Source organism: Marinobacter salsuginis, from assembly GCF_009617755.1.
Classification (GTDB): Bacteria; Pseudomonadota; Gammaproteobacteria; order Pseudomonadales; family Oleiphilaceae; genus Marinobacter; species Marinobacter salsuginis.
This window is the reverse complement of sequence record NZ_BGZH01000001.1, coordinates 115344-173014: the sequence shown is the minus strand read 5'-3', so window position 1 is coordinate 173014 and position 57671 is coordinate 115344. Positions and strand designations below refer to the sequence as shown.

Below are 57671 nucleotides of genomic sequence, written 5' to 3'. Positions count from 1 at the left end.
ACCACGATCTCGGGAACATGGGCAGCCCGGCACTTTACACGCGATCCCGCGTTGGCACCAAACACCTGATCGAAGAATACATTACCCAGGTGTGTGAAGCCCTGGATTACCTCTGTGATCAACCCGTCCCCGGTTTTTCCGTTGCTGACAAGCTGCAGTTCTTTCGCGATACCCTGACAAGCTATGGTCGACCGGCGCTTTTGCTCAGTGGCGGCGCTACCCTTGGTGTTTTCCATTTCGGAGTCATCAAGGCCCTCTGGGAAAAAGGGCTTCTGCCGCAGGTTATCGCCGGCTCAAGTATCGGCGCCATTATTGCGGGCATTCTCGGTGTTCATACTGACGCGGAAATCCCCGAAATGCTGGTGCCGGAAAACCATAACCTGAAAGCGTGGAAGTGGCGGGGCCTGCTCAGTGCCGTTCGCGGAGACGGGCTGATGGATCAGGAAGAGCTTCGCAACTGTCTGCGCGGCAATATTGGCGAATACACCTTTGAGGAGGCATACCAGCGTACCGGCCGTTCGATCAACGTGAGTGTTTCTCCGGTACAGGCTCACCAGAAGGCTCGCCTGCTGTGCGGATATACGTCGCCTTACCTGATGGTCTGGAGTGCGGTACTGGCGAGCGCCGCGGTTCCGGGTATTTTCCCGCCGGTTACCCTGATGAAAAAGGACATCCAGGGCAACACGCTGCCCTATATGCCACGCCTGAAGTTTGTGGATGGCTCGGTTGTGAGCGATCTGCCCATTGAGCGCTTGATGCACCTGTACGATGTGAACTACACCATCGTTAGCCAGACCAACCCCCATGTGGTGCCCTTCCTGAGCCAGCGCGGTCGTGATGAAAAGCTGTCTTTTGGCAACCTGCCGATGCATTTGATGAAGTCCGAAATTCAGTTCCACGGCCAGGGGGTGTTCGATTACCTCCGTAAACGCCTGCGGCCGGAACTTCTGAGGCAGATGTCGGGCCAGTTGTACACCATTATGGCCCAGCGCTATTCCGGAGACGTCACTATCGCCCCCTCGTACTCGTTCAAGGACTACAGCAGGATGCTGGCGAACCCTGATCCGGCCTACGTGCGTCAGATGATTCTGGCGGGCGAACGCGCCACCTGGCCCAAGATCTCCATGATCCGCTCCCATGCCCGCATCTCCAAAACCCTGGAGCGGTGTGTGCGAAGGCTTAAACAACAGAACCGGCGCACCGCCGAACTCAGACTGATCAGTAACGCGGATTCCGGTACGTCCTGATATGTATTACGATTTTTTCGGCTTTCGCGAACCGCCGTTTTCCATTGCCCCGGACCCTCGTTACCTGTACCTGAGCGATCGCCACAAGGAGGCGCTGGCGCACCTGATGTATGGGGTCCAGGGGCAGGGTGGTTTTATCGTGATCACCGGTGAAGTGGGGACCGGAAAAACCACCGTTTCCCGATGTTTCATCGAAAATGTACCGGATAACGTTGATATCGCGCTGATCCTGAATCCGAGACTCTCTGCCCGGGAGCTGTTGTCCTCCATCTGTGACGAGCTGGAAATCCCCCATGAAATCAGTGCCACCATTAAGGAACTGGTGGACCTGATAAACCAGGACCTGCTCAAGGCCCATGCGGCTGGGCGCCACAAAGTGCTGATGATTGACGAAGCTCAGAACCTGTCGGCCGAGGTACTGGAACAGCTACGGCTTCTGACCAACCTGGAGACGGCAGAGAAGAAACTGCTTCAGATTGTCCTGCTTGGCCAGCCCGAGCTTCAGGAAATGTTGGCGCTGCCGGAGTTGCGACAGTTGAACCAGCGGGTAACCGCACGCTACCACCTCGACGCCATCGGGCGGGACGAGTTGCCAGCGTATCTTCGCTACCGACTCAGCGTGGCCGGCATGCGCGGCGACATATTTTCTCAGCGTGCGATGACTCGTCTCTTTCGGGAGAGTCAGGGCATTCCTCGCCTGATCAATCTGATCAGCGACCGGGCTCTATTGGGCGCTTACGCGGAAGGTGAACATGAAATCACGGCTGATCATATCCGCCACGCAGCAAAGGAAGTGCGTGGCGCTTCCTTTGGTCCCGTACCTTCACGATCACGCCGATCCGCTGACAGAACACAGTACCTGATCGTTGCCGCGTCAATACTGGTGGCCATTATCGGAACCGCCTGGTTGTTCGAGCGGTGGTCTCCCGACAGTGCAGTCTCATCAGGTCTGCCGTCGGCAGAGCCGCTGAAAGGGGCAGTTGAGCGGGTGGAGGAGCAATCCGGACAAGTTGAGGAAGCGCCATTACCGGCGACAGAAGAGCCGACTCGGCCTCCTGAGCAGGCCGTACCGGATCAGCTTCTGGATTCCGTTTCGGCGTTCCAGGTGCTTTTCGGGATCTGGGGAAGGGACTACCAGCCATCGGAAGCGCCCGTGGCCTGCGAATGGGCCCGAGAAAGCGGGCTGGGGTGTCTTGATCGACAGGGCAGCCGCCGAAGCCTGGAATTTCTCGACCGCCCGGCCATGCTTCAGCTTCAGGATGAGGCCGGCAACACCGGTTTTGTCGTGCTCCGCAGACTCGATGGCGATACGGCAGAGGTGGCCCTACCGTCTGGCAACCAGACTGTTTCCTTTGCCAGTATCGAGCGCCACTGGTTCGGTGAATATCGGGTACTCTGGCGCTTGCCCGAATACCTGACGGGAGACGGGTTCTACAGTAATGGCGGTGGTGAGCAACTCTGGATCGGTGCGCGAATGATGGACCTGGCGGATATGCACAGTGATTCCCGTGCTGAAAGCGATCGCGTTAAACGAATGGATGCGGAAGAGCAGGTTCGCTGGTATCAGGCAATTACAGGGCTCACTGTGGATGGAATTGCTGGCGCCATGACGATCATCCAGATCAACAATGATTTGGAGGCTTCCATTCCTCGCCTTAAGCCCAAGCAGTCTGAAGGTCGAGAGTAACCATGTCTTACATTCTTGACGCATTGCGAAAATCTGAAACCGAGCGGCAGCAGGGGCGCGTTCCTGACCTCGGTCAGCAGGTTCAGCTGATACATCGTCCGAAGAAAAAGCGGGTGTCGCCGGCTGTTTGGGTAGCGCTGGCACTGATGCTTAACGCGGGTGTTCTCGCCTTCCTATTCTGGCCGGGCACGCCGCTGCCCTGGGGTTCTGCGGATCAGGCAGAGGTGTCACCCGGACAGGATATTGTGAAGAACGCACCGGAACCGGTTTCGGTGACGCCCGATGCGGAATCGGATCCGATGTCGGAAAGCCCTGTCGCCGAGACGGGGGCAGTTCCGGAATCCGACGTCGCTGATTCAACGCCTCCGCCAATTGCCACTGAAACGCCTGAACCTGAGCGCAGGGAGCGGGCGACGGTTATCGTGCCCTCATCCGCAATATCCGAGACCACCGTGCCGGTAGTGGAACAGCGGCAGGCAGACCGTGTGCCTCATCTGGTAGAGTTGCCGCTTTCATTCCAGAAGAGCGTTCCGGATTTGACCTTTAACAGCCATATCTATTCGTCCTCTCCCGCATCCCGCCGGGTGATGATCAACAATACATATCTTCGGGTGGGCGATACGTTCGAGGGCCTGCGAGTGGACGATATCACCGAAGAGGGCGTGGTGTTGAGCCGTGACGGGCGCCGTTTCCGGGTTGGCGTTGTGCGGGACTGGGTGAGCCCCCGCTGATGCCACTGACCGACGACATCAAGCAATCCATCCAGCAAGGTTATCGCGATGTGCTCGCCGGCAAGGACATCCGGGCGCGCTATGGTCAGCGTCTGATGATTGCTGAAATCGCCAGGTACATGGGCGATATCACCGAGAACGATGGCCAGAGAACCTCACCGGCCTCGGCTTGTGTTGTGGAGGCAGGCACTGGTACCGGCAAGACCCTTGCCTACCTGATCGCTGCCATTCCGGTGGCAAAAGCCCTGGGCAAAACCCTTGTGATTTCCACCGCGACCGTGGCTCTTCAGGACCAGATCGTACTCAAGGACCTTCCCGACCTGAAAAAGCACAGCAAAATGGATTTCAACTGGACGCTGGCAAAGGGTCGGGGCCGCTACCTGTGCATGTCCCGTTTGGAAGCCCGTCTGCACGATGAGGGTAATACCGACAGCGATACCATGCCCCTGTTCCTGCTGGACGGCCCCAAAAACGAAGAGCCCGGTACCCGAGCGTTTTTTGAAGAGATGCTGGCGAGCTATGGGTCCCGGGAGTGGGACGGCGACCGGGACCATTGGCCGGAGCAGATCCCGGACGATGTCTGGCGACAGGTGACCACAGATCACCGTCAATGCACCAACCGTCACTGCGCCTACTTCGACAGTTGTGCGTTTTTCGATGCCCGTAAAGACCTGGACGATGCCGATATCGTGGTCGCCAACCACGATCTGGTGCTCGCGGACCTGGCGCTCGGCGGCGGGGCGATTCTGCCCGAGCCGGAGAATGCTCTCTATATTTTCGATGAGGCTCACCACCTTCCGGACAAGGCGCTCAATCACTTCGCCGCATCGCTTCCCCTGAACGCCACCCGGCAATGGCTGAAACAGCTTTCCCAGGCGCTGGTGAAAATGCAGCCATACCTCGCGGCTGGTACCCAGGCCGCAAAGTCGCTGGATCGAATCAGTTCCGCTTCGCGGGAGGTGGATCTCGTGCTGAACCGGGTCTACGAGGAAGCTGAGCAGAATACCGGGTGGGAGTTCAACGAGGAGCGCCGGACGGCCCAATGGCGTTATCCGGAAGGTGAGTTACCGGAGGCTATGGCGGAGCTGGCGGCCGAGAGCCGTATTGCAACCGCCAATATGGTCCGGCAATTGGGTGTCCTGGCGGATGAGCTTCAGGGCGCCTTCGACGAACGCAAGGAACATGAGATCGACCGGGAAACCGCGGAAGCCTGGTATCCGGTGATCGGCTCGTTTCACGCCCGGGCAGAAGACCAGCTAAGGCTGTGGACGGCCTGGTGCGAGCAGGGCAGCGCCAAACCTGTCAGTGAACCAGAAACTGACAGCGAAGCGGCTGAGGAGCCCGCGGCCAGGCCACAAACACAGAAAAGCCCGCCACCGGCCAGATGGGCAGTACGCCAGCGTTGGGATCACGCGGAGGACATTACCCTCTACAGTTCTCCCGTATTGGCGGATAACCTTTTGTACTCGAGGCTCTGGTCCCGGGCGTACGGAGCGGTTCTCACGAGTGCCACGCTGACTGCACTTGGACGGTTTGATCGTTTGAATGCCCGGGCGGGGTTGCCCCAGGGAAGCCGTTTTCTCGTTGTACCCAGCTCTTTCCGGTACGGTGAGATGGCGACGGTTGAGGTTCCGGCGATGTCTGCCATGCCAACGGATGACGGCTTTGCTGATGAGCTTATAAGGCGATTGCCTGACCTCTGGGCGGGCGAGAAAGCGACCCTGGTCTTATTCACCTCGCGCCGCCAGATGCAGCAGGTGCGCGACGCACTGGCCCCGGAGTATCCGGATCTCATCATCACCCAGGACGATATGGCCAAGGGCGAAGTGCTTCGCCAGCATTGCAGCCGGGTGGACGAAGGTCGACCGAGTGTTCTGTTTGGTGTGGCCAGTTTTGCAGAGGGCATAGATTTGCCCGGAAAGTACTTGCACCACGTTGTAATTACCCGTCTTCCGTTTTCCGTGCCGGACGACCCCATTGAGGCGAGTCTGGCGGAGTGGGTGACGCAACGAGGCGGTAATCCCTTTATGGAAATCACGGTACCGGATGCTTCGATCAAATTGGTCCAGGCGGTGGGGCGGTTGCTTCGAACCGAGCAGGATACCGGCAGGGTGACCATTCTGGATCGACGCATAATTACCAGGCGTTATGGGCAGCTTTTACTGGACGCTTTGCCTCCGTTCCGTCGAATGATCGAGCGTTAGGGCTTGGCCTCGGGTTACCTGGGCATAAAAAAAGAGCCAGCCCGGATGGGGTGGCTCTCGTCAAAAGGGGTTCTTTCGAACCCGGGCGTCGAAACAACGCGGAACAAGAAATCTGAAGGCCTGAAGTTTCAGAATTCCTGGTGAGGTTTCCCTCACCGTTGGAATAATCATAGGGGATTAGAGGGCGTAGTCGGATCGTCCAAAGGGCGTAGCGGGCTTAGATTGTTGGTGCAGAATGTGACGCCGGTCACATTTCTGACTGCCTCGAACTCAGGCTTCAAACAGCCCGAGGTCCCGGGCGCGGGCCAGGGCCTCGGTCCTGCGGCCGACGCCCAGTTTGCCGTAGAGGTTCCGAATGTGGGCTTTTACGGTCGCCGGCGCGACCTTCATTTTTGAGGCGATTTCCTTGTTGGCATGCCCCTCATGAATCAAGGCCAGCACCTCGAGCTCGCGCTGGCTGAGTGGTTCGGGTAGCGCTGTTGGTTGCGGTGCCGGCTTATGAGCCGAACGGCTGGTTGGGGTTTCTCGAGTGTCAGAATTCACCTGTCTCGATTGGCTCTGATCAACAAGCATCTTCCTGAGATTGGTGTTCCAGCTGCCAGGGCCGTTCAGCGCGGGCAGCTCCAGCAGCAAGGCGCGAAGATCCGGGCTTTCCTCGGCAAACAGTCGCATGAACCCGGCCTCAGCGGCCAGATTTAATGCCCGGGTCAGCATCTGTTGCGATTCGTCGTTCCGCTTTTGCTGTGCCAGGGCCTCGCCATAAACCAAAAGTATCTCCACCAGGTGACGGTTGTGGGCATTGCGTTCAGCCGGTTTCAGCAGGGCGCTTAGTATTTCCTGGGCACGTTCTGGCTGATTCAGTGCCACCAGTACACGTGCTTCGCTGATTCGGCTTTGTTCAAGGTGAAGCGGGTTGGTAAATTCGCCGTCTGCCCTGGCATCCAGGCAGGCCCTGGCTTTTTCCGGGTGGCCGGTGGCGAGATAGCACCGCGCAAGAAGGGCCGTGCTTGCCGGTGGTTCGAATACGATCTGTTCACGGCGTTTTCGGCCTGTCTGGGAGGCATCCTCCAGCGCCTCAATTGCCTCCTGAAGCTTACCTTCGCTGAAGGCAAGATGGCCACGAACGTACTGAATGATCACATGCTGCCCCGGTTCCGTGCCCCGCTCCACATGCTCCAGAAGCGGCTTCAGATGCATCGCTGCGAGCTCTGAATGGTTGCGCTCCCTATGGATTTCACACAGGGTGCTGTTTTGCCAACAGGAAATGAGCCTCGGTTGGCTGGGGTCTGCGTAATGCTTATCCACCCATTGCCGGATGTCAGTGGAGGTTTCCAGCGCCAGATCGATATCGCCCCGGTTGTACTGAATCCAGGCCAACAGTCCGCCACTCGAGAGCACCGTGCTGGGTTTATGTTCGACCTGCCCGTATCGAACGGCTGACTGGAGTGCGTCCTCGGCTTCAGTAAGCTCACCCTTGCCATAGCAATCCAGGCCCAATCCGTAATAGGTCACGGATTTCAACGGTATGCGGGTGTGATCTATCTCGCGGAGCACCTGGCGGGTGAGGTCGGCGGCGCTCTTGTCGTCACTCCGGGTACGGGCCAGATACGAGCGCATCAGCGAGATCTCACTCTGTAGTCCGAGAGCCCCTTCGGCATCCGGGTGTGAATCAGCCACCTGACGGTCGAGCAGATCCTCAAGGGCCGATAGCAGCGGTTCCAGAGTATCCACGCGGTTGGCAAAGAATAATCCCCAGATACGGAGCATCTGGAGTTGTGGGTTATCGTTGACCAGCGACTGTGGCAGGGCATCGAGCCAGCCCAGAACGGGCAGATGGTAGCCACCATGAATCAGATTGTTCCCGTGTTCGGCCAGTACCCGGGCGAGCCAGGGCCAGTCCGTCTGACGGACGATCTGGGCAATGGCCTCCTGGACATGACCGTGGGCCAATAGCCACTCCACAGTGCGTTGCCAGAGGCGCGTTGCCTTTTCCGGTTCTGTATGACTGATCCTGAGCAGCAGCGCATCCCGGAACAGATCGTGATAGCGAAACCATTCGTTACGAGTATCCAGCGGAATCAGGAACAGGTTCTGACCCAGAAGTCTCTCAAGCATTTCCTGGCTGTCGCTGGACTCGCGGATTGAATCACACAGGGAAGCGCAGAGCCGGGGGCAGCAGGCGGTTTCAAGCAGGAAGTCCGCAATATCCCGGGGTTGTTGTTCCAGCACTTCGCTCAAAACATAATCGCTGATGTAGCGCTCATCCAGATTTATCTGGCTCCCTGACTTCGCAGCTTCCTTCCCGGAGAATGTCGAAGACAGGGCGGAAAGCTGCATGGCGGCCACCCAGCCTTCGGTTTTATGGTAAACGGTGTGGACATCTTCGTCTGAGATCTGAAGCCCCATGGTTTCGCGGAAGAACTGCCGACACTCGCCCTCTGAGAAGGCCAACAGGCCAGGGTGGATATCCTCAATCCAGCGGCGGACGCGCCAACGTGCGAGCGGCAGGGGCGGCTCTGTTCGGGACGCCAGGGTGACCAGGATTCCCGGCGGCAGATAGTCGATGAAGTAGGCAAACTGCCGGTGGATAGCCGGGTTTCCAACAAAGTGGAAATCGTCCAGTACGAGGCCCCACGCACTGCCGTCCTGAGCCAGGATATTGATCAAACCGGTGATGGCCTCGGTAAAGGACTCGTCAGACTGGTGCGCCAGCTGTTTACGCAACTCGGCGGCGCCGTTCAGCCCGGCCTGTTCGAAGGCGCCGATAACGTATTGCCAGAAACGCCTGGGCTCATCATCGTGCTCGTCCAGAGATAACCAGGCGGTGGGTGAGGTAACTCGTGCGCACCACTGGGCGACCAGTGTGGTCTTTCCAAACCCGGCTGGAGCAATCACCAGGTTCAGTCGTTTGGGGCCATGGGGCTCGAGCAGGTCGCTCAGGCGGTCGCGCTTGACTGCGCGAGCATCGGAGGTAGGCCTGAGAAACTTGGTGGTGAGCAGCATGGATTCCCTGGATATATGGAGTATGGAATTGCCCCAGCTGGGCATTAGGGATTGTGTCTTTTGTAATGACCAAGTCAAGGGCTATGAAACTACGTTCTCTTTGGCAAGGTTTTATCAATGACTGCGTAAATGCATTTTTGGTCTAAACTGTGTGAAAGTAGTCACCTATATTAAAAAAGAATGAAAGCCTGTATTTTTATGCGTATTCTTCTACCAGGTCCTTCGATCTCCAGGGAGCAGCAGATTCAATGAAACTACAACAGTTGCGCTATATCTGGGAAGTTGCGCATCACGATCTGAATGTGTCCGCAACCGCCCAGAGCCTCTTTACGTCGCAGCCCGGTATCTCTAAACAGATTCGCCTGCTGGAGGACGAATTGGGGTTGGAAGTGTTTGCCCGCAGCGGCAAGCATCTGACCCGAATCACGCCGGGCGGCGAAATCATTATTCGTGAGGCGGGAGAGATCCTGCGGCGGGTTGAGGGCATCAAGAAAATTGCCCAGGAATTCAGCAACCAGCGCAAGGGCGATCTGAGTATTGCCACAACCCACACTCAGGCGCGGTATGCGTTGCCACCGATCATCAGCGGTTTCATTGAGGAGTACCCTGACGTTTCCCTGCATATGCATCAGGGCACGCCCATGCAGATCTCCGAGATGGCCGCCAGCGGCGCTGTCGACTTTGCGATTGCGACCGAGGGCATGGAGCTTTTCAACGATCTCATCATGATGCCTTGTTACAAATGGAACCGGAGCGTCATTGTTCCCAAGGATCACCCTCTGGCCAAATTGTCGGAACTGACGCTACCGGAGTTGGCGGAATACCCGCTGGTAACCTACGTCTTTGGTTTCACCGGTCGATCCAAGCTTGATGAGGCGTTCCAGTCCCAGGGGCTCACGCCCAAGGTTGTCTTCACGGCTGCGGATGCGGACGTTATCAAGACATACGTAAGGTTGGGTCTTGGCGTCGGAATTGTCGCCAGCATGGCGTTTGACCCCAAAACCGACACGGACCTGGTCGCGCTTGATGCGCGCAAGCTGTTCCGTCCCAGTGTCACTCGGATTGGTTTCCGGAAGGGGACTTTCCTGAGGGGGTATATGTATGACTTCATTCATCGCTTTGCGCCGCACCTCACCAAGGAGAGGGTGGACGAAGCTGTGTCCCACCAGGGCAGCCGGTCTGAAATCGAGGAACTGTTCAAGGATGTCGAGCTCCCCACTCACTAGAGAGTGAGCGGGGAGGCTGCGCCCGGGTTATTCCCGGGCGATCAGGTTGCCGGCGTGCAGGCCGCATTCTTTCTGGGTGGCTTCTTCCCACCACCAACGACCCTCTCGCTCGTGTTGTCCCGGCAGGACAGGGCGGGTACAGGGTTGGCAGCCGATGCTTACAAAGCCCTTCTCATGTAACTCGTTATAGGGCGCCTCGGACATCCGGATGTAATCCCACACTTCTTTCGATGTCCAGTTCGCCAGCGGATTGAATTTAACCAGCGTTTTGTCATCGGTAGAGAAGGCGGTGTCCTCCTGAATGACTGGCACGTCATTGCGGGTGCCCGGGCTCTGATCCTTCCGTTGCCCGGTAATCCAGGCATCGACCGTAGCCAGCTTTCGGCGCAGGGGATTGACCTTGCGAATGCCGCAGCACTCGCTGTGTCCGTCCTCGTAGAAGCTGAACAGACCTTTCTTGTTCACCAGATCCTGAACTTCCTGAGCGTCTGGAAACAGAACCTCGATCTCGATGCCGTAATGCTTGCGAACACGCTCAATGAACTCATAGGTTTCCGGGTGCAGACGGGCTGTATCCAGGGTAAACACCTTCAGGTGATCGGTGAGCTTGTGCGCCATTTCGATCAGCACGACATCTTCGGCACCACTGAAGGAAATGGCGATGTTGTCATACTTCTTCAGAGCAGTTTTGAGAATCGAACGGGGGCTCTGGCCTTCGAGCTCTTCCCGCAGGGTTTGGATATCGGTCATGGCCCGGCATTGCCTTATTTTGGTGTGCAAGGAAATCTAAGTTGATAAAAAGGCTATCATTAAACGCCTAATATCCTGAAGGAATGACAATCTATATGGTTATTCCGCGCATAAAAGCCTGGCTTTACACTTCCACGATGCAATCCCGCCCGGTTTTTCTTATCATACGCTCCGAATAGCGGCAGACGCACTTACCGTGGTCGCCCTTAACCAATTGAAGCAGGAGATCGTTGTGGAACTGGCATGCCTTGACCTTGAAGGAGTATTGATCCCGGAAATCTGGATCGCGTTCGCCGAAAAGACCGGTATTGAAGAGCTCAAGGCCACCACCCGCGATATTCCGGATTACGACGTACTGATGAAGCAGCGCCTGAAACTGCTGGACCAGCACGGTTATGGCCTGCCGCAGATTCAGGAAGTAATCGGTGAGCTGGATCCGCTGCCCGGCGCACGGGAGTTTCTGGATTGGTTGCGCGAACGTTTTCAGGTGGTAATTCTTTCTGACACCTTCTACGAATTTGCCATGCCCCTGATGAAGAAGCTGGGTTACCCGGCGCTGCTGTGCCACAAACTGGAAGTGGCAGATGACGGCCAGATCACCAACTACCTGCTCCGCCAGCGCGATCCCAAGCGCCAGTCAGTCAGGGCATTCCAGTTGCTGAATTACCGTGTGATTGCTGCAGGGGATTCCTATAATGACACCACCATGCTGGGGCAGGCGGAAGCCGGTATTTTGTTCCATGCGCCGCAGAACGTGATCGACGAGTTTCCGCAGTTCCCGGCGGTTCATAACTTCGACGATCTCCGGCAGGAGTTTCTCAAGGCCAGCGCGATCCATAGCGCCTGATCGGAACTCTGAACACGGGGTCAGAAGAGAGCCTTCTTCTGGCCCTATGTTCACCTGAACCTAATTTACTCGATCACCAATTCTTCCAGAAAGCGCATCAAAGGCCCGACCTTGGCAAGCGTTTCCTGATACTCGGCCTCGGGATCCGAATCCGCAACAATCCCGCCGCCGCCCCAGCAGCGAATGATTCCCTCGCCATCGCACAGCATGGTGCGAATCGCAATATTGCTGTCCAGCGTGCCGTCCAGTCCGCGATAGAAAATCGAGCCACAGTAGGGGCCGCGCCAATGGGGTTCGAGCTCCCTTATGATTTCCATGGCCCTGATCTTGGGCGCACCCGTAATTGAACCGCCCGGGAAGGCGTCAAAAAGAGCCTTCAAGGGTGTTACACCCTCGGCCAGCTCGGCGCGGATGTGGCTGACCAGGTGATGAACGTTACGGTACGACTCCAAGGCAAAGAGTTTGTCGACTTTTACGCTGCCTGTACTGGCGTTCAAGCTCAGATCGTTACGGAGCAGGTCGACGATCATCAGGTTTTCGGCCCGATCTTTTTCGGACACTTCCAGTTCGGAGGCATAAGCGGAATCCTTCTCCGGAGTGGCCCCTCTTGGCCGGGTGCCCTTTATCGGACTGGTGGTCACGGTGCGGTCGTGTATCTCGAGAAATCGCTCCGGGGAAACCGACAGGATGGATGCCTCGCCGGTTCGGATGAAGCCGCTATAGGGAGTGGGGTTTGCATCGGCAAGAGCCTGGAATGCTTGCCAGGGGTCTCCTGTGAAATGGCCAGAAAATTCCTGTGAGAGATTCGCCTGATAGCAATCACCGGCTTCAATATAGTGGCGAACCCTTTCTACGCTCGCCCTGAAGGCATCCGGTGTTTGCCTCGGCTTAAAGCGGGAAACCATAGCCCACCCGGCGGTGTCCTTTGGGAGGTCCGAGCACAGCCACTTTTCCAGTAAATCACGTGTTTCATCAGGGCATTCCGGATGAATCCAGAGCCAATATCGATCTGTTTTCCGATTGTGACTTGCGGTCCAAAGGTAGAACCCTGCAGACATGAGGGGAGCTTCCACAGGTGGACATATCTCCTTGAGACGACCTTCCCGCACATACCCCAGTTCATAACCGAGGAATCCAATCCACCCACCGGACAGACATTCCGGAATGGGTTCCTGTTCGGTTTGGTATTGGTGGACGAGGGCTTCCATGCTCTGGGCTAGGTGGTCGGAGCAGAAATCTCTGCCCACAGGCCATTCCAGCACTTCGGTTTCATGAGCTCTGGCAGAAAAACCGCTGAAGACGCCGCGCGCAGCGCCGTCTCCGACGCTTCCGACATAGGCGAAATCCGTTTCCCGGCAGGCATGTTTGAGCAGGCGATGGTAGGCCTCCTGATTGAGTTCACGCACGGTTGCCGGGTTCAAGGTTCCTCCGGATTCTTCTGGAAATGATAAACAGTGCACACAACGGACGTTGTTGGCTTGGGAGTCTCGCTGATCTAATAAAAAAGGCTTGGCGACAGAGCAGTCTTTTTTAATCCTGCGGTGATCATTTTAACTGAACTGGCTGAGTTTCGTCGGGCAAATTAATCAAAAACAATAGGAATTACCTGATGTCTTATCTACGAAACCTCTTCCCGAAGTTCTTACTAGTTGGAATGGTCTTTTTTGCTTCAAGTGCTTACTCGCAAGGACAGGTTAAAGTTCAAATTCCAGAGGATAGCGCAATTGCTGACGGTAAACTTACGAAAGAGGAGCTGGCAAAATTTGCTGTGGTCGGCCAACGCCAACTCGTGCATCTGATAGAGAGAGCAACAGATGAGTATTCAGCGTTGTTAGAGAACTCTGCCCCCAACATGCCTGCTGCATGGATGTTAATGGACGACGGAGAAACCGTAAAACGAATCAACCTTGATGGCCAGGTAGACGGTTCCCCAGCCCAAGTTCGGATTCTCGTATACCGCGCAGCTCTGAAGTCTATTGCACGCCGCGGGAAGATCAATGCAGCCGTTATCCTTTATACCGGAAAGGTAGATACGGCGGGTTCCTCTGAGGCTCTGGTCATCGAACACGAACACAGACTTGGCATTTCTGGCAATAAAGTAATCCCATTTGAGGTAGTTGAGGGCAAAGTAAAATACAGTGCTCCTGTAACGCGTGAAAAACCTTACCAGATGTTCTATGACGAGGATGCAACACCCGATGGTCAGAGCTAAGGGTGAGAAGTAGTCGAGGTTTGTTTCAGTGTGTTAACGAAGGGTAAATAACTGTGACGATAGTCACGGACTAGGACTGTAAAACAATCTTAAATGGAATTGTGGAGTCACAGATTCCACGACTAAATCAAAACTCAGATAAGAACAATAGAGTTTATAAGGAGATAAGAATGAAAGGCCTGAAAAAAATTGCTCTGGCAACTGCGGTTGCCGCTGCTCCGTTTGCAGCCAATGCTGACCTCAAAGCACTTGATGACAGTGCAATGGGGAACGTCACCGGTCAGGCCGGTGTGACTATTGAGCTGGAAACCAAAGTCAGTATCGGTCAATTCAAGTACACCGATGAAGGTTCCTTCGCAGTTAACGATATCGTTCTCGGTGGTGCTGGCGTAACTGCTGCAGGGTCAACTGCTGGTTACAATGACCTGCTGGACCAATTGAAGATTGACATCGACGTTTTAGATGATGGCGATGCCAAGATTCACGTTGGCACCCTCGATGGCAACCCAATCGATTGGGGTATGACCGTCGGCTCTATGGAGCTGCTCGCCGGAAACACTGGCTCTGACAGCACCACTCTGATTTCCAACTTGAGTGGCTGGGGTAACCTGGCTCAACTGGATATCGCAGTTGACACTGCAACAGATCACTTGAATGTAGTCGCTGCGTTCGACGTGCAGGATATGGATTTCGATGTGGAGTTTCTGGGTATTGGTATCCGTGACCTGACGATCTCGGGTGCAGGCGGCAACTTCGACTATGACGGTGACGGCTCAGTAATGGCCGCCGATGCAGATGGCGAATTCGGTCTTGATCCTGCTTCTCAGGAAGCTCAGGTTCTGGCCGGTTTTGCTAACGTGAACCTTGACGTCTACAAAGGTGCTGGGCTTGGCGCCTCTACAGCTGCTGACGTGTTGCGCATTGACGTAAACAACGTCTACATGGACGTTGCTATCGGTGAAACCATTATTGGTGGCACCAATATCGGTACCATTGCCATCGATAACCTGGCAATTACTGACACCAAGCTGGCTGTGTACGGTCACTAATCTGGCCTAACACCTAAGCTGGTGAAACGCCCCGCTTCGCGGGGCGTTTTTATTGGCCAAAAGAAAACCCGAGCCAACAAAAAAAAACGGCAGCCATTCCTGGCTGCCGTTTTCAAATAGAATAAGCGTCCTCTCCGTTACTGATCCGGCACCGCAATAGAAAGATCGAACCCGCCACCCGGACGCGGCGTCAGCGTAATCGGTCCTTCATTGATAGCCTGCGGAATCTGTATCTGGTCAATCCCCGGTGGGTTACCAATACTGAAGTTCAGATTCTGGCCATCAAAGCCAATTCCCAGTTGATCGTTAAGAAACGTCTGTGTGAAAGGCTCTTCCGGAATCTGTGCCTGCTGCCCAAAAATGATTGGTGGAATCGTTGGCGTAAACTCGGCCGGCGGCTGTGCCCGGGCGATTTCTTCCTGGGGCAGGAGCAGGGCGCGCCGGAGAAATTCCTCTTCTGCGCTTTCCAGGGCATCGGTCTTGCCTTCGTCAATATACCGCTGTAGTGCGTCCCGGTAGGCTTCCTCTTCCGCCTCGGACAGGACTGGTTCGCCAGGGGAGATCGTGAGAGAGCGCAGAATACGTTGCCGGTCGGCTTCAGATTTCTTGCGCTCCTTGGGCACAACGATAACGGCGGAATCCTTAACATAGGTTTCCACCATCTCGTCCGAGGTCATGGTCTGAACGCCACCAAAGGCAGGTAAAGCAACAACCAGACCGCTGATGGCGGTGGTGAGCAGGTGTCGGCGTTTCATAGTCTGGCCCCTTTTGTATAAAAAATACGCTCCCTGAAGCGAGTATTCGGTTTGTAGGACAGGAATTCAAGCTGGAAGGTCCGGGTTTGTGATCAAAATCGTCGATTTTTCGGTACTGTTACTAATCACAGCAAAAACATGCTCGAATACCATGAACTTTTTCGGCATCCCAGGGCCTCAGTGACACCATGAAAAAGCCGTTCACAAACCGATTTCGTCGCTGGATCAACCGCCGCATTCCGCGGTCCGATCTTCAGACCTTCAGTCAGAAAAACATTTTTATCCTGCCTACCGGCGCCGGCCTGGTATTTGGCCTTTTGCTGGTCATCATGTTGCTGACCGGAATAAATTACCAAAACAGCCTTATCTACTTGAGCACCTTTTTATTGGGCGCTGTGTTTGTCGGCGCTATGCATCAGACCCATCGAAATCTGTCCGGCCTTGAGCTCACCCTGATTCAGCCAGGAGAGGGCTTTGCTGGCGATGATATTCCTTTCCGGCTACGCCTGAAGGCAGGGCGGGATGACGCCATCGCCATCCTTCTCTCGTGCGAAGAATCGGGACTTGCTCCAGTGCACGTCCATTCAGGCGAGGCGCAGGATGTCACTCTGCCGGTTCATTCCGCTCATCGGGGCTATTTGCGTCCTGATCGGGTTCGAATTGAGACCCGGTTTCCGTTCGGCCTGCTGAAGGCCTGGTCCTGGCTTCGGCCAGTGTCCGCCGGTGTCGTATTTCCAAGGCCGATTGCGGCGCCAGATGCATTCAGCACGGTCGCGGATGGTGATGAGTCTGCCGAGGCAAGATCTGTCGAAGGCAACGATCACGCCGATATACGGCCGTGGCGGGAGGGCGATCTCAGCCAGCGGGTGCTCTGGAAACGATTCGCACGAACCGGGCAAATGGTGGTCGCCGACTGGGAGGGCGAACAGGGCAGTCCCTACTGGCTGGATTTTAACGCCTACCCCGGAGCAGACCATGAGTTGCGGCTGAGTTACCTGGCGTTTCTGGTGAATGAGCGAGGGCGTACTGGCGTGCGGTTCGGGCTGAACCTCCCGGGCCAGATCATCGAGCCGGACTCCGGCCCGGCCCATGTGGCCCGGTGTCTCCGGGTATTGGCGACCTGGGGCGAGGAGCGGCCAAGGGATACGATGGCCGAGCCCCATGGAACGCGTAGGAAGGGTAAGGATGGGGCAACCCAATGGGTTTCGGAGGTGCAGGCTTGAGTTTTCTGGACCGCCTGCGAGGCAAAGAATCAGACGACACTAGCGGGAACTATTTACCAGCCAGAGCTCTGCTCTGGCTGATTGCCGGTTTTGGTCTGCTTCTGTTGCCCCAATGGGACCGTTTGCCCCTGTGGCTGATTGCCGCCTGTGCAGTACTGGCGGCCTGGCGGTGGCTTGCACAGTATGGGCGTGTGCGGCTTCCCGGTCGTTTGTTGCGCACAGGCATTATGCTTGTGCTGATTGGTGTCTATGTCGCAACGGTACAGGGGCGGTTTACGGTGGATACCGCCGCTTCGTTTTTTGTGCTGGCAGTGGGCCTCAAATGGCTGGAAACCCGTTCGGTAAGGGACTTTTATGTCCTGTTCTTTATTCTCACTTATCTGGCTTCCGTGAATTTCCTGTTCCACCAGGAGATTCTCTGGGCATTGGTCAACTTCACGGGGATAGCGCTGCTGCTTGTCGGGTTGCAGGTGCTGAACGCACCGGAACTCCCCAACGGAATGACGTCTGGTTGGCGCAGATTGGGCGGTATGTTTCTGAAGACATTGCCGATAGTCATTCTATTGTTTGTTTTTTTTCCCCGAATGTCCCCGCTGTGGAGCGTTCCGCTGGTTTCGGGTGAGGCCCGCACCGGTATCAGCGACACCATGAGACCCGGCGATATTTCCAACCTGGCCCAGAGCAGTGAACGGGCTTTCCGGGTAACGTTTGGGGGCGAAATGCCCGCCTATCGCGACCGATACTGGCGCGGCCTTATTCTCGACTATCTGGATGGAGAGACCTGGCGCCAGGGGCAGCGAGAGGGTTTTGGTCCTCTCGGCCGCGTAGCGGTTGATGGCGGGATAGGAGACCTGGAACCGAATCAGTATGACGTCCTTCTGGAGCCAACCGATCAACGTTGGGCCTTTGCACTTGAAAACTCACGTGCGGTCTCGGATAACGTCTTCGAGGGTATGGCTGACCTTTTCCGGTTTCGGCGGCCAGCTGACAGCCCGGTTCGCTACCGGTTGGCGTTGGAGGAAGAGGGTTCATCCCCTGAGCAGCAAAGCCCTGCCCAATTGCGGCAGTACCTCCAGTTGCCGGCGGAAGGTAACCCCAGGGCCCGGGAATTGGCCGGTGAGCTTCGCCGTACGATGGGTGATGAACAGGTCGTCAGGACTCTCTTGCAACGATTCCGTGAACAGGAATATTTCTACACGCTTAGACCACCTGCCATGCCAGATGACGGCATTGATTCCCTGTTGTTCGACGAAAAACGGGGCTTTTGCGCCCACTACGCAGGCGCCACCACGTTCGTACTTCGGGCTGCGGGGATTCCCTCGCGAGTTGTGGTCGGTTACCAGGGTGGAGAAAGCGGGGCCGGCGGCGATTACCTGATCGTGCGCCAGTACGACGCCCACGCCTGGGTTGAAGCTTATATTGATGGGCGAGGTTGGGTGAGGGTCGATCCTACAGCGGCCATTGCGCCGGACCGGATTGAATCTGGTCTTCGGGATGCCGTTGCCGAAGAGGGATCTTTTCTGGAAGACAGCTGGGCCTCGCCCCAGCGGTACGCCGATGTAGCCCTGGTGCAATGGGCAAGCCTGCAGCTGGATCGCATCAACTACCAGTGGCAGCGCTGGGTTGTCGGTTACCAGGGCCAGACTCAGATGGATTTTATGTCCCGGTTACCCGGCGGGTTCGGCATGCGGGAGCTGGGGTACATGACAGCAGGTATCGTTGGCGCCGGCTTGTTGATTGCCGGGTTGATTTCGGCGCTCCAGATGCGCCGGGGAGAACGGCGAGACGCGTTTCGGAGAGTGGTTGATACCTGGCATCGGCTGTGCGCCAGCGCCGGGGTGCCTGTTCGCCATGGTGAAACGCCATCGGTGCTGGCGTCACGACTGGCGAAAGCAGAACCGGCCGCGGCAGATTCGGCCAGGCTTTTTGCCCGTATGGTCAACAGCCATTACTATGGCGCTGGTAAAGACGAAAACGGTGGTGAACAGGTAAAGCGAATGCGCCGTCTGCTCGCCACTATGAAGCGTCAACTACGGAAGCGCCAGCTGCGCAGATCCAGGACTCGGACAGGAAAATCCAGTGACTGACATTGCCCAAGATATGCCGTGGCTCACCCGCGCCTGGCAAACCGTGCAAAGCCGGGTAGCGGAAGATCGACTCCCGCACGCCCTGATCCTTGTGGGGGAGCGGGGAATCGGCAAGCGGGCCTGGGCCGAGGCTGTTGGCGGACTGTTGTTGTGTGAAAAGCCTGTGAACAGTGATGCGGGTAAGCCGGTTGCCTGTGGGCACTGTAAGCAATGTGAACTCCTGGCGGCTGCCAGCCACCCTGATATCCGGGTTTATGCGCCGGAAAAATCCCGAATGGTGAAGGTTGATCAGGTGAGGGCGCTTTCGTCTTTTGCAGTGGCCTCTCCGCAGGTGGCCCATCACAAGGTGGCGATCATCGATCGGGCGGACCAATTGAATATCAACGCGGCGAATGCGTTGCTCAAGACCCTTGAAGAACCGCTGCCCGATGTCACTCTGATCCTGTTGCAGGAGAGCGGGCGTCCTGTCCTGCCTACCATACGTTCCCGTTGCCAGACGTTGACTGTTCCTGTGCCGGGCAACAAGGAAGCTAATCAATGGCTCGCCAGCCGCGTGCGGGATCTGCCAGAAGACGACCAGCCCTCTGCTGAGGTGCTGGCAAAAGCCCTGATGCTCGCCGGGAACGCGCCGAGGCTGGCCCTCGACTATGCTACCGGTGATTTTATTGGCCTTCGCGATACGGCTCTGGAGCGCTTCAAGGAGTTCATGAAATCCAGAATTCCGGTGGGCGAGGCTGCCAAGGCATTCAAGTCGATGGGGCTGGAGGATACCCTGTGGTTGTTTGAGACCTGGGCCGCCGACCTGGCCCGCCTGATAGCCGGCGGAAGTGCCCAGGATACCGAAGCCGCTGATATGCTCGGCTTCCTTGCCAGAACCACACCTGCCTGGCGGGCCCATGAATTGCTCGATATGGTAAAGGATTCCAGGGCAGCAGGTGTGTACAACGCCAGCCCGGAGCTGGAAGCAAGTCGGCTTCTGATCGCCTGGCAAAAGCTGATGCCAGTCAAACGCCCTGCGGCATAGGTGATCATTGCCTGCAAGATTGCGCCTTTGGGGGCAACTGCTGCTATGATTCCGGAATGAAAGGGATTTTCAGATCCCGAAAACGTTCAATACGATCTTAGAGAAAGGTGTCAGTTATGGGGCCAGGATTTGGCGCGCGCAGTGGCATACTTACCCTGACAATCAAGGACAAGGCAGTGCTCTATGCCGCATACATGCCTTATATCCGCCAGGGTGGTCTGTTTATCCCGACCCAGAAGCAGTATCAACTGGGCGACGAGGTGTTTCTGCTTCTTAACCTGATGGACGAGCCTGAAAAGATCCCGGTTGCCGGCAAGGTCATATGGATAACGCCCAAGGGGGCTCAGGGTAACCGCGCGGCGGGCATCGGTGTCCAGTTCAATGGCGACGATGAAACGGCCCGGACCAAGATTGAATCCTATCTGGCAGGCTCGCTGAGTTCCGATCGCCCAACCCACACAATGTGAAGGCGGGAGTCGGATGAACGATATGGTGATTCCCACGGAGGCTTCCGGCAGCCAGCCAGAGCCTAGCGACACTCAGGGAACTACTCCGGCGTTCCGTGAGTCTGCCTGGAAACTCCGGCACATCACCCTGGCCGGTCTCAGTTGGCCCTCCGAGCCAGAGAGTCATGACAATACTCCTATCCTCATGCTGCATGGCTGGCTTGACAACAGTCTTACCTTTGTAAAGCTGGCACCGGAACTGACATCCCTTGGGCCGGTTTACGCCCTGGACTTCGCCGGGCATGGCCATTCCGGACACCGCCCGGAAGGCCAGAGTTATCTCTTGATGGATTATGTTGCCGATCTGGCTGAACTGGTTGAGCGCTATTTCCAGGAAACCCCGCATGGCAGGATCAACATTATTGGTCATTCCCTTGGTGGAATTGTTGGCGCCCTGTACGCGGCAGCGTTCCCGGAACGGGTTCAGAATCTGGTGATGATCGATAGCCTGGGTGCCCTCAGTCGGCCGGTCAAAGAGACCATTCCCCAGCTGCGCAAGGCCATCAAAAAACGCATTGCAGGCTCGGGAAAGCAGGTTGTATACCCGGATATCGCCACTGCAGCCAAAGCCCGCGAGGGCGGATTGAGTCCGCTCAGCCCCGAAGCTGCGCTGACCCTGATTCCACGTAACATGAAACCCCAGGGGGATGGTTACGTCTGGCAGACCGATCCCCGGCTGCGACATCCCTCGCCGCTGATGATGACCGAAGATCAGGTATTGGCCTCGCTGGCAGCGATAGACACCCGGGTGCTTTTCGTCAGAGCCGATCAGGGTCTTTTGTCGTACAGAAAGGACCTGGACAAACGTGCGGAAGCCATTGCGCACCTCCAGATTGCGAAAGTACCCGGGGGTCACCACTGCCATCTTGATGGCGAGACCGGTCCGGTAGTAACAGCCATCAGACAATTCCTGGAAAATGAGTAATCGCTTGCTGAAATTACTGTTCAAACGTTTTCTTGTTCTAACTCTCGGTTTCTTGGCGTTTTCGACTGTCTCACAGGCTGCGCCAGAAGATATGCCCGAGGCGTATCCGCACTCGACGCTTGAGGGCACCGTCCGGATTCAATCCTCGGGGCATCTGGTCTTGTTCAGCCCTGTAAGAGAGATCAATAACGAAATTCGCTCCGAATCCCTGGCTCGGCTACCTGTGACTGGCGAAGGGCGCCTGTATCGGATTGCCCGGGACTCCAGTCGGGAAGAGGCGCGGGACCATTATCTGGGCCTGTTGCGGCAGAGGAATGCCCAGATTCTTTTCGAGTGTTCCAGCATCCGGTGTGGGCGAAGCAACGTCTGGGCAAACCAGATTTTCAACCAGGCCGTTCTCTATGGGCGTGATGCAACGCAGGATTATCTGGTTGCCGGCACCGTTGCGGAGGATGGCGCTCGCTGGCTGACCCTGGTTTATACGGTTACCCGGGGCAACCTGCGGGAATATGTCTGGGTCGAGCACCTGAAGGTGGAATCCGGAGCTACCATTCCGGGGTTTGGCAGCGGGACCAGTCGTGTTGAGGGGCCGATCATTGTGCCCTGGCAAGGTGGTATGACCTATCGTTTTGACTGGCAGGCAACGGACCGCAGACGGGTGACCGACCTGGCCCGTGAAGAGGGGACGGTGGTTGTCCTGGTGGGCTATTCTGTACTGGAAACCGATGAATCGTTCGCTGAGTCTATGGAGCGTGCCCGTCTGGCCACCGAGTCGCTTGCGGAGGTGCTGTCGAAGACAGGTGTTTCGCGTGACCAGCAGGAGATCATCGTGGTTGGACCGGCAGGCGTTTTCAGTAATCCGGACAGGCAGGGCGATCGGGTAGAAGTGATAGTGATTACGAGGTAATGGTCATGGGCCCAACAAAGGACGACGACAAAGAGCAGAAGGACAAGCCCCCAGAGCACGATCCTCAGGACAATGTCTCCAAGGTCCTCAAAAGTTCGGATGTTTCCTCCACGCATGCACCGGCCAATCCTGAAAAAGGGGATAACCGAAACAAGCCTCGCAAGACCGTCGCCCTGACGCTGGGAAGTGGCGGCGCCCGTGGGTATGCCCATATCGGTGCCATAGAAATTCTGGTAGAGCGTGGCTACGACATTGTTGCCATCTCTGGCTGCTCCATGGGCGCATTGATAGGCGGCATGTTCGGGGCCGGCAAGATGCAGGATTACAAGGACTGGGTCACGGGATTGGGCCAGTTTGATGTCCTGAAACTGCTGGACGTTACTTTCAATTCTGTTGGCGCTATTCGCGGAGAGAAGATCTTTTCGGTGGTCAGGGAAATGCTGGGCGACACCCGGATCGAGAACCTGCCTATCGCTTTTACCGCTGTTGCCACCGATCTGCTTGCCCACAAGGAAATCTGGTTCCAGGAAGGCCCGTTGGATCAGGCCATTCGCGCCTCAGTGGCTATTCCAAGCGTTGTCACGCCGCTGGTTCTCAACGGCCGGGTTCTTGTTGACGGGGCCTTGCTCAATCCGCTGCCGATCATCCCAACCATATCGTCCCACGCCGATATGATCGTGGCGGTTAACCTCAGCGGTGAGGATGACCGTAGACGGCGAATTCCGGACGCCGCATTCGCGCCCGCGGGGGATGATCACACGGACATGGACGAGTGGGTGGATACGATCCGCGAGAAAGCGTCGCGTTGGTTCGACTGGGACACCCTGAAATCCCTGACGGCCCGAAAGCCGGACAACGGCGACAGCCCTGAAGAGAAAATCAGCCGAGCGGTGCATAAGAAGGAACATCAGAAGCAGCACGACAAGAAACCAACTGACAAGAAGAGTCAGGAAGAACACGAAACCATCGATTGGGACAAGCTTGGCATTGGGAAATTCGACGTGATGAACCTCACCATCGAGACGATGCAGAGCGCGTTGGTGCAGTACAAAATTGCCGGATACCCACCCGATTTGCTGGTTAATATCCCCAAGAATGCCTGTCGGAGCTACGATTACCACAAAGCGCCGGAGTTGATTCAACTGGGCAGGGAGCGAATGGCAGCTGCCCTGGATCGGTACGAGGAAAGCCGTAACAGCTCCGGCCCTTTGGCGATCTGAGGCAATTGGCGACAGCCGTTGCGCGTGGGCTGCAGTTGGGCGGATAAACAGCGTATAATCCTGCGCTGACACGCTCTCGCACAGGATTTATGTTTGTGACCAGCCCCATTGACGACCTTCACAGCGTTCGGGATTACCTTCGTTACGCCTCCTCAAAGTTTGCCGCTTCGCCCCTGTTTTTCGGCCACGGAACGGATAACGTCTGGGATGAGGCGGTTCAGCTGGTCATGCGTAGCCTGTATCTTCCTCTGGAAAACAACACGCTGTTCCTGGATGCGCGCCTGACCCGTGAAGAGCGAGAGCTGATTCTGGAAAGGATCGACCGCCGGGTAAATGAACGAGTGCCATTGGCCTACCTGTTGGGAGAGGCCTGGTTCATGGGCATGCCGTTCCATGTGGACCAAAGGGTACTGGTGCCGCGCTCGCCCATTGGTGAACTGATTGAAAACGGCTTTCAGCCCTGGCTGGCGGATAAGCCGGTTGAACGGATCCTCGATCTCTGTACGGGAAGCGGCTGTATTGGCATTGGTGCTGCATCCGTTTTCATCGAAGCGGAAGTGGACCTCTCGGACATCTCCGCAGATGCGCTGGAGGTAGCGGAATCGAATATTGAACTGCACGGAGTCCGGGAACGGGTTCGTACCGTACAGTCGGATGTCTTTGAAAATATAAAGGGCCGTTACGATATCATCGTAAGCAATCCGCCTTATGTTGATGCGGAAGATTTGTCCGGCATGCCGGATGAATACCGCCATGAGCCGGAACTCGGCCTTGCCGCAGGCGAAGATGGGCTGGATATCGCCCACCGTATTATTGCCGGTGCGGCTGACCATCTTACCCCTGGTGGACTTCTTGTTGTTGAGGTTGGTAACAGCTGGGTGGCAATGGATGAGGCCTATCCTGATCTTCCGCTGACCTGGTTGGAGTTCGAGAATGGCGGTGATGGCGTCTTTCTGATTACCGAACCGGACCTGCGTCAGTGGCAGGCATCCAGTTAATCTGAATTCTCAATAAAGCTGAACAAGATACTGAATTATGTCGGGAAATTCTTTCGGAAAACTGTTTACGGTCACCTCATTCGGCGAAAGCCACGGGCCTGCATTGGGGTGCATTATTGATGGCTGTCCTCCCGGGCTCGAGCTCTCTGAGGCAGATATGCAGCGGGATCTTGATCGCCGCAAGCCTGGCACCTCCAGGCATACCACCCAGCGTCGGGAAGCCGATGAGGTAAGAATCCTGTCCGGTGTTTTTGAGGGTAAGACCACAGGCACTCCGATCGGTCTGGTGATCGAGAATACCGACCAGCGTTCCAAGGATTATTCCAAGATCTCCGAACAGTTCCGACCGGCTCACGCCGACTATACCTACATGCACAAGTACGGTGTTCGGGATTACCGCGGTGGTGGTCGTTCTTCCGCCCGTGAGACTGCCATGCGTGTGGCTGCCGGCGCGGTTGCAAGGAAATTCCTGGAGCAACGCCTGGGAATCCGGATTCGCGGTTATCTGTCTCAATTGGGCCCTATCAAGGCCGAAAAACTGGATTGGGAGCAGGTTCATCAGAACCCGTTTTTCTGCCCGGATGCGGACAAGGTTGCCGAGATGGAAGCCTACATGGATGCACTCCGCAAGGAGGGGGATTCCATCGGTGCCCGTATTAACGTGGTTGCCGAGGGCGTGCCGCCAGGGCTTGGCGAGCCGATCTTTGATCGTCTGGATGCGGATCTGGCCCATGCACTCATGAGTATCAATGCTGTGAAGGGCGTGGAGATTGGCGCTGGATTTGATTGTATTGAGCAAAAGGGCACCGAGCACCGGGATGAGATGACGCCCGAAGGCTTCCTCTCGAACAATGCGGGTGGTGTGCTGGGTGGCATTTCATCGGGCCAACCCATTGTGGCCAGTATTGCGCTCAAGCCCACTTCGAGTCTGCGGTTGCCGGGGCGGGGTATTGATGTGAACGGCGATCCCTGTGAAGTGATCACCACCGGGCGGCATGATCCCTGTGTTGGTATTCGGGCAACGCCCATCGCCGAGGCTATGATGGCCATTGTGTTGATGGACCATTATCTGCGACACCGTGGGCAGAACGCCGACGTGTCTGTTTCTACGCCGGTGATTGGTCAGCTCTGAATCTGTTTATCAGGCTTGGTGAAGCTGCTTTGTCGGGACTCACTGCCCAAAAAGCGCCCGTGAATACTTCCCTGTAGGGCTTGGTCGCGCCATCCTTGGCGCTCCACATTTTTGGGCAGTGAGTCCCGACAAAGCAGCCTGACTTGCGGGGTATTTCTATCTACTGGCGCCTTTCCAACCTCTATTTCTGGTTCTTCGCTCTCCTCGGTGGGCTCCTGCCATACTGGTCCCTTTACCTCGAAGGCCAGGGATTTTCCTATCTCCAGATCGCCACCCTGATGGCGACGATCCAGCTGACCAAAATTATTGCCCCCAGTGTCTGGGGCTGGTTAGGCGATAAAACCGGACAACGGGTTCGTCTCGTCCGGTTTGGCGCTATTACCGGTTCGCTGTTCTTCGCCGGTGTGTTTATGGAACCGGGGTTCTATGGGTTGCTGCTGGTCATGCTGGCGTTCACGTTTTTCTGGAATGCCATTCTGCCGCTGTATGAGGTGATCACCCTGCGCACCCTGGGCGAGCAGAAGGAGAAATACGGGCGGGTTCGGCTTTGGGGCTCGGTGGGGTTTATCGGAGCGGTAGCGCTGGTTGGCGGATTGTTGGAAATGGTGCCGATTCAGAACCTGCCATGGCTTTTGCTGCCGGTATTTGCGGGCATTGCGGTGTCAGCCTTCCTGGTGCCTGCCGAGCGGGGCGAGCGAAAGCCGCCGGCACCGAAAGGAAGCCTGAAAGCCATCGTCACGCACCCGGCGGTGGTGACCTTCTTTATGATGAACTTCCTCCTGCAGGTATCCCATGGTGCTTATTACACCTTCTTCAGCATTCATCTGGAACAGCACGGATACAGCAAACTGTCGATCGGTCTGTTGTGGTCTCTGGGTGTTTTTGCAGAGATTGCGCTGTTTCTGGTGATGCATCGGTTAACTCGCATTTTTACGGTGCGCCAGATTGCGGTTGGCGCTCTGACATTAACCATGATCCGCTGGATCTTGATTGCCGAGGTCACCGATGTTGTTGTCGTGCTGCTGTTCGCACAGCTGCTGCATGCGGCGTCTTATGGCGCATTGCATGCGATTTCGGTTCAGTACATCCAGGGCTTTTTCGGCAAGCATCATCACGGCCAGGGGCAGGCCCTTTACAGCGGCCTGACGTTTGGAGCTGGCGGCGCACTGGGTGCCTGGCTGTCGGGGTTTCTGGTGGATGGCTTCAGCACCTCGGCGGCCTTTTGGGGTGGTGCTGCCGCCATGGCAATTGCAATCGTGATCACTTGGCGAGGCCTGCGGCCGCCACCCGGGCCTGGTGAGGGTTGAAGTTCAGGCATTCTCTTCTTCCTGAACTATTTCCAGCAGTGCCCGGGCAGCGTTGCTGAGCTGCCGCCCGGAGAGACCAATTCCACCAAGCACCCTCGAAACTCGCTTGCCCACCTCAAGCACCCTCAGGCTGTCATCAACCATGCGCAGGGGAAGAACACTCCAGCCCAGGCCAACGCTGGTCATCATTTTGATGGTTTCCAGGTAGTTGGTTGGCATCTGCGGATTCAGGTGTAGATTCGCTTCCAGAAAAAGCCGGCTGACCACCCGGTATGTTGCGGTGCTGGTGTCCGGTAAAAGTGCAGGGTGGCCTGCGAGATTTGACAGTCCCGGGCGCTTTAGTGACGCCAGAGGATGCTCAGCACCGGCCACGAATACCATCTGGTCTGGCCATTGGGCGAAAACATGAAAACTGGGTTCCATGCTGTCGCTGAGTGTCACAAACGCGAGCTCGGCGTTGCGTTTTCGCATTTGTTCATAGGCGGCGTCGGATTCCATGAATTGCAGGTTGATGGATACCTGGGGGTATTCCCGCTTGAACCGTCGGAGCCAGTTCGGCAAATGGTGCAGGCCGATATGGTGGCTTGCGATAATCTGAAGCTCACCCTCCACTTGTCCGGAGTCCGGCGACAACGCAACCCGGGCATTGTGGATTTCATCCAGTATTCGACGCGCATGCGGCAGCAGCCGGCTACCAGCATCGGTCAGCCGAATCTGTCGGTGGCTCCGGTCGATAAGACTGGTGCCAAGCTGGTTTTCCAGCGCAGCCAGGCGTTTGGATATGGCCGGCTGTGTCAGGTGCAGCGTTTCCGCAGCCTCTGAAAAGGAGCCCTGGTCGACGATTGTCAGAAAGGCTTTAAGCGCGTTTGAATCCATACCTTTGTTCCTGATCTTCAATCCGGGAGAAGGTCCCGGATTGGAACAGCGTTTTCAAAACACGCCTACAAGCACGTCCATGTGGGCTCGAATCGGGCCATCCATGGCCCTCTACGGTTTTGAAAACGCTGTTCCAACCCGCTCCCCAAAGTCTGCTGAATAATCGAGAGTCTGGGGAGTGTGGAGGAGGCTGCCTCCCAAAACCGTGGAGCGCCAGGGATGGCGCGACCGAGCCCTACAGGGATGTATTCACGGGCGTGTTTTGGGAGGCAGCCTCCTCCACGCGACCTTCACCAAAGTATAACCAAAAGGGATGCCAAAGATAAAAAACATGAATTGAGGTTATCCGGCTCCAGGCGGTAAGATACCAACATCAAACGTCAGAACCAGAAACCCCCAGAGAGTGAGAGAGAACCATGGCGGGCAAGACCTTATACGACAAATTGTGGGACGATCATCTCGTCAAACAGCGCGATGACGGCTCGGCGTTGATTTACATCGATCGCCAGCTGCTGCACGAAGTGACATCACCCCAGGCATTCGAAGGCCTGCGTTTGGCCGGGCGAAAGCCGTGGCGTATCGATGCCAATATTGCGACGCCGGACCATAACGTGCCCACCACAGACCGCGACCGCGGTGTTGAGGGCATTGTAGACCCGGTTTCCCGAATTCAGGTGGAAACGCTGGACAAGAACTGCGACGAGTTCGGAATTCTTGAGTTCAAGATCAAGGACCAGCGCCAGGGCATTGTGCACGTGATCGGGCCCGAACAGGGTGCAACCCTGCCAGGGATGAGCATCGTTTGTGGCGATTCCCACACCTCTACCCACGGCGCCTTTGGTTGCCTGGCTCATGGTATTGGTACCAGTGAGGTTGAGCATGTGCTGGCCACCCAGTGTCTCGTCCAGAAAAAGATGAAGAACATGCTGGTGAAGGTGAACGGCAAGCTGGGGCCTGGCGTTACCGGCAAGGATGTCGTGCTGGCCATCATAGGCAAGATCGGAACTGCCGGCGGCACTGGTTACGCCATCGAATTCGGCGGCGAGGCCATTCAGGGGCTGAGCATGGAAGGGCGGATGACCATCTGCAACATGTCCATCGAGGCCGGTGCACGGGTTGGTATGGTCGCGGTTGATGACACCACCATTGAGTATGTCCGCAATCGTCCATTCGGGCCCGAGGGTGAGCAATGGGACGCTGCGGTTGAGTACTGGCGCACCCTGCACAGCGACAGCGACGCGGTCTTCGACAAGGTTGTCGAGCTGGAAGGCTCGGAAATCCAGCCACAGGTGAGCTGGGGTACGTCGCCGGAAATGGTGGCCGGAATCGATGGCAAGGTGCCTGATCCGGAACAGGAAGCCGATCCGATCAAGCGGGAAGGCATTGTTCGCGCTCTCAAGTACATGGGTTTGCAGCCCAATATGGCAATTACTGACATCAAGTTGGACCGGGTGTTTATCGGTTCCTGTACCAACAGCCGGATTGAAGACCTACGAGAGGCAGCCGCCGTGGTCAAAGGTCGCAAGGTCTCTCCGATCCTGAAACAGGCCATGGTGGTGCCGGGGTCCGGGCTGGTGAAAGCCCAGGCAGAGCAGGAAGGGTTGGACAAGATCTTTATCGAAGCCGGTCTGGAATGGCGTGATCCGGGCTGCTCCATGTGTCTGGCCATGAATGCCGACAAGCTGGGGCAGGGTGAGCATTGTGCCTCTACCTCTAACCGGAACTTCGAGGGTCGGCAGGGCTTCGGTGGGCGAACCCACCTGGTAAGCCCGGCCATGGCTGCCGCTGCCGCGGTAACAGGGCATTTCGTTGATGTCCGTGAGCTGATGAACTGATCCACAGGAGAGAACCATGCGCGCATTCAAGCAACATCAGGGCGTTGTCGCCCCCATGGACCGTTCCAATGTGGATACGGACATGATTATTCCGAAGCAGTTTCTGAAGTCCATCAAGCGCACCGGCTTTGGTCCGAACCTGTTTGATGAACTGCGTTATATGGATGAGGGCAAGCCGGACCAGGATTGCTCCACCCGACCGATCAATCCGGATTTTGTCCTGAATCAGGATCGGTACAAAAACGCCAGTGTACTGTTGGCGCGGCGTAACTTTGGCTGTGGGTCCAGCCGGGAGCACGCGCCGTGGGCGTTGGAAGATTTCGGTTTCCGGGTGATCATCGCCCCGAGTTTTGCCGATATTTTCTATAATAACTGCTTTAAGAATGGGCTGTTACCCATTGTTCTTCCAGAGGAAGTAGTCGACCAACTGTTCAAGGAAGTCGAACAGAGTGAAGGCTATCAGCTGGCCGTCGATCTGGAAGCGAGAACCGTGACCACACCAGCCGGGGAAACCTTCACGTTTGAGGTGGATGATTTTCGTCGTCATTGCCTGCTGAACGGCCTCGACGACATTGGGGTCACTCTGGAAGATGCGGAGTTGATCCGATCTTACGAGGAAAGCCGCCGGAAGACGGCGCCCTGGTTATTTGGCGCTGGCAGCTGATCTTAGTGTCGGATTACGCTGGCGCTAATCCGACCTGCCTGTCATCTCGCAGGAATACCCGAAAACGTAGGTCGGATTAGCCGGTGGCGTAATCCGACATTGAGGAATAGAACAAGGAAACAACATGTCCAGAACAATCCTGATGCTCCCAGGCGACGGTATCGGTCCGGAAATCGTTGCCGAAGCGGAAAAGGTACTTCATAAGATTAACGATCAGTTCAATCTGGGTCTGAGCTTCGAGTCCGGCCTCGTGGGCGGCGCGGCGATTGATGAGGCCGACACGCCGCTGCCGGATGAAACCCTTGAGAAGGCAACCAGGGCCGATGCGATTCTATTGGGCGCTGTTGGCGGCCCCCAGTGGGACAGCCTGCCGATGGCTAAGCGCCCCGAAAAAGGCCTGTTGGGCCTGCGCTCCAACCTTGAGCTCTTCGCCAATCTGCGCCCGGCCATTCTTTATCCGCAGCTGGCCTCTGCCTCCTCCCTGAAGCCCGAGGTTGTTTCCGGTCTGGATATCATGATTGTCCGTGAGCTGACTGGTGGTATTTATTTTGGCCAGCCTCGTGGCGTGCGTGAGTTGGAGAGCGGCGAGCGCCAGGGTTACAACACCTACGCCTACACCGAATCGGAAATTCGTCGTATTGGTCGCGTTGCCTTTGAGGCCGCCCAGCAGAGGGGCAAGAAACTGTGCTCTGTGGACAAGGCCAACGTGCTGGAAGTAACTGTTCTGTGGCGCGAAATCATGAACGATTTGCGCCGGGAATATCCGGATGTCGAGCTGTCTCATATGTATGTGGACAATGCCGCCATGCAACTGGTCCGCGCACCGAAGCAGTTTGATGTGATTGTGACTGGAAACATGTTTGGTGATATTCTCTCGGACGAAGCGGCTATGCTCACCGGCTCAATTGGCATGTTGCCATCGGCGTCGCTGAACTCGGAAAAGCAGGGTATGTATGAGCCCTGCCACGGGTCTGCGCCGGATATTGCCGGCCAGGGTATTGCCAATCCGCTGGCCACTATCCTCAGTGCCGCCATGATGCTGCGGTACAGTCTGAATGAGGAAAAGGCCGCTGAAGCTATTGAAGCGGCGGTCAGCAAGGTTCTGGATCAGGGGCTGCGTACTGCGGACATCATGTCCGAGGGCGCGAAGAAGGTCTCAACCCGGGAAATGGGTGAGGCGGTTCTGGCAGCGCTGTAAAGCCGAGGCCCCGGCCAGTGTATTTGAGACCCGACGGCAACGGGACGCAGTTGCCGCGGGATCATCCATCCTGTCCCTGCCAGCGATAAAGGTAGAGGGCGGGCATAAAACGAGGTCTAAAGATCGCACATGAAGCGAGTTGGACTTGTAGGTTGGCGTGGCATGGTGGGCTCGGTCCTCATGCAGCGCATGCGTGAAGAAAACGATTTCGCCGACATCGAACCGGTGTTTTTCACCACTTCCCAGGCTGGCAAGCCTGCACCGGACGTAGGTAAGGAAGGCGTTCCGCCTCTTCAGGACGCATTTGACGTCGAGATTCTGAAAACGATGGATGTGATCGTGACCTGTCAGGGTGGCGATTACACCGGTGCGGTTTATCAGAAGCTGCGGGACGCAGGTTGGGAAGGCTACTGGATAGATGCAGCCTCCACGCTCCGGATGGTCGACCATTCCGTGATTGTTCTGGATCCGGTCAACCGTAACGTGATTGATGCTGCCCTTGAGAAAGGCGTCAAGGACTACATCGGTGGCAACTGCACCGTGAGCCTGATGATGCTCGCCCTTGGTGGCCTGCTGGAGCAGGATCTGATTGAGTGGGTCTCACCCATGACCTACCAGGCGGCTTCCGGATCTGGCGCACAGAATATGCGCGAGCTGCTGAACCAGATGGGTGAGCTCAATCAAAGCGTGAAATCCGAGCTGGATGATCCGTCCTCTGCGATCCTGGAGATCGACCGCAAGGTAACCGAAACCATGCGTTCGGATGGCTTCCCGACCGAGCACTTCCAGGTGCCCCTGGCGGGCAGCCTGATTCCGTTTATCGACAAGCAGCTCGACAACGGAATGAGCAAGGAGGAGTGGAAAGCGGGTGTTGAGACCAACAAGATTCTTGGTCGCTCCGATAACCCGATTCCCATTGATGGTATCTGTGTGCGTATCGGCGCGATGCGCTCCCACAGCCAGGCGCTGACCATCAAGCTCAAGAAGGATCTGCCGGTTTCTGAAATCGAATCGATCCTTGCCAAAGCGAACGACTGGGTGAAGGTCATCCCCAATGATCGCGATGCGACCATCGAGGAACTGACCCCTGCGAAGGTGACAGGCACATTGAGCGTGCCGATTGGCCGCATCCGTAAACTGACCATGGGACCGGAGTACATTTCTGCGTTCACCGTGGGCGACCAGTTGCTTTGGGGTGCCGCTGAGCCACTTCGTCGGATGCTCCGGATCCTTCAGGAGCGTTAAAAATTGTTACACAGAGGCAATAAATGCCAACTGTGTCCGGTTTCAGTGAACCGGTAATGGGGCGGAGGCTGATTTCAGCCTCCGCCCCTGTTATTTTCAAGAGCGCTAGGTAGTTCCGCGCGATTGATAAAAAAATGGTACAAGGATTGCGGCTGATTGATTGATAAAAGAGGTTTTATCAACAATACTTGCCGGACTGAAAATTAAAAAGAACTCATAATAACGAGAATGATCCAGACGGAAGTCATCCAACCTCGTCCGATTCTGTTTGAAAGAGAGCAGTAACGAATAACGGAGACTGGAAAGGAAAAAGCATGAAGGTACGCAAGCTTGCGGTTGCCCTGGCTCTGGCGGGAGGGCTCGGATCCGGCGTCGCACAGGCCCTGGGGCTGGGTGAAATTGAACTTCAGTCCTATCTGAACGAGCCACTGGATGCAGAAATTGTTCTGCCCCAAAGCCGTGGCGTCAATCCAGCGGACGTGTTCGTCAACATTGCTTCGGAACAGGCATACGAGCGGGTGGGGCTGGATCGCAACCAGTTTCTCAGCAAGCTTCGTTTCCAGGTGGTAACCGGCAACGATGGCAGTCTCATTGTCAATGTCTCCTCCAGGGAACCGCTCAGGGAACCGTACCTGAACTTCCTGCTTGAGTTGACCTGGCCAAGCGGCCGGTTAATGCGGGAATACGCGGTGCTTGTGGATCCGCCTGTCTACGCGGAAGAGTCTGGCGTGCAGGAGCAGGTCAGTACTCCAACAGTCACTACGACTCGGGCAACCAGTCAGCCGAGCACCACCCGCAGTGCTGAGTCAGTGCGTCGTCAGCAACAGGCCGAGCGCTCCCTCAGCACCGGGTATCAGGCCAATACCTTCGGGCCCACCGGTGCGTCGGACACTCTCTGGACCATCGCTTCCCAGGTGCGTCCTGACAACAGCGTTTCCATGCAGCAGGTCATGCTGGCAATCCAGGACCTCAATCCAGACGCTTTCATAGGTAATAACATTAACCGCCTGAAGCGCGGTGAAGTCCTACGTGTGCCCTCTCTGGATCAGATCCAGAGCCGGACTCGTGCTGAGGCGACCCGTCTGGTTGCCCAGCAGAATGAAGCATTCCAGGCTCCCCAGCGTACGGTGGATGCAACCGCTCAGCGGCAACCAGAATCTTCAGCTCAGCAAGAGGCTGCTGCCGGTGGCGATGAACTGAAACTGGTGGTCTCCGAGGAACCCGGCACCGAGTCGAGCGAAAGTGGCTCTGCGGGCGGTGACAGCGAACTGCCCGGCGGCGTTGATGCGGGCACAGCAGTCGCAATGGAAGAGCTTGAAAGCGCCCGTCGCGAAAATGACGAGCTGAACAGCCGTGTGGAGGATCTTCAGGATCAGGTTCAGACCCTCCAGCGGCTGCTTGAGCTGAAGAACACTCAGCTTGCTGAAATGCAGCAGGCAACCGGCGCCGAACCTACTGAGCCGGCCGAGTCACTTGAAGGTGAGGTTGCGGATTCGGCAGCAGACGAAGCGATGGCTTCGGAAGGTACCGAAGCAGCAGACGAGGTTCCTGAAGGAGAAGCGTCCGTAGCCGTTGATGCCGACATGACGGATGGTGACGCAGAAGATTCCGAAGGCTCTGCCGAACCTGCAGAAATGGCTGAGTCTGATGCCATGGCTGATGAAACCAGCACCATGGCTGAGCCGGGTGAAGGAACTGATGAGCAGGCAATTTCGGAGGCTGGCGAAGCTCCGGAAGAGTCAGCGATGGCAGGTGCAGAAGAGCCGGCTAGTGCGGAAGCTGATGAACCCGTTGAGGAAACCGCTGCTGCAGCGCCAGCTGCGTCGGAGCCAGATCAGGCACAGGAGCCTGCACCCAAACCGGCACCCCAGGCACCCGCGGCGGATAAGGGCTTCCCGGGTAACGTCATCGATGCCATTACAGGTAATCCGATGTATCAGATTGCCCTGGGTGGCGGTCTGATTCTTCTTCTACTGCTGCTTCTGTTGCTTGCCCGTCGCAATGCAAACCGGGAAAAGGCGTTTTATGAGCAGCTCAACAGTGAAGCTGACGAGGGAACTGACTCGTTCGACCTGAGCCTGGATGAGGAGGGTCAGGAATCGGCCGCAGGCGACTCCCTTGCAGAGGCGGATTCCTACATAGCCTATGGCCAGCATGATCAGGCGGCGCAAACCCTGGAGACTGCAATCTCTCGCGAGCCCAGCCGTACTGATCTGCGCCTGAAGCTTCTGGGTGTCTATGCAGACACTCAGGACCGCGATTCCTTTGAGAAGCAGTTCGGTGAGATTGAGGCGTTGGAAGACGACGAGGCGCTCACAAGTGCCAACGAACTGCGGGCCCGGTTGGAGGAAGCCGAGTCGATGCCCAGCATCGATGATCTCGAATCGCAATTGCGTTCGGATTCCTTCGCAACCTCTTACGACTCGGAAGACACTGGTGAAGAGCCGGAAGAAGCGCAGGACAAGCCGGAATCCGAAGAGCTTCTTACGGATCAATTCGATTCCGAGCGCGAAGAGCCTGTCGAGAATGAATTCGGTGACTTCGACTCTGATCTATCCGAGACTGACCTTTCCGATTTCGAGCTGAATGAATTCGACGAGCAGGAGACTGCCGAGGCTTCCGAAGGTGAAGAGGCCGAAGGCGGTAAGGAAGAGAGCCCCGACGACATGATCGAATACGATCTGTCTGGCCTCGAACTGGAGTCTGATGAAGAAAAGGCTGAGGCTGAAGACGCCTCGGAACTGGAAGAATCCGGTGATTGGGACCTGTCTTCCGAGTTCGACGAGAGTACTGAAGAGTCATCTGTTGCAGAACAGGGGCTTGGTGAATCCGAAGAAGACCTGAGCCTGGATCTCGAAGAGGGTGATCTTGCCGATAGCGATCTGTCTGAGGAGCAATCAACGACCGAGCCGGAAGCGTCGACTGAAGAGCTTGCAGAGTCGGATGGTGAGGCGGACATTGATTCACTGGACGAATCCTTCCTGGATGAACTGGACGCCGAACTGGACAAGGTCGCCGGCGAAGAAGACGAGCTCGGCGGCAGCGAGATTGAGGAATCTTCGCTGGACGATCTTGAGCTTGATGTCTCTGACGAAGATCTGGCCCTGATGGAGGAGTTCTCCGACTCTGCAGATTCGGCCAATCCTGAGGAAACTGAAGAAGTGTCTCTCGACGAAGAGCTTGGTCTTGAAGATGCCCTTGGTGAGGGCGATGCGGACGAAGCCAATCCAGAGCAATCTGTAGAGGGTGCCGAGGAACTCGAACAGCAGGGCATCTCCGAGGAACTGGAAGAATCTGACGCCGCGGCAAGTGACGAGGCAACTTCGGAAGAAGATCTGGATCTGCCGGTGGCTTCCGATGAAGTTTCTGATGGATCAGGTAAATCACAGACCGCTGATATTGAAGAAAGCGAACTCGGTGACGAAGATGACTTTGATTTCCTCGCAGGCACCGACGAGGCGGCTACCAAACTCGATCTTGCACGGGCATACATCGAGATGGGTGATGCTGATGGAGCCCGCGATATCCTTGAGGAAGTTGCACTGGAAGGAAACGAAGATCAGAAAGCGGAGGCGCAGGACCTCCTTAAAAATCTGTCCTGATTCGTTATAATCGGATCTGACAGGCAGCAAGCGCCGGCTGCCGGGTAAACACCCGGCAACAAGCCGGCGTTTTGTTTTTACAGCAACACTCTTTCCGGATTCACACTTGTTTCTCGAAACCCAGCAACTGACTACGGATAATGCCATCGGGGCAGGGCGTGTCGCCCTTGCGTTTGAATATGATGGGCGAGGCTTTCATGGTTGGCAGCTGCAGAAATCCGGCGTCCGTTCGGTGGAAGCGGAACTGACAAAGGCTGTAGCGAGGGTTGCGGATCATCCGGTCGAGCTGGTGTGCGCGGGGCGAACCGATGCCGGCGTCCATGCCAGTTATCAGATAGCCCATTTTGATACCCCGTCGGTGCGTAATCTCCGTTCCTGGGTAATGGGAATCAATACTGCTTTACCCGAAGACATTTCAGTTCATTGGGCCGGAAATGGCATTGGCGATTTTCATGCCCGGTTTTCTGCCACGTACCGGCGTTACCGATACATCATTTATAACCACCCCGTGCGCCCCGGCATTCAAAGAGGGCAGGTTAGCTGGACATTTCGTTCCCTCAATGCCGAGCGCATGCATGATGCGGCGCAGGTACTTGCCGGGGAACATGATTTCTCCTCCTTTCGGGCCGCCGGCTGTCAATCCCGGACGCCCATCCGGTTTCTCGAGCGGATTACGGTAACCCGGAAACAGGACTTTGTCGTAATAGACGTGCAGGCCAATGCCTTTTTGCACCACATGGTCCGGAACATTGCCGGTGCCCTCATGGCCGTTGGTTCTGGAAAAGAGCGACCGGAGTGGATTCATGAGATACTGGTTGCCCGGGACCGGACAGCTGCGGGTGTCACCGCGCCTCCCCATGGTTTGTACCTGGTCGATGTGGGCTATCCCGAGGAGCTCGGGATACCAGCAGCAGAATGTGGGCCGGGGTTTCTGCGGCCATGGTTCACCAAGGCCGAAAACAGCCCGGTCAGACCAACGCACATCCATGTCAAACAGCGGGTTCCGAGCCAATGAGTACAAGGGTTAAAATTTGCGGCCTCACCCGTCCTGAGGATATTGACGGTGCTGTTCAATCCGGCGCCGACGCCCTGGGCCTGGTGTTCTATGAGCCCAGCCCCCGGTCCGTGACTGTGGAGCGGGCCGCGGAACTGGCAAAACGCGTTCCGGCGTTTGTGTCGGTCGTGGGGCTATTCGTAAACCCCACCCAGCAGTTTGTCGATAGGGTTCTGGAACAGGTGCCGCTCGACTTGCTGCAGTTCCATGGCGACGAAGAGGCCGGGTTTTGTGCCGGCTTTGGACGCCGTTGGATCAAGGCTATTCGTGTTCGTGAGGCCGGCCAGATAGAAGCCGCGTTTGACGAGTTCCGGAATGCTTCTGGTTTGCTGGTAGACGCCTGGGATCCCGACCGGTATGGCGGAACCGGAAAGTCGTTCAACTGGGACCTGATTCCCGACCATCGGCCACTTCCGATCGTATTGGCCGGTGGGTTGTCATCTGATAACGTATCTGCCGCTGTAGAGCAGGTGAAACCCTGGGCTGTGGATGTCAGTGGCGGTGTTGAGCAGGCCAAAGGTATCAAGGACATCCAGAAAATTTCTCATTTCATTAAAGAGGTTCACCGTGTCTGTAAAACTGACTGAAGAAATGCTGAGCGCACTGCCGGACGCGCGGGGTCACTTCGGGGCCTTTGGTGGGCGATTTGTTTCCGAGACCCTGATGGATTCCCTGATGACCCTCGAGAAAGAATACGCCCGCCTGAAGAAGGATCCGGAATTCCAGGCGCGGTTCGACAAAGAGCTCGCCGATTATGTTGGTCGGCCAACGCCGCTGTATTTCGCCGAGCGTCTTAGCCGTGAAACCGGTGGCGCCCAGATCTGGCTGAAGCGCGAAGATCTCTGTCACACGGGCGCTCACAAGGTGAACAACACCATCGGCCAGGCCCTGCTTGCAAGCTTTCTCGGCAAAAAGCGGATCATCGCTGAAACCGGCGCCGGCCAGCACGGTGTTGCCACTGCCACGGTCTGCGCTCGTCTTGGTCTGGAGTGCCATGTGTTTATGGGTGCGGAAGATGTCCAGCGCCAGTCCCTGAACGTGTTCCGTATGAAACTTCTGGGTGCAACCGTGCATGCCGTGGAAAGTGGCACCAAAACCCTGAAAGATGCCATGAACGACGCCATGCGTGATTGGGTGGCCAATGTGGACGATACCTTCTACATCATCGGCACCGTTGCAGGCCCGCATCCTTATCCTCTGCTGGTCCGCGATTTCCAGTCCGTGATTGGTCGTGAAACCCGCCGCCAGGCACTGGAGAAAACCGGGAAACTGCCGGACGCGCTGGTGGCCTGTGTGGGTGGTGGATCGAACGCAATCGGGATGTTCTATCCGTTCCTCGCTGACGAGTCAGTCAAAATCTATGGTGTTGAAGCGGGCGGCCTTGGTATTGATACCGGCAAGCACGCAGCGCCCCTGTGTGCCGGTCGCCCGGGCGTGCTCCACGGCAACAGAACCTACCTGATGGAAGACGAGAATGGCCAGATTGCGGGTACGCATTCAGTGAGCGCCGGTCTCGACTATCCGGGTGTGGGGCCAGAGCACAGCTGGTTGAAGGATATCGGCAGGGCAAGCTATGTGTCCGTCACTGATGATGAAGCTATGGAGGGATTCCGGAAGCTGACCCGTGTGGAAGGCATCATGCCTGCTCTGGAAACGGCTCACGCTGTCGCATACGCCATCAAACTGGCTGCGACCATGGACAAAGACCAGACCGTCGTGATCAACGTTTCCGGCCGCGGAGACAAGGACATCAACACTGTTGCCAAGCTTGAAGGCATCGAGATCTGAAGAATTAACAGGAGCAGGCATGAGCCGAATTGAAGGGGTCCTCAAGGCCCTGAAAGGACAGGGTCGCAAGGCACTTATTCCCTACATTACCGCCGGTGACCCTCATCCCGATGTCACGGTTGATCTGATGCATACGCTGGTGAAAGCAGGTGCCGATATTATCGAGCTCGGTGTTCCTTTCTCCGACCCGATGGCGGACGGGCCGGTTATACAGCTGGCCTGCGAGCGGGCATTGGTTCATGGCACCTCCTTGCGACAGGTGATTGCCATGGTCAAGGAGTTTCGCAAGACGGATGATGCGACCCCGGTGGTTCTGATGGGTTACCTGAATCCGATGGAAGCCATGGGGTACGAGCAATTTGCCGACGCCGCCAAGGAGGCCGGCGTGGATGGGATCCTGACCGTGGACCTGCCGCCAGAGGAGGCTGACGAGGTTGCCCCGCTGTTTACCCAGCGAAATCTCGACGCCATCTTCTTGCTCGCACCGACCACGACCGATGACCGGATCCGTGCAATCAGTGAGCACTCATCCGGTTATGTGTACTATGTTTCTATCAAGGGTGTGACAGGTTCCGCCACCATCAACGTGGATGAGGTCGCTCAGAAAGTGAATCATATTCACGAGCTGACCGCGCTTCCCGTGGGTGTCGGCTTTGGCATTCGCGATGCGGAAACGGCTGCCGCCGTGGGTCGGGTATCCGATGGTGTAATTGTTGGCAGTGTCCTGGTCGATACAATAGCCAGAAATCAGGCAGATACCGACCAGCTCAAGCGGGCATTGACGGATCTGCTCCACCCGATGCGTGAAGCACTGGACAGTCTCGCCTCCTGATTGGAGAGGAGCGGGGCAAACAGGCGTCAAAGGACAGGATGAGACCATGAGTAACTGGCTGGACAAGATCATGCCGAGCAAGATTCGCTCGGAATCCAAGCAGAGAACCGGAGTGCCGGAGGGGCTGTGGAAGAAATGCCCCAAATGCGGCGCCTTTCTCTACAAGCCGGAACTTGAAAAAAACCTGGATGTTTGCCCCAAATGCAATCACCACCTGAGGGTGACGGCCCGCCGTCGTCTGGACGTTTTTCTTGATCCGGATGGTCGGGAGGAGATTGCTGCCCAGCTGGAGCCTTGGGATCGTCTGAAGTTCAAAGACAGCAAACGCTATAAGGATCGTCTGTCCCAGGCCCAGAAAGGTACCGGTGAGAAAGACGCTCTGGTGGCCATGAAAGGCACCACACTTGGCGTGCCTCTGGTTGCTTGCTCCTTTGAATTCGGTTTCCTGGGCGGATCCATGGGCCAGGTCGTCGGCGAAAAATTCGTCCAGGCTGCCAATGTTGCCCTTGAAGAAAGAATTCCTCTGGTCTGTTTCTCCGCCAGTGGTGGTGCCCGGATGCAGGAAGCCATCCTGTCGCTGATGCAGATGTCGAAAACGGCGGCGGTCCTTGAGCGGATGAAACTGGAGGGGATCCCCTACATTTCGGTAATGACCGATCCCGTGTTCGGTGGCGTTTCCGCCAGTCTGGCCATGCTGGGTGATCTCAATATTGCCGAGCCGAATGCATTGATTGGTTTCGCCGGTCCGCGAGTCATCGAACAGACCGTGCGTGAAAAGCTGCCGGAAGGGTTCCAGCGCAGTGAGTTCCTGTTGGAGCATGGCGCTATCGACATGATTCTCCATCGTCACCAGATGCGTGAACGTATTGCCCACGTACTGGCCAAGTTCACTGGCCAGGAACGTCCAGGAACCGAGGAGCCCATCGAGTTTGAAGTGACGGAAAAGCCTGAAACCGATGCCCCCGCCGAGTAACCGTTCGGACCAGCCCCCGGCTTCACCGGGGGCTGGCGCCACTGTTGATCAGTGGCTTGCCTACCTCGAAGCGATACACCCAACAGAGATTGACCTCGGCCTGGATCGGGTGCTCGTGGTTATGCGCCGGCTTTTCCGGCGAAAGCCGCAAGCCCGGATCATCACGGTGGCCGGCACCAATGGCAAAGGCAGCGCTGTGGGCGCTACAGAAGCGCTGTTGCGCGCCGCCGGTCGTCGTGTCGGAGCCTATACCTCGCCTCACCTCCAGCGCTATAACGAACGGGTGCGCCTCAATGGTGACGATATCTCCGACGACGCACTGGTGCGGGCCTTTGAAGCGGTTGAAGCCGCCCGCGGCAGTGTGTCGCTGACTTATTTTGAATTCGGGACTCTTGCTGCGTTTGTGGCTTTTGCCGACTCAGGCCTGGACGACTGGGTCCTTGAAGTTGGCTTGGGCGGACGACTGGACGCAGTCAATGTTCTGGATGCAGATTTCGCCATACTGACATCGGTGGACATCGACCACGTGGCTTTTCTTGGCGATAACCGGGAAGTCATCGGTTTTGAGAAAGCAGGGGTGCTCCGACCGGGTATTCCGGCGGTCTATGCGGATACCGATCCGCCGCGGTCGGTGCTTCAGCAGGCGGCGGCTCAGAAGATCCGGTTAGCGATGTTGGGGCGGGACTATCAGTTAAGTTCAGAACCGCAGTCTGGTTCCGGGTTTCCTGAGGTGATTCTGGACTATGAAAACCAGCCGGTACGCCTGCCCGCAGGGCCCTTGCCGGTCAAAAGCATGGCAGCGGCCGTCGTTGCTGTGCGGCAGCTTGAGCCGGGTCTGTCGGTTTCCGCCATTGAGCAGGTGCTCGGAAGTCTGAGCGTTCCCGGCCGATTTGAGCGTCTGGGATCTTCCCCGGATGTTTATCTGGATGTCGGGCATAATCCCCATGCCGCAGAATGGTTGGCCGGACAACTGAATAGCCTGAAGTCCTCTGGCCGGCGAGTCCATGCGGTCTACGGTGCCCTGGCAGACAAAGACGTGGAAGGTGTCGGAAAAGCAATGGCTGGTGTGGTTGATGCCTGGTATCTATCCAGTCTCAAGTTGCCGAGGGGGCTGTCTGCCCATGATTTGCAGGCACGGTTGGCCAACGCCGGTATCGCTGATGCCTCGGCTTTCGAGTCCGTAGGTGAGGCCCTCGAGTCAGCTTTGTCAGCCTGCAGTCCCGAGGATATCGTGGTCGTTTTCGGCTCGTTCTTCACGGTCGCAGAGGGTCGCGAGATTCTGCTTCGCTGAAGAATCAGGCCGAAGCCAGGCGAAACCCCCTTAAACTTTGTCCATGGCAGCGGGTAGCACTTTGAGTTCCGGCTTTCGGGCAGTTAGTATCTGCGGATAGGTGCCTCTCGGGGCGCAGTCATAACAGTTGGGAGCCTTACGACGTGGATGGACTGAAACAGAGAATAATCGGGGCGCTGGTCCTTGTTTCCCTGGCGGTTATCTTTGTTCCCATGCTCTTCGATGAGCCTCATTCCGAGCGCACTTCCACCACCATAAAGATTCCAGAGGAACCGCCATTTCCCGAGGTTGAAGCACCGGAATCCGGGGTGGAACCCCCACCATCTTACGGCCTTGAAACCAGTGAAGGCGGTGTAACGATACCGGCTGTCGAGGAAGAAAGCGCCGATTCGCCGGGGTATCGGATCCTTGAGGAATCCCCGGGCGAGGAGACAGCCTTCGGGGATGCACCAGCGTCCGAAAGCCCGCAGTCCCAAGCCAGCACGTCTCAGGAACCGTCCAGCGCTTCCGCCGAGACTGACAATCAAGCCTCGGAGAGCTCTGTCACGGAAACCGCTGAGTACGAACGATCCCTGGAAGGCGCCTGGGTGGTTCAATTGGGAAGCTTCGGCAATTCCGATAACGCCCGCCGGCTCAGAGACCAGGTGCGAGAAAAAGGCTATGGCTCCCACCTGCAGGAAGTTGTTCGGGGCGAGACCACGTTAACCCGGGTATTCAGTGGTCCCTTCGCATCCAAATCCGAAGCTGAATCTGCCAAGAGGGCTCTGGACGATGCCTTTGGGCTCAATAGCCTGGTTACCTCCGGCGAAAAATAACGCCCGGGGTCCGGTTTATGTGTGTCTGGCGGTTTGGCGAGCAGGGGTTTCCTGATAGAATTCGCGCTTCCTTTTCTCCACCGGGTTTTCAATGGAAGCGCTGATCTGGATTGACTGGGTCATTATCGCCCTCATTACAGTTTCCACTCTCATCAGTCTGAAACGGGGCTTTGTTCGGGAAGCGCTGTCGCTGGTGACTTGGGTGGGCGCGTTTATCCTGGCCAGAACCTTCCATCCCCAGATGCAGTCTCTGCTGGAAAGTACGGTTGAAACGCCACTTGTCCGGCTGATTGCTGCCTTTGCCATACTCTTTTTTGGAACCCTTATTGTTGGCGCCATCATCAATAACATGATTGGCCATCTGATCAGGGCCACTGGGCTGTCGGCCACTGACCGGGTACTCGGTATGGGATTTGGACTTCTGCGCGGTGTGGTGGTGGTGATTGTGGCCATTGCGTTTACCCGGTATACGCCGCTGGCACAGGACACCTGGTGGCGAACCTCAATTATCATTGATCGCCTGGCCGTGGTGGAAGATTGGTCCAGACGGACCCTGGGCGATGAATTTGCACGCTTTCTGGGGCCTGCACCGGAAAACGCGCTGGAACCGGAACCCGTTACAGAGCAGGAAGGCGTGGAACCTGCGTCCGCGTCCCGCTAACATTCAGTTTTAACACTCGGAGATACCTTTATCCATGTGTGGCATTGTCGGCATCGTCAGTACTTCCAACGTCAATCAGTCGCTCTATGATGCGCTGACTGTACTTCAGCACCGGGGCCAGGACGCGGCGGGCATTGTGACATTTCAGGATGATCGGTTTTTCCTGCGCAAGGATAATGGCCTAGTGCGGGATGTATTCCATACCCGGCACATGCGCCGGCTGGTGGGTAACGTGGGCATCGGCCACGTACGCTATCCGACAGCGGGCAGTTCCAGTTCCGCCGAAGCCCAGCCGTTTTACGTAAACAGTCCCTACGGCATTACCCTGGCCCACAACGGCAACCTGACTAACGCGGATGATCTGAGCAAGGACCTGTTCCGGACCGATCTGCGTCACATCAACACCAACTCCGATTCGGAAGTTCTGCTGAATGTGTTTGCCCACGAGCTGCAGAAACTTGGCAAGCTCGACCCGACCAAGGACGAGATTTTCTCCGCAGTGAGAGCCGTTCACAAACGCTGCCGGGGTGCCTACGCCGTGATTGCCATGATCACCGGTTACGGCATTGTGGGCTTCCGTGATCCGAACGGCATACGTCCGGCCTGTTACGGCGAGCGCACGTCCGAAGATGGCCGCAAGGAATACATGATTGCCTCGGAAAGCGTTGCCCTTAATGCGGCAGGCTACACTCTGGTGCGGGACATTGCGCCCGGTGAGGCCGTCTACATTGAAACCGACGGCACGCTATATACCCAGCAATGCGCCGAGCAGCCCCATCTGTACCCGTGTATTTTCGAACACGTGTATTTTGCCCGTCCGGACTCCATTATCGACAAGGTGTCGGTTTACAAAGCCCGTCTGCGCATGGGCGAGACCCTGGCCGAGAAGGTGCTCCGCGAGACGCCGGACCACGACATCGACGTGGTGATGCCCATTCCTGACACCAGCCGCACGTCAGCCATGCAGATGGCCCACCGTCTGGGCGTGAAATTCCGGGAAGGCTTCATCAAGAATCGCTATATCGGGCGGACGTTTATCATGCCCGGTCAGAAAATGCGTAAGAAATCAGTACGCCAGAAGCTGAACCCGATCGATCTGGAATTCCGTGGCAAGAATGTCATGCTTGTGGACGATTCCATCGTGCGTGGCACCACCTGCAAGGAAATCGTGCAGATGGCCCGGGATGCCGGTGCTCGCAAGGTCTATTTTGCCTCTGCGGCACCCCCCGTTCGCTACCCGAACGTTTACGGGATCGATATGCCTTCGGCCAGTGAACTGATCGCCCACGACCGCACCGTTGAAGAAATCCGTGAACTGATCGGGGCCGACTGGTTGCTCTATCAGGATCTGGAGGATCTGGTAACCTGTGTCAGTGATGTCAATGACGACATCGAAGGCTGGGAATGTTCCGTGTTTACCGGCAACTACGTAACCGGCGATGTTGATGCAGCGTATCTGAACCGTCTGGAAGAACTGCGTAACGATGACAAGCGTTTCAAGAGCGCCGGCGCCACATCTGGCGATAACGGTATTATCGATCTTTACAATGACGAAGACTGAAAGAGCCGTAGCAGGCAGGAGTAGTTGATGACCTTTCGCCGTGAAGAGACTGTCTGGATTCCCGAGTCGGACCTTGATGGTATGTCGGTGGACACACTGGCAGTGAGGGCAGGGCAGATCCGCACCGGGCAGCTCGAGCACAGCGATGCCATTTTCCCTACGTCCAGCTTCGTCTATGGCAGTGCCGCGCAGGCAGCGGCGCGATTTGGCGGTGATGAGCCGGGCAACATCTATTCCCGATTTACCAATCCGACGGTCCAGGCTTTCGAAGGCCGGATTGCCGCCATGGAAGGTGGAGAGCGGGCAGTTGCTACCGCCTCCGGTATGGCCGCGATCCTGAGCACCTGCATGGCGCTGCTGCAGAGCGGCGACCATGTAATCTGCTCCCGGGGTGTATTCGGCACCACCAACGTGCTGTTCCAGAAATACATGGCCCGTTTCGGAGTCCAAACCACGTTTGTCAGTCTGACGGATATGGAAGAGTGGCGGGCGTCGGTGCGCCCCGAAACCCGGATGCTGTTCATTGAAACGCCATCCAATCCCCTGTGCGAAGTTGCAGATATGGCGGCCCTTGGGCAGCTGGCCCGGGATAATGATGCGCTTTTCGTGGTGGACAACTGTTTCTGTACGCCTGTGCTTCAACGTCCGCTGGAGCAGGGCGCGGATATCGTGATCCACTCGGCCACCAAATACCTCGATGGCCAGGGCCGCTGTGTCGGCGGTGTTGTGGTCGGGTCCGAGAAGATGATGGAAGAGATCTATGGCTTCCTGCGGTCTGCTGGTCCCACCATGAGTCCCTTTAACGCCTGGGTGTTCCAGAAGGGTCTGGAAACCTTACCAATTCGTATGCGCGCCCACTGTGACAATGCGTTAGAGTTGGCGCTGTGGCTGGAGCAACAACCGGCGGTTGAACGTGTGTTCTACGCCGGTCTGCAGAGCCATCCCCAACATGAGCTGGCGAAGAAGCAGCAAACCGGGTTTGGCGGCGTGCTGTCCTTCCAGCTCAAGGGCGCGAGGGAAGAGGCCTGGGCCTTCATTGATGGCACCCGAATGATTTCCATCACAGCAAACCTGGGTGACGTCAAGACCACGATCACGCACCCGGCTACGACCACTCACGGGCGCTTATCGCCGGAGGACAAGGCGCGGGCCGGGATTACGGAAAACCTGATCCGGATTTCCGTGGGCATCGAAGCTGTCGAAGACCTGAAAACCGATCTGGAGAGGGGCTTCCAGGCGCTTCGAAACGCAAGCACCGATAACGTCTGAGCATTCATGGCCGAATCTGCAAAAGCGAAGAAAGCACCACAGGAACTGACAGAGAAGCAGCTGCGCTTTCGCCGCCTGGCTGCCCAGGGCGCCCGGGAAGGCGCCGTTATTGCTCTGATAGCGCTCTGTATTTATCTTTCCATGGCGCTGGTGACCTTCAGTCCCTCAGATCCCGGCTGGGCCAGCATTGGTCATGACACCAGCGTCCAGAACTATGCCGGACGTACCGGCGCCTGGCTCGCCAGCCTTTTCATGGATTTCTTCGGCCACGTCGCCTATCTGTTTCCGGTGATGATCGCCGGCTACGCGCTGATGCTTATCCGGCGGCGCAACGATTCCCTGGACTTGCACTGGCCGCTGTTCATGATGCGGTTCGGTGGCTTCCTGTTGATCCTTCTTTCGGCAACCAGCCTGTTGTCGCTCTATTCCGTATTTGGTCTCGGGGCTTCCTCGGGCGGCGTGCTTGGTACGGCTGTGGCTGATGCCATGGTTCGGTTTTTCAACCTGCCGGCGACTACGCTTTTGCTGATCGCCATCTTTCTGTTCGCACTGACCGTTACAACCGGTTTGTCGTGGTTCTGGCTGATGGATCAAGTCGGTGGTCTGACCCTTCGGACAGGGCTGGCGATCAGCAGTCTGTTCAAGGGCAAGCCGAAGCCGGAAAAACCGAAACAATCGGAAAAACCAGAGGCCAAGGTCGAGCCAAGAGCAGAGCCCCCAGTGGTCAAGGATCGTGTGCCAGCTGTCGATAGCGCATTGAAAAGCCCGGATCCCGACAAGCCTCGCTGGTGGCACCGGATCCCCGGCTTCGGTCCGAAGAAGCCCAAGGCCCCGAAGGCTGCTTCAAAGCCCGAAACCGCTCGAAAGGAACCGGGCCTGGATGGTTTCTCGGCCGAAGTTGAGTCAGAGCCGGCTCGGCTTGAAAGTTTCAGCTCGCGGGATGACGCGCCTGTGGCTAAAGATAAGCCTGCCAAACCTGACGAATCCTCTCAGCCTACGGGGCGTTCGGTGAAGATCTCGCCCTTCAAGAAGGACGAACAGCCTTCCCAGTCGAAAGACAAGGGCAGCAAGCAGCCTTCGCTGCTGGAAGACATAGAAAGCCCGATCCCGCCGATTTCCCTGCTGGACCCGCCGGAGGAGCATAAGGAAAAAGGCTACTCGGAAGAATCGCTGGAGCACATGTCCCGATTGCTGGAAGAAAAGCTCGGTGATTTCGGGGTATCGGTGGAAGTGGTCGAGGTCAATCCGGGCCCGGTCATCACCCGGTTCGAGATCAAGCCGGCCCCGGGCGTGAAGGTCAGCAAGATTTCCAACCTCGCCAAAGATCTGGCCCGTTCCCTGGCGGTACTGAGTGTTCGGGTTGTCGAGGTGATTCCCGGCAAGTCTGTTGTTGGTATTGAGATTCCGAATGAAGAACGGGAAATGGTCCGCCTGAGCGAGGTGCTTGGTGCCCGGGTGTTCCAGGAATCCAGTTCCCCTCTGACCCTGGCGCTGGGTAATGACATCGGTGGTAACCCGATGGTGGCCAACCTTGCCAAAATGCCGCACCTCCTCGTGGCGGGTACCACCGGTTCCGGTAAGTCCGTTGGCGTCAATGCCATGCTGCTCAGCATGCTGCTGAAGGCGGGGCCGGAAGATGTCCGTTTCATCATGGTGGATCCGAAGATGCTCGAATTGAGCATCTACGATGGCATTCCACATTTGCTGGCGCCGGTGGTCACCGACATGAAAGAGGCGGCCAACGCCCTGCGCTGGTGTGTGGCTGAAATGGAGCGCCGGTACAAGTCAATGGCCAGCCTCGGTGTCCGGAATCTGGCCGGTTACAACCGGAAGATCAAAGACGCCGTGGCCGCCGGTGAACCGCTTCTGGATCCTTTCTGGAAGCCGGACGAGTATCTCGCCAATGATGAACAGGAACGTCCCGAGCTGGACACCCTGCCATTCATCGTGGTCGTGATCGACGAGTTTGCCGACATGATGATGATCGTTGGCAAAAAGGTTGAAGAGCTGATTGCCCGCATTGCACAGAAGGCAAGGGCGGCAGGTATTCACCTGATCCTCGCTACCCAGAGGCCATCGGTTGATGTGATAACCGGCCTGATCAAGGCCAACATTCCCACCCGAATGTCTTTCCAGGTGTCGTCCAAGATTGATTCGCGGACGGTACTGGATCAGGGTGGCGCTGAGCAGCTACTGGGGCATGGCGACATGCTCTATCTGCCACCGGGGTCGGGCCTGCCGGTTCGGGTGCATGGAGCCTTTGTGGACGACGATGAGGTTCACCGCGTTGTCAGTGCCTGGAAAGCACGTGGCGAACCGGTCTACGTGGACGATGTCCTCAACGGAGCTGAAGGCGAGAGTCTGCCCGGGGTACCCAACCTGTCAGAAGGCGGTGGAGATAGCGAAGGCGATGCGCTCTACGACGAGGCGGTTGCGTTTGTGACTGAAGGGCGCCGCGTTTCAATTTCCTCGGTGCAGCGAAAATTCAAGATCGGGTACAACCGGGCGGCAAACCTGGTTGATGCCATGGAAGCATCCGGCGTGGTAAGCGCCGCAGGCCATAACGGCGCCCGTGAAGTTCTGGCGCCGCCGCCACCCAGAGATTAGGAGTAACGAGCCATGGCACAGTCTTTTCTGAAATACCTGTTAGTAATGGTAGCGACGGTGTTTTTCTTCAGCCCTGCGACGGCCAGTGAGGGCCAAGAGGGAGCCGACGAGCTGGCTTCGTTACTGAAGAGCTATGAAACCTATCAGGCGGATTTCATTCAGATTGTTGTCAACGAGAATGGCAACAAGGTCCAGGAAACCCGTGGTTCGTTGAAAGCAAAACGCCCGGGACTGTTTTACTGGGAAACCAGCGCGCCCCTCTCGCAGTTTATTGTGAGCGATGGCGAAACCGTGGAGGTCTACGATCCTGATCTGGAGCAGGTTACGATTCATAAGCTCGATGACAGGGTGCAATCTACTCCGGCACTGCTGCTCAGCGGTGAAGTGGATAACCTGGAGGAAACCTACAAGGTCTCAGGGCGCCAGATCGGTGACAACACGCGCGAATTCACCCTGGAGCCAAGGAGTCCTGATTCCCTTTTCACGTCACTCCGGTTGACCTTCTTCAAGGGTGAGCTTCAGGAGATGCGCATGCAGGATTCCCTTGCCCAGTTGAGTGTTCTGAGTTTTGACCGGATCAGGCTCAATGAACCGGTGGAAGCCGGTGCCTTCACCCTCGACTACCCGGAGGGTGTGGATATTATCCGGGACGGGGCCTGATGCAGGATAGCCTGTTCGCGGAATCCGCCGGTTTCCGGCCTTTGGCCGCAAGAATGCGGCCTGCAACACTGGATGACTACGTGGGCCAGGCACACCTGGTCGGGCCCGGAAAACCTCTTCGACGTGCGGTGGAGCAGGGCCAGCTTCACTCCATGATTCTCTGGGGACCTCCCGGAGTCGGTAAGACTACTTTTGCCCAGCTTCTGGCGAACGTCAGCGATCTTAGCTTCGAGACGGTGTCTGCCGTTTTGAGCGGTGTGAAAGAGATTCGGGCTGTAGTAGAGCGGGCGCGCAATCGAAAACAGTCCCAGGGGCGGGACACGCTGCTGTTTGTCGATGAGGTGCATCGATTCAACAAGAGCCAGCAGGACGCGTTTCTCCCCCACATCGAGGACGGAACGTTCATCTTCGTGGGTGCGACCACCGAAAACCCTTCTTTCGAACTTAACAGCGCCCTGCTGTCCCGTACCCGGGTCTACGTGCTTAAGAACCTTGAAGAAGAGGACATTCTTCAATTGTTACGTCGTGCGCTGGCAGCCGACGAGGGCTTCGCAGGCCGCCTGCTGGTTGATGAGGACGTGCTGACCCTGATGGCGGCAGCATCCGGCGGCGATGCCCGTCGCGCCCTTAATATTCTGGAGGTGGCGGCGGATCTGGCCGAGCCGGACGGCTCCGGAATGGACCGGGTAACGGCTGATCAGCTCGAACAGGTAATGCAGACAAGCCTGCGTCGGTTCGACAAGGGCGGAGATGTGTTTTACGACCAGATCTCTGCACTGCATAAATCCGTTCGCGGTTCCGATCCGGACGGTTCGCTGTACTGGCTGTGCCGGATGCTCGATGGCGGCTGTGATCCGCTCTATGTTGCACGGCGTCTGGTGCGCATTGCCAGCGAAGACATTGGTAACGCTGACCCTCGTGCCCTGCAGCTTAGCATGGCCGCCTGGGATGCCCAGGAGCGGCTGGGGACACCGGAAGGGGAACTGGCCCTGGCGCAGGCGGTGACCTATCTGGCGCTGGCTCCCAAAAGTAATGCGGTTTATAGCGCCTTTAATCAGTGTATGGCGGATATCCGCAAAGACCCGGACTATGAGGTGCCAGTTCACCTCCGCAATGCCCCGACCAAACTGATGAAAAGCATGGGCCACGGCGATACCTACAGGTACGCCCATGATGAGCCCGAGGCCTTCGCCGCCGGCGAGTCCTACCTGCCCGAGGCCATTCATCAGCGCCGCTACTACGAGCCTGTCAATCGAGGGCTCGAGATAAAACTGGCTGAAAAGCGCCAGCGTCTGGATACCCGAAACGCCGAAAGCCCCCGAAAACGCTACAACTGAGCCTTTTGCTGCGGTAGCCACGAGCGCCAGTGCAGGTATAATGGCCAGTCATTCAAACCATCGCTAACCGGAAGATTCAGGATAATCATGCTCGATCCCAAACGTGTCCGCACCCAGACAGAAGAGATCGCCCGTCGGCTGGCCATCAAGAATTTCGAATTTGATACCGCCACCTTCGAGCAGCTTGAGGAACGCCGTCGTGCACTCCAGGTAAGTACGGAAACCCTTCAGAGCGAGCAGAACAAGCGGTCCAAGTCGATCGGGAAGGCCAAAGCGGCCGGCGAGGATATCCAGCCGCTGCTGGACGAGGTGGAAGACCTTAAGAAGCAGAGGTCTGAAGCCGAAGACGAGCTCCGCGCCCTTCAGGAAGAGCTCAACGCGTTTCTGGCCGGTATCCCGAATCTTCCGGATGAAGATGTACCGGCGGGTGACAGTGAAGACGATAACGTAGAGATTCGCACCTGGGGCACCCCAAAGGCCTTCGATTTCGAGCCCAAAGACCACGTTGCCCTGGGCGAGGGGCTGAAAGGCCTGGATTTCGAGACCGCGACCCGGTTGGCCCATTCTCGCTTCGCCGTCATGCGAGGCCCCGTGGCAAGGCTTCATCGGGCCCTGGCCCAGTTCATGCTGGATCTGCATACCCGCGAGCATGGCTACCTGGAGACTTACGTACCTTACCTGGTGAACGCAGACAGCCTGTACGGAACCGGCCAGTTGCCCAAGTTTGAGGAAGACCTGTTCAAGACTGAGAGCGAGCATCCGCTGTACCTGATTCCCACTGCAGAAGTGCCTGCCACCAATCTGGTATCGGACTCCATCCTGGATGCCGCTGAGCTCCCGTTGCAGATGGTCTGCCACACTCCGTGCTTCCGCAGTGAAGCAGGCTCTTACGGCCGGGATACCCGCGGTATGATCCGTCAGCACCAGTTCGACAAGGTGGAGCTGGTACAGGTGGTTCGCCCGGAGGATTCAGATGCCGCGTTGGAAGCCCTGACTGGTCATGCGGAAAAGGTGCTTCAGTTGCTGGAGCTGCCTTACCGTGTGGTTGCGCTCTGCGGTGGCGACATGGGCTTTTCCGCGGCCAAGACCTACGACCTGGAGGTCTGGTTGCCAGGGCAGGACAAATTCCGTGAGATCTCCTCCTGTTCCAATACCCGGGATTTCCAGGCACGCCGCATGCATGCCCGTTGGCGTAACCCGGAAACCGGAAAGCCCGAGCCTCTCCACACCCTGAACGGATCGGGTCTTGCCGTTGGCCGTGCACTGATTGCGGTCATGGAGAACTACCAGCAGGCAGACGGCAGCATTGTGGTTCCGGAGGTTCTCAGGCCGTATATGGGAGGCGTTGAAAAAATCCAATGAGTGATCAGCCAGATAGCGCACCAGGGAAGGGCTTTGGTGCAACCCCTGCACCAGTAAGGTACAGGGTCAATCCGGTAACCTCGAACCCCAACAGCTCAGCGGGTGAGGTGGCTCTTGTCGGGGCCGGCCCCGGGGACCCTGAACTGCTGACACTCAAAGCCTGGCGGCTGATCACCGCCGCGGAAGTAGTACTTTACGATCGTCTCGTGTCACCGGAAATCCTGGCCATGATCCCGGAAACTGCCGAGATGATTCATGTTGGCAAGCAGCGGGCCAACCACACCTTGCCCCAGGATCAGATCAATCAGCGGCTGGTGGATCTGGCCAGGCAGGGACGAAAAGTGGTTCGTCTCAAGGGCGGAGATCCGTTTATATTTGGTCGGGGTGGTGAAGAGATTGAAACCCTTGCCGACGCCGGTGTCCGGTTCCAGGTAGTGCCGGGTATCACCGCCGCTTCAGGCTGCGCCGCCTACGCTGGCATTCCTCTGACCCACCGGGATTACGCCCAGTCAGTTCGGTTCGTGACCGGCCATCTCAAGAACGATACCTGTGATCTACCCTGGAAGGATTTTGTCCAGAACAACCAGACCCTGGTGTTCTACATGGGGCTGGTGGGCCTGCCCATCATTTGCCGGCAGCTGGTCGCCCACGGAATGTCGCAGGATATGCCCGTGGCGTTGGTCTCGAAGGGTACAACGAGGGATCAGCGCGTGGTGACAGGGAGTCTGTGCAATATCGTCGAACGGGTACAGGCTGAAGCCGTCCAGCCGCCAACGCTGGTGATTATCGGCCACGTAGTGGCGCTGAGAGAAAGGCTAGACTGGGTAGGTGGGGTTACGAAAACGGGGAGCTGAGCTCCCCGTTTTCTCATCATGCTTTTTGCTCAGCCGATTTTGCGCTTGGGCAGTACATCCTTGAGTTTGTCGCGCATGTCCCGGATCGCCTTCTCCGTGGTTGGCCAGTCGATACAGGCGTCGGTTACCGACACGCCGTATTTGAGATCGGCCAGATTCTCGGGAATGGACTGGTTACCCCAGTTGATGTTGCTTTCTACCATAAGGCTCTGGATGGAGGTATTGCCTTCCAGAATCTGGTGGGTTACGTCCTGCATGACCAGCGGCTGGATAGCCGGATCCTTGCTTGAGTTGGCGTGGCTGCAGTCAATCATCATCGATTTGCGCAAGCCTGCTTTATCCAGCGCCTGCTCGCAGAGGGCGACGCTTACCGAGTCGTAGTTGGGTTTGCCGCCGCCGCCGCGAAGAACAACGTGCCCGTAATTGTTGCCCTTGGTGCGGATAATCGCCACCTGGCCCTGCTGATCAATGCCCAGGAAACTGTGAGGATGGGAAACCGACTTCATGGCGTTCACGGCAACATCAAGGCTGCCATCAGTGCCATTCTTGAAACCGATTGCCATGGAAAGGCCGCTGCTCATTTCCCGATGGGTCTGTGACTCAGTAGTACGGGCGCCGATAGCGGACCAGGCAATGGTGTCCTGCAGGTACTGCGGGGAAATCGGATCCAGTGCTTCGGTGGCTGCGGGGAGGCCCAACTCGTTGATATCCAGCAGCAGGCGACGACCGATGTGGAGGCCCTGCTCAATATCAAAGGTGTCGTTCAGGTGCGGATCGTTGATCAGACCTTTCCAGCCAACGGTTGTACGAGGCTTCTCAAAATAGACACGCATAACGATCAGAAGCGTATCGCTGACTTCATCGGCAAGCTTCTTCAGGCGCGCGGCGTAATCCCGGGCCGCTTCTACATCGTGAATGGAGCAGGGGCCCACCACCACGAATAGCCGGTGGTCTTTGCCGTCCATGATGTCATAGATGGCCTGGCGGCCCTTTGAGACGGTTTCTGCGGCCTTGTCGGAGAGTGGCATCTCCTTCTTTAGCGCTTCAGGAGTGATCAGTGCTTCCTGGCTCGCCACATTCAGATTCTCTAGTTTGTTGCCCGACATGTTGTTCTGCTTCCCCGATTCTGATCGTTGCAGCCCTGGTGGACCATGGAATATGCCAACAGGGTTGCAGATTAACGCGAATAGCGCCGGTGCACTGTTGCGGTAAACCCCGGCGAGTTGGTTATACTGCGTTATTTACAGGGCCTTTTCAACGCTTCTTAGGTATGGGGAACGGATGTCGCAAAACAGGCAGAGACCGAAGGATGTGCCTTCCGTTGCAACGGTTTCAGGTAAGATAGACGATGTCCTGGCCGGCATACGTGTTCCTGACCTCCCTTACCCGGCGGGCAAGCTCGAACCAGAGTCTGTCAGCGACTGGCGCCCGCTTCTGATTTCATGCTGGTCCGAACAACGGGACGAGCGCGTCACCCACCTCATCCGGTCCGTCCATCTCGAGTGGTCAGCGCGTCAGGTGAACGCGGCTTATGTTGCCGACCGGATCATGGATGTCTTCCTGAAAACCAGTGGTTTGCACCCAAGTCTCGCGCGACGCGTAGCGAGACTGCGGTTTTATCTTGCCTGGCGCATGGACCTCGAGGGCAAGAAAGCTTTCAGCGGCCCCGTGCTTTCCTGGCTGGACAGTCTGCAGGAGTGGCGGGGCTGGAGCGACTCTGGCGGGCGTTCATCAAGGGTGCTTCTGGACCAGCTGGATTCGCTGGTTATTGCGGTGTCGGCCAGCTTTGAATCCGGCAGCACGGACCCTGTGGAAGCCTTCTGTCACCAATGGCAGGAAGAGTCGGCCCGAAGGGACGCCCAGGCCGGAAAGCTACGCCAACGCCTGCTGGAGACGGAGCAGGGTGCTGCCAAACAGCGCAAGGCCGACCAGACTGCCCGCGCCCTTGTTGGCCGGGCTCTTCAGGGTCGCAGGCTTCCCATGCCGATCGTGCGGTTTATCCTCGATTACTGGCAGGGGCTGCTCAAGCAGTCCGTCTGGGACGCCGGTCTGGAAGGTGAGACTTTTCGGCATGGCAGCAAGCTTCTCGAGTGGCTGGTCTGGATCGGTGATCCTTCGCTTTCTGACAAAGACAGAAATCGCCTCTATCACGTTGGCGAACAGATCGGCGACCGACTTCTTGATGTCTGGAAACGGGTGTATAACCAGGCTCTTCCGGCGGACTCCCTGGCAGGAATCGAAGGCGTGATGGTCTCGCGACTCAGAGGAGAAACGCCAGAGCTGGTCGATGCGTTACCCGCAGCAGGTGGGTTTCAGTGGGATAGCAGTTGGCTGAGCTTTGAGGTACCGACTGAGCAGGCCTTTAAACCGTTCGAGGGGCAGTGGTTTGTCGAAGGCGAAGGGGGAGCGGAGCAGCGCCGGTATTTCTATGCCTTTCTGACCGAATCGGCAGAAATCCTTTGGACTAACGGTGCTGGTGTAAAACTGGGCCTGCAGACCTGGACTGATTTCCAGGCCGCTCTGGAAAAAGAACAGATCCGCCCCCTGCCGAAACTGACGCCATTTGGAACCGTATTGGCGGAGACCGTCGAACTGCTGGCGGGTGTTTGCGATAAACAGCGCCGGCAGCGGGAACAGGCTGCAGAGGCCGCGAGGCTCAGGGCCGAGGAGCTGCGTCGGGAGAAAGAAGCCGCAGAAGCTCGCCGCAGGGCGGAGGAAGCGGAGCGCGAAGCAGAGCTGGAGCGCCAGCGTCAGGCGGCCGAAGAGCAGCGCATCGCCGATGAAAAGGCCGAGGAGGCGCGGATCCGGAAGGAGCGCACCCTGTTGGCTGAAAAACAGGTAGACGCCATCAAGCTGGGCGGCTGGATCGTGGTTGAACCGAATGAAACTTCGGATGAGCCGGCCCGCCTGAAGCTGGCCGTACGCATCAATGCGTCCAGAAAGCTGGTGTTTGTCGACCGTCTGGGCCTCAATCGTCGTGAATTTCTTGAGGACGCCCTTGTAGAGGGTATTGTCGAAGGTCGGATCCGGGTTCTTGGAACCTCCGCAGAATTTGATGACACCCTCAGCAGGGTGGTTGGCCGAATCCGTGTGGGCCGAAACTGATATTGCCGAAGCAGGAAAAATAACAATGGCAGACAACGATTACACCTTTGGAACCCGGAATGATCCTCCCTTTGAGAAGGACAACCGCGCTGATTACCGCCTGACCGCCAGAGCCCGTGCAGTTCTCGAACTTGAATCCGGCTTACCGGAAGAGGAAACGCCGGAGGCCACGGAGCTTGTCTGCGGAATTCGGGATATTTCTGCGAGCGGCCTTTGTTTGTCTTCCGGGGAGCCCCTGTCCCTTGGCGCCCTGTTACCAGCAGGCGTATCACTCGGTAACCATAACGAGCCTTTCACCTTGATGGTCGAGGTGGTCTGGTGCAGGCCGAATGAGTCGGGGTTCCTGGTGGGCGTGCGGATCATCGAATCCGATGAAACCGCCTACGTTGAATGGGTAGAGGCTGTGGCGTCCGCGATGGACCAGGGTTGACGAAACACCACCCCGTTTAACGAAAAGAGCCGGCATAAAGCCGGCTCTTCCTATCCGGGAACGGAAACTTACTCTTCCAGTTCCGCCATTCCGGTAATGTTGAAGCCCGCGTCCACGTACATGATCTCGCCGGTAATACCGGAGGCCATATCGGAGCCCAGGAACGCGGCGGCGTTGCCCACTTCGTCGATGGTGACGTTGCGGCGCAGCGGTGCGCGTTTGGCGTTTTCAGCCAGCATCTTGCGGAAGCTCTTGATACCGGAGGCAGCCAGGGTCTTGATCGGGCCGGCGGAAATGCCGTTAACGCGAATACCATCACGGCCCAGGCTGGCAGCCATGTAACGAACGTTGGCTTCCAGGGATGCCTTGGCCAGGCCCATTACGTTGTAATTCTGCAGAACCCGCTCGGCGCCCAGGTAACTCAGGGTAATGAGCGAGCTGCCCTCGTGCATCATGCTGCGGGCGCCCTTGGCCAGGGCCACGAAGCTGTAGGAGCTGATGTCGTGTGCAATACGGAACCCGTCACGGGTGGTAACGTCAACATAGTTGCCGTCCAGCTCGTGACCCGGAGCATAGCCAACGGCATGAACAATAATGTCGATATTGTCCCAG

The 57671-nt window shown here is 57.0% G+C and carries 47 protein-coding genes (2 of these 47 cut by a window edge); 40 read left to right on the top strand and 7 right to left on the bottom strand.

The window, feature by feature from the left end; genetic code table 11:
- The 4 genes in view from GJU83_RS00790 to dinG are tightly spaced (at most 2 nt apart) and all read left to right on the top strand, a layout consistent with a single transcriptional unit that may run on beyond the window.
- A protein-coding gene (locus GJU83_RS00790) for a DUF3336 domain-containing protein (protein ID WP_153633512.1) crosses the window boundary here: on the top strand, positions 1 to 1247 show its 3' portion. Its footprint begins 241 nt before the window's first position; the window shows 1247 of its 1488 coding nt (coding positions 242–1488); the start codon falls outside the window, past its left edge; its stop codon occupies positions 1245 to 1247.
- 1 nt (position 1248) lies between these two features.
- Positions 1249 to 2934 carry an ExeA family protein gene (locus GJU83_RS00785; RefSeq protein WP_153633511.1) on the top strand — a complete coding sequence of 562 codons (1686 nt, stop codon included), beginning with the start codon at positions 1249 to 1251 and terminating at the stop codon, positions 2932 to 2934.
- Positions 2935 to 2936: 2 nt separating this feature from the next.
- Complete coding sequence (locus tag GJU83_RS00780) at positions 2937 to 3665, top strand: general secretion pathway protein GspB (RefSeq protein ID WP_153633510.1); 729 nt, start codon at positions 2937 to 2939, stop codon at positions 3663 to 3665.
- Positions 3665 to 5869, top strand: coding sequence for an ATP-dependent DNA helicase DinG (dinG, locus tag GJU83_RS00775; RefSeq protein ID WP_153633509.1), 2205 nt, complete (start codon positions 3665 to 3667; stop codon positions 5867 to 5869). Before GJU83_RS00780 ends, dinG begins: the two co-directional genes overlap by 1 nt.
- Positions 5870 to 6139: 270 nt before the next feature.
- Here dinG and GJU83_RS00770 read toward each other — a convergent pair whose 3' ends face one another.
- The gene (locus GJU83_RS00770; protein WP_153634387.1) at positions 6140 to 8872 is read right to left on the bottom strand and encodes a winged helix-turn-helix domain-containing protein; all 2733 of its coding nucleotides are present in this window, start codon (positions 8870 to 8872) and stop codon (positions 6140 to 6142) included.
- Between the two features lie 248 nt (positions 8873 to 9120).
- Here GJU83_RS00770 and cysB point away from each other — a divergent pair, with 248 nt between their 5' ends.
- The gene (cysB, locus tag GJU83_RS00765) at positions 9121 to 10098 is read left to right on the top strand and encodes an HTH-type transcriptional regulator CysB (RefSeq protein WP_153633508.1); all 978 of its coding nucleotides are present in this window, start codon (positions 9121 to 9123) and stop codon (positions 10096 to 10098) included.
- 27 nt (positions 10099 to 10125) lie between these two features.
- On the opposite strand, the gene GJU83_RS00760 is transcribed toward cysB, so the two are convergent.
- Entirely contained in the window at positions 10126 to 10866 is a 741-nt protein-coding gene (locus GJU83_RS00760; RefSeq protein WP_267313037.1) for a phosphoadenylyl-sulfate reductase, read from the bottom strand.
- Between the two features lie 214 nt (positions 10867 to 11080).
- Here GJU83_RS00760 and thrH point away from each other — a divergent pair, with 214 nt between their 5' ends.
- Positions 11081 to 11695, top strand: a complete 615-nt coding sequence (thrH, locus tag GJU83_RS00755; protein WP_069183523.1) for a bifunctional phosphoserine phosphatase/homoserine phosphotransferase ThrH — start codon at positions 11081 to 11083, stop codon at positions 11693 to 11695.
- Between the two features lie 65 nt (positions 11696 to 11760).
- Here the strand turns inward: thrH and pabB are convergent, their stop codons facing one another.
- Positions 11761 to 13116 carry an aminodeoxychorismate synthase component I gene (gene pabB / locus GJU83_RS00750; protein WP_153633506.1) on the bottom strand — a complete coding sequence of 452 codons (1356 nt, stop codon included), beginning with the start codon at positions 13114 to 13116 and terminating at the stop codon, positions 11761 to 11763.
- A 188-nt stretch (positions 13117 to 13304) separates the two neighbouring features.
- Here pabB and GJU83_RS00745 point away from each other — a divergent pair, with 188 nt between their 5' ends.
- Both GJU83_RS00745 and GJU83_RS00740 read left to right on the top strand, forming a co-directional pair.
- Positions 13305 to 13907 (top strand): hypothetical protein, encoded by a 603-nt coding sequence (locus GJU83_RS00745; protein ID WP_153633505.1) that lies wholly within the window; start codon positions 13305 to 13307, stop codon positions 13905 to 13907.
- Between the two features lie 170 nt (positions 13908 to 14077).
- The gene (locus GJU83_RS00740; RefSeq protein WP_153633504.1) at positions 14078 to 14956 is read left to right on the top strand and encodes a DUF6160 family protein; all 879 of its coding nucleotides are present in this window, start codon (positions 14078 to 14080) and stop codon (positions 14954 to 14956) included.
- A 137-nt stretch (positions 14957 to 15093) separates the two neighbouring features.
- On the opposite strand, the gene GJU83_RS00735 is transcribed toward GJU83_RS00740, so the two are convergent.
- Entirely contained in the window at positions 15094 to 15711 is a 618-nt protein-coding gene (locus GJU83_RS00735) for a hypothetical protein (RefSeq protein ID WP_153633503.1), read from the bottom strand.
- 188 nt (positions 15712 to 15899) lie between these two features.
- On the opposite strand from GJU83_RS00735, the gene GJU83_RS00730 reads away from it, so the two are divergent.
- The 10 genes from GJU83_RS00730 to GJU83_RS00685 all read left to right on the top strand — a co-directional run bounded on the left by GJU83_RS00730 (position 15900) and on the right by GJU83_RS00685 (position 27040).
- On the top strand, positions 15900 to 16934 hold the full coding sequence (locus GJU83_RS00730) for a DUF58 domain-containing protein (protein WP_153633502.1): 1035 nt from the start codon (positions 15900 to 15902) through the stop codon (positions 16932 to 16934).
- A 5-nt stretch (positions 16935 to 16939) separates the two neighbouring features.
- Positions 16940 to 19021 (top strand): transglutaminase TgpA family protein, encoded by a 2082-nt coding sequence (locus GJU83_RS00725; RefSeq protein WP_069183704.1) that lies wholly within the window; start codon positions 16940 to 16942, stop codon positions 19019 to 19021.
- A complete protein-coding gene (locus tag GJU83_RS00720) occupies positions 19014 to 20045 on the top strand; it encodes a DNA polymerase III delta subunit-related protein (RefSeq protein WP_069183528.1) in 1032 nt (343 codons plus the stop codon). The genes GJU83_RS00725 and GJU83_RS00720 overlap by 8 nt, the downstream gene beginning before the upstream one ends.
- A 116-nt stretch (positions 20046 to 20161) precedes the next feature.
- Positions 20162 to 20512, top strand: a complete 351-nt coding sequence (locus GJU83_RS00715; RefSeq protein WP_008171779.1) for a PilZ domain-containing protein — start codon at positions 20162 to 20164, stop codon at positions 20510 to 20512.
- Positions 20513 to 20525: 13 nt separating this feature from the next.
- Positions 20526 to 21476: an alpha/beta fold hydrolase gene (locus GJU83_RS00710; protein ID WP_069183529.1), complete on the top strand. Its 951-nt coding sequence runs from the start codon at positions 20526 to 20528 to the stop codon at positions 21474 to 21476.
- A gap of 91 nt (positions 21477 to 21567) precedes the next feature.
- Positions 21568 to 22383, top strand: coding sequence for a DUF4892 domain-containing protein (locus GJU83_RS00705; protein ID WP_228715137.1), 816 nt, complete (start codon positions 21568 to 21570; stop codon positions 22381 to 22383).
- A gap of 5 nt (positions 22384 to 22388) precedes the next feature.
- Positions 22389 to 23603 carry a patatin-like phospholipase family protein gene (locus GJU83_RS00700; protein ID WP_069183706.1) on the top strand — a complete coding sequence of 405 codons (1215 nt, stop codon included), beginning with the start codon at positions 22389 to 22391 and terminating at the stop codon, positions 23601 to 23603.
- 95 nt (positions 23604 to 23698) lie between these two features.
- Complete coding sequence (prmB, locus tag GJU83_RS00695; protein ID WP_069183707.1) at positions 23699 to 24601, top strand: 50S ribosomal protein L3 N(5)-glutamine methyltransferase; 903 nt, start codon at positions 23699 to 23701, stop codon at positions 24599 to 24601.
- Between the two features lie 37 nt (positions 24602 to 24638).
- Positions 24639 to 25733, top strand: a complete 1095-nt coding sequence (gene aroC / locus GJU83_RS00690; RefSeq protein WP_069183530.1) for a chorismate synthase — start codon at positions 24639 to 24641, stop codon at positions 25731 to 25733.
- A 143-nt stretch (positions 25734 to 25876) separates the two neighbouring features.
- On the top strand, positions 25877 to 27040 hold the full coding sequence (locus GJU83_RS00685) for an MFS transporter (protein WP_205632648.1): 1164 nt from the start codon (positions 25877 to 25879) through the stop codon (positions 27038 to 27040).
- Between the two features lie 3 nt (positions 27041 to 27043).
- Here the strand turns inward: GJU83_RS00685 and GJU83_RS00680 are convergent, their stop codons facing one another.
- Positions 27044 to 27916 (bottom strand): LysR family transcriptional regulator, encoded by an 873-nt coding sequence (locus tag GJU83_RS00680; RefSeq protein ID WP_069183531.1) that lies wholly within the window; start codon positions 27914 to 27916, stop codon positions 27044 to 27046.
- Positions 27917 to 28332: 416 nt separating this feature from the next.
- On the opposite strand from GJU83_RS00680, the gene leuC reads away from it, so the two are divergent.
- The 20 genes from leuC (at position 28333) to cobA (ending at position 53524) form a co-directional block, all read left to right on the top strand.
- Positions 28333 to 29751 carry a 3-isopropylmalate dehydratase large subunit gene (leuC, locus tag GJU83_RS00675; RefSeq protein WP_069183532.1) on the top strand — a complete coding sequence of 473 codons (1419 nt, stop codon included), beginning with the start codon at positions 28333 to 28335 and terminating at the stop codon, positions 29749 to 29751.
- A 16-nt stretch (positions 29752 to 29767) separates the two neighbouring features.
- Complete coding sequence (gene leuD / locus GJU83_RS00670) at positions 29768 to 30415, top strand: 3-isopropylmalate dehydratase small subunit (protein WP_069183533.1); 648 nt, start codon at positions 29768 to 29770, stop codon at positions 30413 to 30415.
- Between the two features lie 124 nt (positions 30416 to 30539).
- Positions 30540 to 31613, top strand: a complete 1074-nt coding sequence (gene leuB / locus GJU83_RS00665) for a 3-isopropylmalate dehydrogenase (protein WP_069183534.1) — start codon at positions 30540 to 30542, stop codon at positions 31611 to 31613.
- 129 nt (positions 31614 to 31742) lie between these two features.
- Complete coding sequence (asd, locus tag GJU83_RS00660; RefSeq protein ID WP_069183535.1) at positions 31743 to 32858, top strand: aspartate-semialdehyde dehydrogenase; 1116 nt, start codon at positions 31743 to 31745, stop codon at positions 32856 to 32858.
- Positions 32859 to 33172: 314 nt separating this feature from the next.
- The gene (locus tag GJU83_RS00655; protein WP_069183536.1) at positions 33173 to 36460 is read left to right on the top strand and encodes a FimV/HubP family polar landmark protein; all 3288 of its coding nucleotides are present in this window, start codon (positions 33173 to 33175) and stop codon (positions 36458 to 36460) included.
- Between the two features lie 106 nt (positions 36461 to 36566).
- On the top strand, positions 36567 to 37475 hold the full coding sequence (truA, locus tag GJU83_RS00650) for a tRNA pseudouridine(38-40) synthase TruA (protein WP_083231786.1): 909 nt from the start codon (positions 36567 to 36569) through the stop codon (positions 37473 to 37475).
- Complete coding sequence (locus GJU83_RS00645; protein ID WP_069183539.1) at positions 37472 to 38101, top strand: phosphoribosylanthranilate isomerase; 630 nt, start codon at positions 37472 to 37474, stop codon at positions 38099 to 38101. Before truA ends, GJU83_RS00645 begins: the two co-directional genes overlap by 4 nt.
- Complete coding sequence (gene trpB / locus GJU83_RS00640) at positions 38094 to 39302, top strand: tryptophan synthase subunit beta (protein ID WP_370686078.1); 1209 nt, start codon at positions 38094 to 38096, stop codon at positions 39300 to 39302. Before GJU83_RS00645 ends, trpB begins: the two co-directional genes overlap by 8 nt.
- A 19-nt stretch (positions 39303 to 39321) precedes the next feature.
- Complete coding sequence (gene trpA, locus GJU83_RS00635; protein WP_069183540.1) at positions 39322 to 40134, top strand: tryptophan synthase subunit alpha; 813 nt, start codon at positions 39322 to 39324, stop codon at positions 40132 to 40134.
- Positions 40135 to 40180: 46 nt separating this feature from the next.
- Complete coding sequence (gene accD, locus GJU83_RS00630) at positions 40181 to 41107, top strand: acetyl-CoA carboxylase, carboxyltransferase subunit beta (RefSeq protein ID WP_069183541.1); 927 nt, start codon at positions 40181 to 40183, stop codon at positions 41105 to 41107.
- Positions 41091 to 42398, top strand: a complete 1308-nt coding sequence (gene folC, locus GJU83_RS00625; protein ID WP_069183542.1) for a bifunctional tetrahydrofolate synthase/dihydrofolate synthase — start codon at positions 41091 to 41093, stop codon at positions 42396 to 42398. The genes accD and folC overlap by 17 nt, the downstream gene beginning before the upstream one ends.
- Positions 42399 to 42541: 143 nt before the next feature.
- Positions 42542 to 43213 (top strand): SPOR domain-containing protein, encoded by a 672-nt coding sequence (locus GJU83_RS00620; protein ID WP_069183543.1) that lies wholly within the window; start codon positions 42542 to 42544, stop codon positions 43211 to 43213.
- Between the two features lie 91 nt (positions 43214 to 43304).
- Entirely contained in the window at positions 43305 to 43874 is a 570-nt protein-coding gene (locus GJU83_RS00615; protein ID WP_069183544.1) for a CvpA family protein, read from the top strand.
- A 34-nt stretch (positions 43875 to 43908) separates the two neighbouring features.
- Positions 43909 to 45435 carry an amidophosphoribosyltransferase gene (gene purF / locus GJU83_RS00610; protein WP_069183545.1) on the top strand — a complete coding sequence of 509 codons (1527 nt, stop codon included), beginning with the start codon at positions 43909 to 43911 and terminating at the stop codon, positions 45433 to 45435.
- A gap of 27 nt (positions 45436 to 45462) precedes the next feature.
- Positions 45463 to 46704 carry an O-succinylhomoserine sulfhydrylase gene (locus GJU83_RS00605; protein ID WP_069183546.1) on the top strand — a complete coding sequence of 414 codons (1242 nt, stop codon included), beginning with the start codon at positions 45463 to 45465 and terminating at the stop codon, positions 46702 to 46704.
- Between the two features lie 6 nt (positions 46705 to 46710).
- Positions 46711 to 49311, top strand: coding sequence for a DNA translocase FtsK (locus tag GJU83_RS00600; RefSeq protein WP_069183547.1), 2601 nt, complete (start codon positions 46711 to 46713; stop codon positions 49309 to 49311).
- A 12-nt stretch (positions 49312 to 49323) separates the two neighbouring features.
- Complete coding sequence (gene lolA / locus GJU83_RS00595) at positions 49324 to 49971, top strand: outer membrane lipoprotein periplasmic chaperone LolA (protein WP_069183548.1); 648 nt, start codon at positions 49324 to 49326, stop codon at positions 49969 to 49971.
- Entirely contained in the window at positions 49971 to 51308 is a 1338-nt protein-coding gene (locus tag GJU83_RS00590) for a replication-associated recombination protein A (RefSeq protein WP_069183549.1), read from the top strand. Before lolA ends, GJU83_RS00590 begins: the two co-directional genes overlap by 1 nt.
- Positions 51309 to 51395: 87 nt before the next feature.
- A complete protein-coding gene (gene serS / locus GJU83_RS00585; protein WP_069183550.1) occupies positions 51396 to 52670 on the top strand; it encodes a serine--tRNA ligase in 1275 nt (424 codons plus the stop codon).
- Entirely contained in the window at positions 52667 to 53524 is an 858-nt protein-coding gene (cobA, locus tag GJU83_RS00580) for a uroporphyrinogen-III C-methyltransferase (RefSeq protein ID WP_069183551.1), read from the top strand. The genes serS and cobA overlap by 4 nt, the downstream gene beginning before the upstream one ends.
- A 29-nt stretch (positions 53525 to 53553) precedes the next feature.
- Here the strand turns inward: cobA and GJU83_RS00575 are convergent, their stop codons facing one another.
- The gene (locus tag GJU83_RS00575) at positions 53554 to 54630 is read right to left on the bottom strand and encodes a 3-deoxy-7-phosphoheptulonate synthase (protein WP_008171726.1); all 1077 of its coding nucleotides are present in this window, start codon (positions 54628 to 54630) and stop codon (positions 53554 to 53556) included.
- Positions 54631 to 54805: 175 nt separating this feature from the next.
- On the opposite strand from GJU83_RS00575, the gene GJU83_RS00570 reads away from it, so the two are divergent.
- Together GJU83_RS00570 and GJU83_RS00565 are read left to right on the top strand one after the other, a co-directional pair.
- Positions 54806 to 56629 carry a DUF1631 family protein gene (locus tag GJU83_RS00570; RefSeq protein WP_069183552.1) on the top strand — a complete coding sequence of 608 codons (1824 nt, stop codon included), beginning with the start codon at positions 54806 to 54808 and terminating at the stop codon, positions 56627 to 56629.
- A gap of 25 nt (positions 56630 to 56654) precedes the next feature.
- Positions 56655 to 57059 (top strand): PilZ domain-containing protein, encoded by a 405-nt coding sequence (locus GJU83_RS00565; RefSeq protein ID WP_069183553.1) that lies wholly within the window; start codon positions 56655 to 56657, stop codon positions 57057 to 57059.
- Between the two features lie 68 nt (positions 57060 to 57127).
- Here the strand turns inward: GJU83_RS00565 and GJU83_RS00560 are convergent, their stop codons facing one another.
- Positions 57128 to 57671: the 3' portion of an enoyl-ACP reductase FabI gene (locus GJU83_RS00560; protein WP_069183554.1), read on the bottom strand. The gene runs 242 nt beyond the window's last position; 544 of the gene's 786 nt are visible here — the last part of the coding sequence; its start codon lies off the right edge, out of view; its stop codon occupies positions 57128 to 57130.

Excerpts from the sequence above, each read along its gene's own strand:
- GJU83_RS00700 (WP_069183706.1), top strand. The coding sequence starts at position 22,389 with ATGGGCCCAACAAAGGACGACGACAAAGAGCAGAAGGACAAGCCCCCA.
- GJU83_RS00715 (WP_008171779.1), top strand. The coding sequence starts at position 20,162 with ATGGGGCCAGGATTTGGCGCGCGCAGTGGCATACTTACCCTGACAATC.
- GJU83_RS00780 (WP_153633510.1), top strand. The coding sequence starts at position 2,937 with ATGTCTTACATTCTTGACGCATTGCGAAAATCTGAAACCGAGCGGCAG.
- GJU83_RS00575 (WP_008171726.1), bottom strand. The coding sequence starts at position 54,630 with ATGTCGGGCAACAAACTAGAGAATCTGAATGTGGCGAGCCAGGAAGCA.
- folC (WP_069183542.1), top strand. The coding sequence starts at position 41,091 with ATGCCCCCGCCGAGTAACCGTTCGGACCAGCCCCCGGCTTCACCGGGG.
- purF (WP_069183545.1), top strand. The coding sequence starts at position 43,909 with ATGTGTGGCATTGTCGGCATCGTCAGTACTTCCAACGTCAATCAGTCG.
- GJU83_RS00735 (WP_153633503.1), bottom strand. The coding sequence starts at position 15,711 with ATGAAACGCCGACACCTGCTCACCACCGCCATCAGCGGTCTGGTTGTT.
- GJU83_RS00745 (WP_153633505.1), top strand. The coding sequence starts at position 13,305 with ATGTCTTATCTACGAAACCTCTTCCCGAAGTTCTTACTAGTTGGAATG.
- asd (WP_069183535.1), top strand. The coding sequence starts at position 31,743 with ATGAAGCGAGTTGGACTTGTAGGTTGGCGTGGCATGGTGGGCTCGGTC.
- GJU83_RS00705 (WP_228715137.1), top strand. The coding sequence starts at position 21,568 with ATGCCCGAGGCGTATCCGCACTCGACGCTTGAGGGCACCGTCCGGATT.
- aroC (WP_069183530.1), top strand. The coding sequence starts at position 24,639 with ATGTCGGGAAATTCTTTCGGAAAACTGTTTACGGTCACCTCATTCGGC.
- cysB (WP_153633508.1), top strand. The coding sequence starts at position 9,121 with ATGAAACTACAACAGTTGCGCTATATCTGGGAAGTTGCGCATCACGAT.
- GJU83_RS00605 (WP_069183546.1), top strand. The coding sequence starts at position 45,463 with ATGACCTTTCGCCGTGAAGAGACTGTCTGGATTCCCGAGTCGGACCTT.
- trpA (WP_069183540.1), top strand. The coding sequence starts at position 39,322 with ATGAGCCGAATTGAAGGGGTCCTCAAGGCCCTGAAAGGACAGGGTCGC.
- GJU83_RS00600 (WP_069183547.1), top strand. The coding sequence starts at position 46,711 with ATGGCCGAATCTGCAAAAGCGAAGAAAGCACCACAGGAACTGACAGAG.
- GJU83_RS00645 (WP_069183539.1), top strand. The coding sequence starts at position 37,472 with ATGAGTACAAGGGTTAAAATTTGCGGCCTCACCCGTCCTGAGGATATT.
- GJU83_RS00740 (WP_153633504.1), top strand. The coding sequence starts at position 14,078 with ATGAAAGGCCTGAAAAAAATTGCTCTGGCAACTGCGGTTGCCGCTGCT.
- GJU83_RS00570 (WP_069183552.1), top strand. The coding sequence starts at position 54,806 with ATGTCGCAAAACAGGCAGAGACCGAAGGATGTGCCTTCCGTTGCAACG.
- GJU83_RS00770 (WP_153634387.1), bottom strand. The coding sequence starts at position 8,872 with ATGCTGCTCACCACCAAGTTTCTCAGGCCTACCTCCGATGCTCGCGCA.
- lolA (WP_069183548.1), top strand. The coding sequence starts at position 49,324 with ATGGCACAGTCTTTTCTGAAATACCTGTTAGTAATGGTAGCGACGGTG.
- dinG (WP_153633509.1), top strand. The coding sequence starts at position 3,665 with ATGCCACTGACCGACGACATCAAGCAATCCATCCAGCAAGGTTATCGC.
- leuC (WP_069183532.1), top strand. The coding sequence starts at position 28,333 with ATGGCGGGCAAGACCTTATACGACAAATTGTGGGACGATCATCTCGTC.
- leuD (WP_069183533.1), top strand. The coding sequence starts at position 29,768 with ATGCGCGCATTCAAGCAACATCAGGGCGTTGTCGCCCCCATGGACCGT.
- GJU83_RS00730 (WP_153633502.1), top strand. The coding sequence starts at position 15,900 with ATGAAAAAGCCGTTCACAAACCGATTTCGTCGCTGGATCAACCGCCGC.
- serS (WP_069183550.1), top strand. The coding sequence starts at position 51,396 with ATGCTCGATCCCAAACGTGTCCGCACCCAGACAGAAGAGATCGCCCGT.
- GJU83_RS00680 (WP_069183531.1), bottom strand. The coding sequence starts at position 27,916 with ATGGATTCAAACGCGCTTAAAGCCTTTCTGACAATCGTCGACCAGGGC.
- GJU83_RS00655 (WP_069183536.1), top strand. The coding sequence starts at position 33,173 with ATGAAGGTACGCAAGCTTGCGGTTGCCCTGGCTCTGGCGGGAGGGCTC.
- accD (WP_069183541.1), top strand. The coding sequence starts at position 40,181 with ATGAGTAACTGGCTGGACAAGATCATGCCGAGCAAGATTCGCTCGGAA.
- leuB (WP_069183534.1), top strand. The coding sequence starts at position 30,540 with ATGTCCAGAACAATCCTGATGCTCCCAGGCGACGGTATCGGTCCGGAA.
- GJU83_RS00785 (WP_153633511.1), top strand. The coding sequence starts at position 1,249 with ATGTATTACGATTTTTTCGGCTTTCGCGAACCGCCGTTTTCCATTGCC.
- GJU83_RS00565 (WP_069183553.1), top strand. The coding sequence starts at position 56,655 with ATGGCAGACAACGATTACACCTTTGGAACCCGGAATGATCCTCCCTTT.
- GJU83_RS00590 (WP_069183549.1), top strand. The coding sequence starts at position 49,971 with ATGCAGGATAGCCTGTTCGCGGAATCCGCCGGTTTCCGGCCTTTGGCC.
- GJU83_RS00615 (WP_069183544.1), top strand. The coding sequence starts at position 43,305 with ATGGAAGCGCTGATCTGGATTGACTGGGTCATTATCGCCCTCATTACA.
- GJU83_RS00710 (WP_069183529.1), top strand. The coding sequence starts at position 20,526 with ATGAACGATATGGTGATTCCCACGGAGGCTTCCGGCAGCCAGCCAGAG.
- cobA (WP_069183551.1), top strand. The coding sequence starts at position 52,667 with ATGAGTGATCAGCCAGATAGCGCACCAGGGAAGGGCTTTGGTGCAACC.